Origin of the sequence: Bradyrhizobium sp. CSA112 (genome assembly GCF_029051645.1) — a bacterium.
Classification (GTDB): Bacteria; Pseudomonadota; Alphaproteobacteria; order Rhizobiales; family Xanthobacteraceae; genus Bradyrhizobium.
Genome location: NZ_JAACFS010000005.1, coordinates 1 through 55,585, shown reverse-complemented (window position 1 = coordinate 55,585; position 55,585 = coordinate 1). Strand labels below are relative to the sequence as shown.

General features: G+C 59.1%; 56 protein-coding genes and 10 pseudogenes (1 of these 66 cut by a window edge). 35 read left to right on the top strand and 31 right to left on the bottom strand.

What is annotated here, in order from left to right; genetic code table 11:
• From GWE18_RS12520 to GWE18_RS12500, 4 genes are all read left to right on the top strand, one after another.
• Positions 1-2, top strand: partial view of a hypothetical protein gene (locus GWE18_RS12520; RefSeq protein ID WP_275186061.1) — a 2-nt sliver only. Its footprint begins 415 nt before the window's first position; a 2-nt sliver of its 417-nt coding sequence is all that appears in the window; its start codon lies beyond the left edge, outside the window; only part of the stop codon is in view: it crosses the left edge, with 2 bases visible at positions 1-2.
• A 37-nt stretch (positions 3-39) separates the two neighbouring features.
• Positions 40-1,821: an adenylate/guanylate cyclase domain-containing protein gene (locus GWE18_RS12515; protein ID WP_275186060.1), complete on the top strand. Its 1,782-nt coding sequence runs from the start codon at positions 40-42 to the stop codon at positions 1,819-1,821.
• Positions 1,822-2,330: 509 nt separating this feature from the next.
• Entirely contained in the window at positions 2,331-2,570 is a 240-nt protein-coding gene (locus tag GWE18_RS12510) for a hypothetical protein (protein WP_275186059.1), read from the top strand.
• A gap of 898 nt (positions 2,571-3,468) precedes the next feature.
• Positions 3,469-4,818, top strand: coding sequence for an FAD-dependent monooxygenase (locus tag GWE18_RS12500; RefSeq protein WP_275186058.1), 1,350 nt, complete (start codon positions 3,469-3,471; stop codon positions 4,816-4,818).
• A gap of 176 nt (positions 4,819-4,994) precedes the next feature.
• Here the strand turns inward: GWE18_RS12500 and GWE18_RS12495 are convergent, their stop codons facing one another.
• Positions 4,995-5,750 (bottom strand): DUF4336 domain-containing protein, encoded by a 756-nt coding sequence (locus GWE18_RS12495; RefSeq protein ID WP_247780320.1) that lies wholly within the window; start codon positions 5,748-5,750, stop codon positions 4,995-4,997.
• Positions 5,751-5,884: 134 nt separating this feature from the next.
• On the opposite strand from GWE18_RS12495, the gene GWE18_RS12490 reads away from it, so the two are divergent.
• The 4 genes from GWE18_RS12490 (at position 5,885) to GWE18_RS12475 (ending at position 7,753) form a co-directional block, all read left to right on the top strand.
• Positions 5,885-6,391, top strand: a complete 507-nt coding sequence (locus GWE18_RS12490; protein ID WP_275186057.1) for an isoprenylcysteine carboxylmethyltransferase family protein — start codon at positions 5,885-5,887, stop codon at positions 6,389-6,391.
• A 239-nt stretch (positions 6,392-6,630) separates the two neighbouring features.
• Positions 6,631-7,185 carry a thioredoxin family protein gene (locus GWE18_RS12485; protein WP_275186056.1) on the top strand — a complete coding sequence of 185 codons (555 nt, stop codon included), beginning with the start codon at positions 6,631-6,633 and terminating at the stop codon, positions 7,183-7,185.
• A gap of 39 nt (positions 7,186-7,224) precedes the next feature.
• Entirely contained in the window at positions 7,225-7,371 is a 147-nt protein-coding gene (locus GWE18_RS12480) for a hypothetical protein (RefSeq protein ID WP_275186055.1), read from the top strand.
• A 94-nt stretch (positions 7,372-7,465) separates the two neighbouring features.
• Positions 7,466-7,753, top strand: a complete 288-nt coding sequence (locus GWE18_RS12475; RefSeq protein WP_275186054.1) for a hypothetical protein — start codon at positions 7,466-7,468, stop codon at positions 7,751-7,753.
• Positions 7,754-7,898: 145 nt separating this feature from the next.
• Here GWE18_RS12475 and GWE18_RS12470 read toward each other — a convergent pair whose 3' ends face one another.
• The 5 genes and pseudogenes from GWE18_RS12470 to GWE18_RS12450 form a co-directional block, all read right to left on the bottom strand.
• Positions 7,899-8,108, bottom strand: a complete 210-nt coding sequence (locus GWE18_RS12470) for a hypothetical protein (RefSeq protein WP_275186053.1) — start codon at positions 8,106-8,108, stop codon at positions 7,899-7,901.
• A complete protein-coding gene (locus tag GWE18_RS12465; RefSeq protein ID WP_275186052.1) occupies positions 8,105-8,296 on the bottom strand; it encodes a hypothetical protein in 192 nt (63 codons plus the stop codon). Before GWE18_RS12465 ends, GWE18_RS12470 begins: the two co-directional genes overlap by 4 nt.
• Positions 8,297-8,352: 56 nt before the next feature.
• Positions 8,353-8,550: a DUF2274 domain-containing protein gene (locus tag GWE18_RS12460; protein WP_275186051.1), complete on the bottom strand. Its 198-nt coding sequence runs from the start codon at positions 8,548-8,550 to the stop codon at positions 8,353-8,355.
• A 10-nt stretch (positions 8,551-8,560) separates the two neighbouring features.
• Positions 8,561-9,105: pseudogene (locus GWE18_RS12455) on the bottom strand (TrbI/VirB10 family protein); the annotation flags it as partial.
• Positions 9,106-9,158: 53 nt separating this feature from the next.
• Complete coding sequence (locus tag GWE18_RS12450) at positions 9,159-9,515, bottom strand: hypothetical protein (RefSeq protein WP_275186050.1); 357 nt, start codon at positions 9,513-9,515, stop codon at positions 9,159-9,161.
• A gap of 1,279 nt (positions 9,516-10,794) precedes the next feature.
• Here GWE18_RS12450 and GWE18_RS12445 point away from each other — a divergent pair.
• Positions 10,795-11,013 (top strand): hypothetical protein, encoded by a 219-nt coding sequence (locus GWE18_RS12445; RefSeq protein WP_275186049.1) that lies wholly within the window; start codon positions 10,795-10,797, stop codon positions 11,011-11,013.
• 594 nt (positions 11,014-11,607) lie between these two features.
• Positions 11,608-12,078 carry a Phasin protein gene (locus GWE18_RS12440; RefSeq protein ID WP_275186048.1) on the top strand — a complete coding sequence of 157 codons (471 nt, stop codon included), beginning with the start codon at positions 11,608-11,610 and terminating at the stop codon, positions 12,076-12,078.
• Positions 12,079-13,090: 1,012 nt separating this feature from the next.
• On the opposite strand, the gene GWE18_RS12435 is transcribed toward GWE18_RS12440, so the two are convergent.
• Both GWE18_RS12435 and GWE18_RS12430 read right to left on the bottom strand, forming a co-directional pair.
• Positions 13,091-13,354 carry a hypothetical protein gene (locus GWE18_RS12435; protein WP_275186047.1) on the bottom strand — a complete coding sequence of 88 codons (264 nt, stop codon included), beginning with the start codon at positions 13,352-13,354 and terminating at the stop codon, positions 13,091-13,093.
• A gap of 37 nt (positions 13,355-13,391) precedes the next feature.
• Positions 13,392-13,820, bottom strand: coding sequence for a GcrA family cell cycle regulator (locus GWE18_RS12430; protein WP_275186046.1), 429 nt, complete (start codon positions 13,818-13,820; stop codon positions 13,392-13,394).
• Between the two features lie 225 nt (positions 13,821-14,045).
• Here GWE18_RS12430 and GWE18_RS12425 point away from each other — a divergent pair.
• The 5 genes and pseudogenes from GWE18_RS12425 to GWE18_RS12400 all read left to right on the top strand — a co-directional run.
• Positions 14,046-14,266: pseudogene (locus GWE18_RS12425) on the top strand (hypothetical protein); the annotation flags it as partial.
• A gap of 3 nt (positions 14,267-14,269) precedes the next feature.
• A pseudogene (locus tag GWE18_RS12420) lies at positions 14,270-14,392 on the top strand (SOS response-associated peptidase); the annotation flags it as partial.
• A gap of 491 nt (positions 14,393-14,883) precedes the next feature.
• Complete coding sequence (locus GWE18_RS12415) at positions 14,884-15,147, top strand: hypothetical protein (protein WP_275186045.1); 264 nt, start codon at positions 14,884-14,886, stop codon at positions 15,145-15,147.
• Between the two features lie 25 nt (positions 15,148-15,172).
• The gene (locus tag GWE18_RS12410) at positions 15,173-15,481 is read left to right on the top strand and encodes a response regulator (protein WP_275186044.1); all 309 of its coding nucleotides are present in this window, start codon (positions 15,173-15,175) and stop codon (positions 15,479-15,481) included.
• A gap of 591 nt (positions 15,482-16,072) precedes the next feature.
• Positions 16,073-16,282, top strand: a complete 210-nt coding sequence (locus tag GWE18_RS12400; protein WP_275186043.1) for a DUF2934 domain-containing protein — start codon at positions 16,073-16,075, stop codon at positions 16,280-16,282.
• A gap of 63 nt (positions 16,283-16,345) precedes the next feature.
• Here the strand turns inward: GWE18_RS12400 and GWE18_RS12395 are convergent, their stop codons facing one another.
• Complete coding sequence (locus GWE18_RS12395) at positions 16,346-17,338, bottom strand: alpha/beta hydrolase (protein ID WP_275186042.1); 993 nt, start codon at positions 17,336-17,338, stop codon at positions 16,346-16,348.
• A 203-nt stretch (positions 17,339-17,541) separates the two neighbouring features.
• Here GWE18_RS12395 and GWE18_RS12390 point away from each other — a divergent pair, with 203 nt between their 5' ends.
• Both GWE18_RS12390 and GWE18_RS12385 read left to right on the top strand, forming a co-directional pair.
• Positions 17,542-18,180: a phasin family protein gene (locus tag GWE18_RS12390; RefSeq protein ID WP_275186040.1), complete on the top strand. Its 639-nt coding sequence runs from the start codon at positions 17,542-17,544 to the stop codon at positions 18,178-18,180.
• Positions 18,181-20,035: 1,855 nt separating this feature from the next.
• Complete coding sequence (locus GWE18_RS12385; RefSeq protein ID WP_275186039.1) at positions 20,036-20,353, top strand: hypothetical protein; 318 nt, start codon at positions 20,036-20,038, stop codon at positions 20,351-20,353.
• A 56-nt stretch (positions 20,354-20,409) separates the two neighbouring features.
• On the opposite strand, the gene GWE18_RS12380 is transcribed toward GWE18_RS12385, so the two are convergent.
• The gene (locus tag GWE18_RS12380; protein WP_275186038.1) at positions 20,410-21,015 is read right to left on the bottom strand and encodes a hypothetical protein; all 606 of its coding nucleotides are present in this window, start codon (positions 21,013-21,015) and stop codon (positions 20,410-20,412) included.
• Between the two features lie 865 nt (positions 21,016-21,880).
• Entirely contained in the window at positions 21,881-22,024 is a 144-nt protein-coding gene (locus tag GWE18_RS12375; RefSeq protein WP_275186037.1) for a hypothetical protein, read from the bottom strand.
• 715 nt (positions 22,025-22,739) lie between these two features.
• On the opposite strand from GWE18_RS12375, the pseudogene GWE18_RS12370 reads away from it, so the two are divergent.
• Positions 22,740-23,591 (top strand): annotated as a pseudogene (locus GWE18_RS12370) (RNA ligase family protein); the annotation flags it as partial.
• Between the two features lie 887 nt (positions 23,592-24,478).
• On the opposite strand, the gene GWE18_RS12365 reads toward GWE18_RS12370, so the two are convergent.
• Positions 24,479-25,747: a DUF892 family protein gene (locus GWE18_RS12365; protein ID WP_275186035.1), complete on the bottom strand. Its 1,269-nt coding sequence runs from the start codon at positions 25,745-25,747 to the stop codon at positions 24,479-24,481.
• Positions 25,748-26,145: 398 nt separating this feature from the next.
• On the opposite strand from GWE18_RS12365, the pseudogene GWE18_RS12360 reads away from it, so the two are divergent.
• Positions 26,146-26,350: pseudogene (locus GWE18_RS12360) on the top strand (hypothetical protein).
• A 1,413-nt stretch (positions 26,351-27,763) separates the two neighbouring features.
• Complete coding sequence (locus tag GWE18_RS12355; RefSeq protein ID WP_275186034.1) at positions 27,764-27,910, top strand: hypothetical protein; 147 nt, start codon at positions 27,764-27,766, stop codon at positions 27,908-27,910.
• Positions 27,911-29,948: 2,038 nt separating this feature from the next.
• On the opposite strand, the gene GWE18_RS12345 is transcribed toward GWE18_RS12355, so the two are convergent.
• Positions 29,949-30,161 (bottom strand): hypothetical protein, encoded by a 213-nt coding sequence (locus GWE18_RS12345; protein ID WP_247510908.1) that lies wholly within the window; start codon positions 30,159-30,161, stop codon positions 29,949-29,951.
• Between the two features lie 178 nt (positions 30,162-30,339).
• Here GWE18_RS12345 and GWE18_RS12340 point away from each other — a divergent pair, with 178 nt between their 5' ends.
• Entirely contained in the window at positions 30,340-30,723 is a 384-nt protein-coding gene (locus tag GWE18_RS12340; protein ID WP_275186033.1) for a hypothetical protein, read from the top strand.
• Between the two features lie 53 nt (positions 30,724-30,776).
• Positions 30,777-31,424 (top strand): annotated as a pseudogene (locus tag GWE18_RS12335) (SOS response-associated peptidase family protein).
• A gap of 25 nt (positions 31,425-31,449) precedes the next feature.
• On the opposite strand, the gene GWE18_RS12330 reads toward GWE18_RS12335, so the two are convergent.
• A complete protein-coding gene (locus GWE18_RS12330; RefSeq protein ID WP_275186032.1) occupies positions 31,450-31,689 on the bottom strand; it encodes a helix-turn-helix transcriptional regulator in 240 nt (79 codons plus the stop codon).
• 235 nt (positions 31,690-31,924) lie between these two features.
• Between GWE18_RS12330 and GWE18_RS12325 the strand changes: the two genes are divergently transcribed.
• Entirely contained in the window at positions 31,925-32,227 is a 303-nt protein-coding gene (locus tag GWE18_RS12325; protein WP_342804257.1) for a helix-turn-helix domain-containing protein, read from the top strand.
• Positions 32,228-32,721: 494 nt separating this feature from the next.
• Here the strand turns inward: GWE18_RS12325 and GWE18_RS12315 are convergent, their stop codons facing one another.
• Entirely contained in the window at positions 32,722-32,913 is a 192-nt protein-coding gene (locus GWE18_RS12315; RefSeq protein WP_275186031.1) for a hypothetical protein, read from the bottom strand.
• An 831-nt stretch (positions 32,914-33,744) separates the two neighbouring features.
• On the opposite strand from GWE18_RS12315, the gene GWE18_RS12310 reads away from it, so the two are divergent.
• The 4 genes and pseudogenes from GWE18_RS12310 to GWE18_RS12295 all read left to right on the top strand — a co-directional run.
• Entirely contained in the window at positions 33,745-33,966 is a 222-nt protein-coding gene (locus GWE18_RS12310) for a hypothetical protein (RefSeq protein ID WP_275186030.1), read from the top strand.
• A gap of 7 nt (positions 33,967-33,973) precedes the next feature.
• Entirely contained in the window at positions 33,974-34,387 is a 414-nt protein-coding gene (locus tag GWE18_RS12305; RefSeq protein ID WP_275186029.1) for a hypothetical protein, read from the top strand.
• A 120-nt stretch (positions 34,388-34,507) separates the two neighbouring features.
• Complete coding sequence (locus tag GWE18_RS12300; RefSeq protein ID WP_275186028.1) at positions 34,508-34,699, top strand: CsbD family protein; 192 nt, start codon at positions 34,508-34,510, stop codon at positions 34,697-34,699.
• A 112-nt stretch (positions 34,700-34,811) separates the two neighbouring features.
• Positions 34,812-34,982, top strand: a pseudogene (locus tag GWE18_RS12295) (SOS response-associated peptidase); the annotation flags it as partial.
• 42 nt (positions 34,983-35,024) lie between these two features.
• Here GWE18_RS12295 and GWE18_RS12290 read toward each other — a convergent pair.
• The 6 genes from GWE18_RS12290 to GWE18_RS12265 all read right to left on the bottom strand — a co-directional run bounded on the left by GWE18_RS12290 (position 35,025) and on the right by GWE18_RS12265 (position 39,723).
• A complete protein-coding gene (locus tag GWE18_RS12290; protein ID WP_275186027.1) occupies positions 35,025-35,207 on the bottom strand; it encodes a hypothetical protein in 183 nt (60 codons plus the stop codon).
• 272 nt (positions 35,208-35,479) lie between these two features.
• Positions 35,480-35,566: a DUF2934 domain-containing protein gene (locus tag GWE18_RS12285; protein WP_342804256.1), complete on the bottom strand. Its 87-nt coding sequence runs from the start codon at positions 35,564-35,566 to the stop codon at positions 35,480-35,482.
• 605 nt (positions 35,567-36,171) lie between these two features.
• A complete protein-coding gene (locus GWE18_RS12280; RefSeq protein WP_275186026.1) occupies positions 36,172-36,570 on the bottom strand; it encodes a transglutaminase family protein in 399 nt (132 codons plus the stop codon).
• Complete coding sequence (locus tag GWE18_RS12275) at positions 36,536-36,964, bottom strand: hypothetical protein (protein ID WP_275186025.1); 429 nt, start codon at positions 36,962-36,964, stop codon at positions 36,536-36,538. Before GWE18_RS12275 ends, GWE18_RS12280 begins: the two co-directional genes overlap by 35 nt.
• A gap of 7 nt (positions 36,965-36,971) precedes the next feature.
• On the bottom strand, positions 36,972-37,148 hold the full coding sequence (locus GWE18_RS12270) for a DUF2934 domain-containing protein (protein WP_275186024.1): 177 nt from the start codon (positions 37,146-37,148) through the stop codon (positions 36,972-36,974).
• A 172-nt stretch (positions 37,149-37,320) separates the two neighbouring features.
• On the bottom strand, positions 37,321-39,723 hold the full coding sequence (locus tag GWE18_RS12265; RefSeq protein ID WP_275186023.1) for an AI-2E family transporter: 2,403 nt from the start codon (positions 39,721-39,723) through the stop codon (positions 37,321-37,323).
• 907 nt (positions 39,724-40,630) lie between these two features.
• On the opposite strand from GWE18_RS12265, the gene GWE18_RS12260 reads away from it, so the two are divergent.
• Positions 40,631-41,137 carry a ferritin-like domain-containing protein gene (locus tag GWE18_RS12260; RefSeq protein WP_108522332.1) on the top strand — a complete coding sequence of 169 codons (507 nt, stop codon included), beginning with the start codon at positions 40,631-40,633 and terminating at the stop codon, positions 41,135-41,137.
• Positions 41,138-41,251: 114 nt separating this feature from the next.
• Here GWE18_RS12260 and GWE18_RS12255 read toward each other — a convergent pair whose 3' ends face one another.
• From GWE18_RS12255 to GWE18_RS12235, 5 genes are all read right to left on the bottom strand, one after another.
• Complete coding sequence (locus GWE18_RS12255) at positions 41,252-41,989, bottom strand: hypothetical protein (RefSeq protein ID WP_275186022.1); 738 nt, start codon at positions 41,987-41,989, stop codon at positions 41,252-41,254.
• Entirely contained in the window at positions 41,986-42,381 is a 396-nt protein-coding gene (locus GWE18_RS12250) for a phage holin family protein (protein WP_275186021.1), read from the bottom strand. Before GWE18_RS12250 ends, GWE18_RS12255 begins: the two co-directional genes overlap by 4 nt.
• The gene (locus GWE18_RS12245) at positions 42,378-42,983 is read right to left on the bottom strand and encodes a hypothetical protein (protein ID WP_275186020.1); all 606 of its coding nucleotides are present in this window, start codon (positions 42,981-42,983) and stop codon (positions 42,378-42,380) included. Before GWE18_RS12245 ends, GWE18_RS12250 begins: the two co-directional genes overlap by 4 nt.
• A gap of 8 nt (positions 42,984-42,991) precedes the next feature.
• The gene (locus GWE18_RS12240) at positions 42,992-44,023 is read right to left on the bottom strand and encodes a DUF3618 domain-containing protein (RefSeq protein WP_275186019.1); all 1,032 of its coding nucleotides are present in this window, start codon (positions 44,021-44,023) and stop codon (positions 42,992-42,994) included.
• Positions 44,024-44,085: 62 nt separating this feature from the next.
• Positions 44,086-44,919 carry a YihY/virulence factor BrkB family protein gene (locus GWE18_RS12235; RefSeq protein ID WP_275186018.1) on the bottom strand — a complete coding sequence of 278 codons (834 nt, stop codon included), beginning with the start codon at positions 44,917-44,919 and terminating at the stop codon, positions 44,086-44,088.
• A 734-nt stretch (positions 44,920-45,653) separates the two neighbouring features.
• Between GWE18_RS12235 and GWE18_RS12230 the strand changes: the two genes are divergently transcribed.
• The gene (locus GWE18_RS12230) at positions 45,654-45,857 is read left to right on the top strand and encodes a CsbD family protein (RefSeq protein WP_108522338.1); all 204 of its coding nucleotides are present in this window, start codon (positions 45,654-45,656) and stop codon (positions 45,855-45,857) included.
• Positions 45,858-45,955: 98 nt separating this feature from the next.
• On the opposite strand, the pseudogene GWE18_RS12225 reads toward GWE18_RS12230, so the two are convergent.
• A pseudogene (locus GWE18_RS12225) lies at positions 45,956-46,511 on the bottom strand (hypothetical protein); the annotation flags it as partial.
• Positions 46,512-46,891: 380 nt separating this feature from the next.
• Entirely contained in the window at positions 46,892-47,623 is a 732-nt protein-coding gene (locus tag GWE18_RS12220) for a Crp/Fnr family transcriptional regulator (protein ID WP_275186017.1), read from the bottom strand.
• Between the two features lie 124 nt (positions 47,624-47,747).
• Here GWE18_RS12220 and GWE18_RS12215 point away from each other — a divergent pair, with 124 nt between their 5' ends.
• Positions 47,748-47,951 carry a hypothetical protein gene (locus GWE18_RS12215; RefSeq protein WP_108522340.1) on the top strand — a complete coding sequence of 68 codons (204 nt, stop codon included), beginning with the start codon at positions 47,748-47,750 and terminating at the stop codon, positions 47,949-47,951.
• A gap of 106 nt (positions 47,952-48,057) precedes the next feature.
• Here GWE18_RS12215 and GWE18_RS12210 read toward each other — a convergent pair whose 3' ends face one another.
• Positions 48,058-48,198 (bottom strand): hypothetical protein, encoded by a 141-nt coding sequence (locus tag GWE18_RS12210; RefSeq protein ID WP_244608611.1) that lies wholly within the window; start codon positions 48,196-48,198, stop codon positions 48,058-48,060.
• Positions 48,199-48,655: 457 nt separating this feature from the next.
• Positions 48,656-49,139: pseudogene (locus GWE18_RS12205) on the bottom strand (DUF4142 domain-containing protein).
• A gap of 178 nt (positions 49,140-49,317) precedes the next feature.
• On the opposite strand from GWE18_RS12205, the gene GWE18_RS12200 reads away from it, so the two are divergent.
• Positions 49,318-50,130: an SDR family oxidoreductase gene (locus GWE18_RS12200; RefSeq protein ID WP_275186016.1), complete on the top strand. Its 813-nt coding sequence runs from the start codon at positions 49,318-49,320 to the stop codon at positions 50,128-50,130.
• Between the two features lie 73 nt (positions 50,131-50,203).
• On the opposite strand, the gene GWE18_RS12195 is transcribed toward GWE18_RS12200, so the two are convergent.
• Positions 50,204-50,719 carry a ferritin-like domain-containing protein gene (locus tag GWE18_RS12195; protein ID WP_275186015.1) on the bottom strand — a complete coding sequence of 172 codons (516 nt, stop codon included), beginning with the start codon at positions 50,717-50,719 and terminating at the stop codon, positions 50,204-50,206.
• A 201-nt stretch (positions 50,720-50,920) separates the two neighbouring features.
• Here GWE18_RS12195 and GWE18_RS12190 point away from each other — a divergent pair.
• The 4 genes and pseudogenes from GWE18_RS12190 to GWE18_RS12175 all read left to right on the top strand — a co-directional run.
• A pseudogene (locus GWE18_RS12190) lies at positions 50,921-51,635 on the top strand (DUF72 domain-containing protein).
• Positions 51,636-51,739: 104 nt separating this feature from the next.
• On the top strand, positions 51,740-52,357 hold the full coding sequence (locus tag GWE18_RS12185) for an FAD-binding oxidoreductase (RefSeq protein WP_275186328.1): 618 nt from the start codon (positions 51,740-51,742) through the stop codon (positions 52,355-52,357).
• A gap of 32 nt (positions 52,358-52,389) precedes the next feature.
• Positions 52,390-53,853, top strand: coding sequence for a PAS domain S-box protein (locus GWE18_RS12180; RefSeq protein ID WP_275186013.1), 1,464 nt, complete (start codon positions 52,390-52,392; stop codon positions 53,851-53,853).
• Positions 53,854-54,087: 234 nt separating this feature from the next.
• Positions 54,088-55,585 (top strand): phage integrase N-terminal SAM-like domain-containing protein (locus tag GWE18_RS12175; RefSeq protein WP_275186012.1); only part of this gene is annotated, 1,498 nt, incomplete at its 3' end.

Genomic DNA, 55,585 nt, shown 5'->3' with positions numbered 1-55,585 from the left:
GATCTGTCGTACAATCGCATCTAGGTTGGATCGTGGGCCATGGTGCAGGAGCGGCCAGTCCGGGTCGAGCGGAGGTTGTCGGCGATATTGGCCGCCGACGTAGCTGGCTACTCGCGGTTGATGCACAATGACGAAGAGGCGACCCATGCCAAACTGGCCGCGCTCCTAACCGACGCCGTCGCCCCGGCAATTGCCGAACACGGCGGCCGTGTCGTGAAGAACACCGGCGACGGGTTCTTGGCGGAGTTTCCGAGCGCGGTCGAAGCCATCCGAGCTGCGGTGCAGTTCCAAGCGCGTGTTAGCGAGCTTACAACCGGTGACGTGGAAGAGAGACGCATTGTATTCCGCGTGGGCGTCAATATCGGTGACGTAATCGTTGAACCCCACGACATCTTCGGCGACGGAGTTAACATTGCTGCGCGGCTTGAAAGCATCGCAGAGCCGGGCGGCATCTGCATCTCGTCTGCTGCCTACGATCAAGTCCGAGGCAAGGTCGGCGTTGAGTTCGCCGATCTGGGTGAGCAGAACCTCAAGAACATCGACGACCCGGTGCGGGCCTATGCCGTTGGCCTGAACGCGAAAACCGACCGAGCTGCTTCGCTGCCATCATCAACTCCCCGGTTGTCCATCGTTGTTTTGCCGTTCGCAAACATCGGAGGCAATCCCGAGCAAGACTACTTCGTCGATGGTGTGACCGAGAGCCTGACCACCGACTTGTCGCGGATCAATGGCGCGTTCGTGATTGCGCGCAACACCGCGTTCACCTTCAAAGGTAAGGCCGTCGACGTAGTGAGGCTCGGACGCGAGTTGAATGTCCGCTACGTGCTCGAAGGATCGGTGCAACGTGGTGGCAACCTCCTTCGGGTCAACGTGCAACTGGTCGATGCCGAAACCGGCAACCACCTCTGGGCGGAGCGTTTTGACAAGCCCGTTGCCGATCTCTTTGACATGCAGGACGAAATCGTATCGAGGCTCGCCAACTCATTAAATGCCGAACTCGTTGCCGCCGAGGCCCGGCGAGCGGAGCGTTCACCGCATCCAGACGCGATGGACTTGGTGTTCCGAGGTAGGGCTTGGTTTAACAAGGGGCTGACCCCCGATCACATGGTAGAAGCGCGCGGCTTTTTCGAGCAGGCCATGGCGCTCGATCCGGGAAATATCGAGGTCATGGTCGGTTTGGCGCGGCTCGATGCCGTACTCGGAGCTGCCCTTATGACCGACGATTATTCAGCGCGGTTCACCTCGGCCGAGGCGACTTTAACCAAAGCGCTATCGCTCGCGCCGAACCACGCTTTGGCACACGTGTATCTGGGCCTTGTGAAAATATTTACGAAACGCGTGGCTCAAGGCATTGCTCAATGCGAGCGGGCACTGGCGCTGGATCGCAATTTGGCCAGCGCTCACGTTCTCATCGGCATCGCCAAGTTTTTACTTGGTCGAGGCGCAGAAACCGAATCTCACATCAACGAGGCATTCCGCCTTTCTCCTCGCGACACCCTTGCCGATCGATGGATGGTATGGGTCGGCCTCGCCAAGGCTCAGCTCGGTGCCGATGCCGAAGCAGTCGTCTGGCTGCGCCGGGGCCTTGACGCAAACCGAAATTATTCCGCCGCGCATTTCCTTCTCGCGGCTGTGCTGGTGCGGCTCGGGGAGCTGGACGAAGCGCGGGCCGCGGCGCAAGCGGGACTTGCGCTCGATCCAAGCTTCACCATTCGTCGCTTTCGTGATGCCACGTATGCACGGAGCGACAATCCGACCTTCCTTGCCTGGAGCGACCGCGCGATTGAGGGCATGCGGTTGGCCGGGGTGCCTGAGGGCTGATGTCCGAGTTGGGTCAAACTCAGACATAGAATTCTCTAGAATCGTAGGAAGGGATCTTGCCAATCACTCGCGAACCGCATCATTCCAGCGTTGTGGCCGTAGACCCATGCGATGGTTTCAAACGACCAATCAGTAACTCCCACTTGCCATCTGAGCACCGCGTTCCTGCTGCGCTGGCCCATCGGGCAAGCGGATCCGCGTTTTGTTGCCCGCCGCCGTTGCTTGAATCCGCGAGGTTACAGGGCCGGTTACGCGGGCCGGCAGGCGTCCGCCTCTAATTCAGATTGTATTCACCAATTTGCGACAGTATGAGCCCCGCTCCACAAACCTCGTTACGGAGCAGTTCAAAGCGAAAGGCTGCGGCCGCATTTTGTTTGGCGACAGCCCTTCCCTTAAAATCACGATTAGTAAGTTCCGGAATATTCTGCGTGTCCGGCGCGGAGATTGCGGCCGCGCTATGCCTTTCAGCTTAAAGACGGAGCAAAGCACTCAACCAGGTGGGTGAAGCCATGCCCTTCGTAGTGAAGGCCCACATTCATGATCTCACGCTAACGGCGAATGCCGAAACCGCGAAGGAAGCGTTTGCAAAAGCGGTCGAGTGGCACGTTGCGAAGAGGTTTCGCGGTGTCTCTATCAGCGACGGCCACAAACGCTTCACGATTGCAGAATTTTCATGGACAATGGCATCGCAGGAGATCGCGAACACGGTCGATTCCGCCGCCGAGCGGCGGCCACGGATTCTCAATTGATGAGGGTGGCCTATCCCATTTACCGCCAGCGAGTCCGTCAAAAAGCGGCCGCAAGCCAGGTCGCGACCTTGAGAGAGGTGCCCTTCATTCTAAGCTGCGCTTCGCCTCAGAGCCGGACCGCAATTTATTCTTGGCGCTGGGCTTGAACGAAACGCCCAACCGAATTTGCAAATGCGCTCAGGCGTGAGCTTCATAATTCGAGCTGCCTCCTCTAAAGACTTTGAGAATTTGGCCAGTTCGATTACGCGACGATCATCTGCAAACGACCACGACTTGGCCATCCGTAAAGTTCCGCGACTTGTTGGCAGTTAGACGTCGTCGCCATGGCAGCGCACCCGGTTCGCCTGCCCGTGCATGATCCCCTAGGTGGGACACGCTGTCTGGGGTGGCGGCGCTTTCGGTTTGGGTCCATTTGCGGAAGCCGAAGAATACCCCGCCCTCCGTCCGCCATTCCCTCAACAGCGGACATCGCGTGTTATTCGACCCGGCCCTCCATGATCAAAAATCTTAAGGAGTGGTGTGCCGCTTCGGAGGCGAACTCTGACACGTCCCAGTCAGCAAGAAGCCTGACTTGTATCCAGATCAGCCCACAGGAGAGCAGACCGTGCAGAAGGTCAGGGAGCGAACCACCTGTAAGTATGAGTATAGCTGATCACTGCTAGAGCACGAAGACTGTTAGCCAGCTCACAATCTCTGTCGAGCCGATCGGGTTATCTTGCTTTGAGAATGGCCGCTCGGTAGGCAAAAGGATGAATACGCCCGAACGGTATGTCGTCCCGGGCGAGCATTGCCTGCGTCGCGACCCTAGTCCTTATCGCTTTGACTGTGGTTGGAGCTTGATAAGGTGTGAGGCCATGAGCCTGTACATGGCGGCGGAGCACGCAGTTGGGAGGTAGCGATGGCGTCGACTGTGATTGGCAAGCAGGCGGTCGTGATCGGCGCCGGTATGGCCGGGCTCACGGCCGCGGGGGCACTCTCCGACCGCTTCGATCAGGTAGTTGTGCTGGAGCGCGACGCTCTGCCCTTGGAGCCTGCGCACCGCGCGGGAACACCGCAGGCGCGGCACGTGCATGCGCTGCTGCTCAGCGGCCAGCGCGCGCTCAGCGAGCTGTTCCCCGGGTTCGAACAGGATCTCGCGCGGGCGGGAGCCGTGCCGCTCAGGGCCGGTCTCGATGTTCGCGTTGAACGCCCGGGCTATGATCCCTTCCCGCAACGCGATCTCGGCTGGTTCGGTTACGCGGCGTCACGGCCGACAATCGAGCGCGCCGTGCGACGGCGGGTGGAAAGCCGCGGAAATACCACGCTGTACCAGCGCTGCCGGGTGCAGGAAGTGTTGGCGACGCCAAATGGAGATGAGGTCACCGGCGTGCGCTATGAGAACGGCGACGGCGCGAGCGAAACGATTGCGGCGGATCTCGTTGTCGACGCCTCCGGCCGCGGCGCCCTCACTCTCGCTCTGCTGCAATCGATCGGCCGACCACTACCAGAGGAGACCACAATTGGCATCGATCTCGGCTATGCCACATGCGTCTTTGCCATCCCGGACGACGCCTCGACTGACTGGAAAGGCGTCATGACCTTCGGCCAGGCACCCCAGAACAGCCGTGGCGGCCTGATGTTGCCGCTCGAGGGCAACCGCTGGATGGCGACCATTGGTGGGCGCCATGGTGACGGCCCGCCTGGCGATGCGGAGGGATTCCTGACTTACGCCAAGGCGCTGCGGACCCCGACGATCTACAACGCGATCAGCCGCGCCAAGCGTCTGGACGGGGTCGCGCGCTACGGCTTCCCGCAGAGCGTACGGCGTCATTTCGAGCGACTTGACGTCTTCCCCCGCGGGCTCTTGCCCATCGGCGACGCAATCTGCCGCTTCAATCCCGTCTACGGCCAAGGCATGAGCGTGGCTGCGCTGGAGGCGTGCCTGCTGCAGAGGCTGCTCGAAAGACTAGGGGAAGACAGCAATCCAATCGCTGGGCTGGGACCTGCTTTCTTCGCCGAGGTGCAGACGTTGATCGAGACGCCGTGGTCGGTGGCCATACTCGACTTCGTGTTTCCCGATACCCGGGGGCAACGTCCGGCGGATTTTGAGACCACGCTCAAATTCGGTATCGCCCTGACCCGGCTCGCCGCCGAAGATCCGGCCGTCCACAAGCTGACCATTGAGGTCCAACATCTATTGAAGCCACGCAGCGTCTATCGCGATCCCACGCTCGCGCAGCGGGTGCTCGCGAAGATGGCCGAGGCGTGACCGATCGGGAAGGGACTGGTGCCGGTACCCATTTCTGCCGCCTCCGCGCAGATGGCAGCGCGACACCTCTTGAACCGGAAAACCGGACTACTGGCCAACTTCCGCTGTGGCACCCGGAGCGGAAATTCAGGCTAATGACCAAGTTTGACAGTCTCATTCGAGCGAAACGCAATGGGCTAGAGCGCCCATCCGAACGTGCGTTGCAGAGTCTCACTGGCGTTCGAGTCGAACCAGCGCCCGTGGCTGAGAATGATGCGTTCTGGCTGCCATGACAGCATTTTTTGGACCGCCGCTCGCGTCTTTCGTTTCTGCAGAAGAAGCGGCAACCGCATGCCGAAGAATATTTGGCCGCGCGGATAGTACATTCCGGTCAGCTTGGCGGCGAACCGCCATGGCTGCCTGATCATGTCAAGCTCAAGGTTTATGATGGTGTCAGCCAATATGAGGGTTTTCGACTCCTTGTGGAAGAAAACAATCTCCCCGAAAATTCCTCCGGGAACCGCGGTCTGGTCAATTTCGGCGCGCCATTCCTCCGGCGGTTCGATGCCGATGTCTCTATCGAAATGCACATCGATGCCCCGCGAGCGGGCACGCTTGCGTGCGCGCGGAGAGGCCCAGGCAACCGCCCCCGGAAACGCACGCGACCACTCGCCAATGTGCGCGTAATGGAACTGGTTCGGCGATACGAGGTGGCGGACTGTGCCCATCGCCTGCAGGCGGTCAGCGAGCGCAGGCTCGAATGCGATGGGGGAGTGGATGAACAGGTCGCCGTTGCCGAGCCGCACCACGGTCATCCGAGTAGTAAACGGCAACGGAAGCCTTACTCCGGCCGTCGTCAAATACTCGAAAGGACCGTCCACTATACCGATGTTCCGGGCGACCGGCTTGTATTGATTTAGGGGTTCGTAGACCTCTGACGCGGCACCAGCCATGGTCTAATCGCCTATTCGATACAGCGGACTTGGGCAGGGCAAGGCCGAGCGGCCCTCCACATCCGGGTTTGATCCAAGGCAGACCTGACGCTCCCGGTGCGGAGCGCTATAATAGCAAAGAATGGATCGTGTCCATGCGAAGAACCGCCGCCGTCATCGGCACCGCCATCTTCTTCGTGTTCGTGCCCTGCGTGGTGGCCGGGGTGGTGCCGTGGTGGATTTCGCACTGGGAGTTTAGGTTGTCGTTTCTCGGCGTCGAGCTCACGCGCTTCGTCGGCTCCGCGCTAATTCTTGCCGGCGTATCCGGGCTCGTGGATTCATTCGGGCGTTTCGCGCTGCAGGGGCTCGGCACGCCAGCGCCGATCGCCCCGACCCAACACCTCGTCGTTACCGGCCTCTATCGCTACGTGCGCAATCCAATCTACGTGGCGGTCGCCGCCGTCATTTTCGGCCAGGCGGTCCTGTTTGGCGATTGGCGGCTGTTCGCCTACGGCGCGGCCTTCTGCCTCGTCTGCCACCTGTTTGTCGTGGGCTACGAGGAGCCGACGCTAAAAAATTCATTCGGGGCGGAATACCAAGCTTTTCGCATCAATGTGCCGCGTTGGATCCCGCGCCTGACCGCGTGGCGAGGCGGTCGGTAGCGGCTGTAGCGTATAACCTTGGCGCTGATTATTTATGGGCTTCTCCTGAAGGCTCTTCAGCAAAGTTTGTCCGAAAGTGGCCCGCACCGACGAAATCCCGCGCTCGTCCAAATGCCGGCTGTTAAGGGTCGACCGGAAATGACTGACGTATGGCCAAAACGACGCGACTGGCGAGCAGGCTTTGGAAACTGTGCCCCGACAGGCCGTCGTCAGCATATTTGGGCACAAGGAGGTGCGATATGGCGACAACAGCTACCCAAGTTGGTCTTGATACGCCGGCGGCGGAGTTTCGGCTTCCGGCCACCGACGGCAAGACTTACGCACTGGACGACGTTGCGGGCGAAAAAGGCACGGTCGTCGTCTTCATCTGCAACCATTGTCCCTATGTTAAAGCGGTGATCGACCGCATGGTTTCGGACGCCCGCGTGCTGGTGTCGGAGAGCATAGGCTTTGCGGCGATTTGCTCGAACGATGCGGCGAGCTATCCCGAAGACTCATTTGAGAATATGAAGCGTTTCGCGAAGGCTCATGATTTCCCGTTTCCATATCTCCACGACGAGACCCAGACAGTCGCTCGGGCGTATGGGGCGGTCTGTACGCCGGACTTCTTCGGTTACAATGCCGACCGCAAGCTCAAGTATCGCGGCCGGCTCGACGAAGGCCGCACAACTCCGCCTCGCGCGGGGGCGCCCCGAGAGCTTGTCGAGGCCATGCGCGCGATTGCGACCACCGGTGTGGCGCCGGCTGACCAAAAGGCGTCTATTGGCTGCTCGATCAAATGGAAGGACGAATAAAGCCGAGCTATCCTGCTGCACGAGTTTGAGCCCGCGCCGGTGCCGGTGAACCTCGTCTATGCATCCAACCGCTTCATGCCGCTCAAGCTGCGTGCCTTTCTGGATTTCGTCGCACCGCGACTGAAAAGTCGCCTGGCCGATCTGCCGAAGGTAGGCGCGAGGAGCCGCCACCCGACGGTGCGCTGAGAGCTGCGCCGGAGCCGGCTTGCCGGCCATGTCATGAAACAGGCGACCTCTCTCGCCTCCTCAGAATGGAATGCACGGCCGAATGAGCCGGGCGATGAAGCGTTTGACCGACAACGACTTCACTAATCTGAATAACCAGCGTCAGGTTGGTATAGTTCTTGAACGCCTTGGCTTCGTAGGAAGCGGTAAGCACAACTCCACCACCACTTCGCTACGCACTCCCTTCGTGTTTGACAATTTCGAGATCCAGGTCGACGATACCCCGGTCCGCCTTGCGCCGCCTCACGTCTCGTCGAGAGCCAGGATATGGAGCTTTTGGCAGATGGACCGGCCCGTAGCCAGGTCCGACGCCCCGGTCAAAACAGATATTCAAGAAATATAGGTGCGGGCGACGAACTCACCAGCAAGGCGATGCTACGCCGGTCGCACGGGAGGTCGATGTGGGGTCAGACTCAGAATAGCTCGCATTCACAACGCGACGCCGATCGGATTGGCCGCGACTCCCGCGAGGAAAGCTGCTTTCTACCCTAAGCCCCCCTGCCGTCCTGTTTGCCAATCACGCAGCGCCATGCCGCCAGGCGCTCGGCCGGATGCTGCCTCATCCACTCGGCGAGCTGCGGCGCGCCAATCAGGCAGGCCTGCATCGAGACGTCAGCGAAGTCCGAGGTGGTGACGGTCTGCTCGCGGCAATTTGCCGGATAGGAGAGACTGCAGAGCACGGCGATGATCTTGATCACGACAGGAGAACCCCGTCGCTACGATGGGTATTGGCGCCGCTGACCGTATGACTTACCGGTGCCTTGTCTTTCTGCTCGCTGACTGGATCAGCCGGCGGGAAGACGCTCTCGTATATCGCGCGGGCCTCTCGAATTAGGCGGGCTCGCTCGCGCTCAGACTTTGGGACAAATCGAATAACTTCGCCCATATTCGCTCCAAACATTAGTTAGAGAAGGAATCTGCAGTTAGAGAATGAACCCGCTGTTAGATGACGACAATCATTCCATCATGATATAGGATTTCAGCCCCAATCAGTTTTGCCGGATCATGGATAGACTGGCCGGTCTCTTTTGCAAGCACCTCGGCGTAAGCAAGCAGATCGCGATGCACGGTTGCGGGAAGCTCGATTGTCAGCTTCACCGGTTTATCGCCAGCGATGACGCCGAGCCTGAGCTTCGCCATGTGTGTCTCCCTAACCCTTGTAAGGCTCCAACACCAGGTCACGATTGACGATGACCCGCACCGGGAAACCCGGCCGGATTGTCAACGTTGGCTGGATGTTGAGATTACGTTGAACGACTTTCTGGCCAGTTTGGTTCAAGTTTCGCTTGACCCTCGGCGAAGCGCCCGGATGATGTCGCCATTGTTGCCGGCATCAGAGCCAGCTCCTAGCTCGCTGCCAACACCCAACAGCGTTGACAGAAGCGCGGCTTTGAACAGGGCACCCCAATGATTGTCGACCCCATCCTCGAGACCGGCATAGCCGGCGGTGTCAGCACCGGCCTGACGTTCCAGGACAATCGATCGGCCATTGGGCATGATCAGGCGGGTCCATACCAGAAGCACACGCGACTGACCGAACGCGACCTGACTATCGTAGACCCCTATCAAACGTGCTCCCTGTGGGACAAGACGAACTCGTCCTGTCGGGGTATCGAAAACATTTTCAGTTACCTGCGCCGTGATCTGCCCCGGCAGATCGGAGCGAATTCCAGTAATGAGAGCGGCTGGAATAAGGCCGCGAGCCATCCGATATGTTTCCGGCGAGAGGCCGACCTCGGCCATCGCGTTCAACCGATGGACGAATTGCTACCGCAGATCGTCTCTGTCGCTGGGACCAACATATCGAAGGCGTAAAACTCGACCTCGGCATCGTGCCGGCGGGAGTGCAGGCCGTTGAAGTCTGAGATGCCGTCAACACCGAGCAGCACCGCCTCGCCGTCGATCACAAACGCGCAGCGCGGCCTCGACGATCCGCGGATATCTCTCCAGTCGTGGTCGTTGCGGGTGAACAGCCGCAGGCGCTTGTCCTCGCGCTGAACGATCAGGCGGTAGCCGTCGTGCTTGATTTCGTGGATCCACTCCGCCCGGTCAGGAACCTTGGTGCCGCGGGTGGGGATGCAGGGAAGGTACTTCGATTTGAGCATGGCCCGTAAATAGGTGTCCAATATGGGATTGCGAATCCCCGCGACGCAGTGGTGAGCAAATTGCCATTTGTGCGATTATCCGGTCGACCCGAAGCTGCTTCCGTACCTTGGGGAGGCTGACATGGGGGAGCTAGGTCCCAATCCACGCCGGCTCACCGACTGGCGCGGGGCCGGGGTGGAAGGGCGCCCTTGGGGGACGGACGTGCGGCGGACACGTCGAGGGCTGCCATCGCGGAAAATCTCTCGCAAAAAAATCGTTCCAAAAATGTGATCGCGACATCAATCCGCGCCGGCCGCGTGACCTTGGAGGATGTCACGGCCGGCAGCGGAAGGGGCTGACCGACGGAGCATCGGCAGCCGCCGCGACTATGCTCCGCGAATGCGGATGTTCCTAAACACCGAATTCCTTCTACTTAGAAATAATTCGTGAGTGGGCATGACCAGCTTCTCTTCACAAATGTTTGGGACGATGGGTGTGACGTTTGCTCTACCGGCTGCATGCATGATCCAGTCAAACAGCCGAAGTACTGGCGTGACCGCGCAAAGGCGACCCGCGCGAAAGCGAAGCAATTGCGCTATGCCGCCCCGCGAGAAATGTGCCGACTGCTGCGGCTCGCTGAGGAGTACGACAAGTTAGGCGAGCGTTATGCAGAGTGGCAGGGCAGCGCACAATTGCCAGCCGCAGAAGCGCCCGAACAGTAGGTCCGCGCCCCGCATCGTTGCGGACGTCGTCACTCGCTTAGAGATCCGCCCCGCGCCTACCTTCGGTGCAGGACGGTTTCGGCAAGAGCGGAACATTCGTAAAAGTTAGCTCGGAGCAGCGCTGACCTCGCCGACTGCAGCAACCACATTGCTCGCGCGCAAACACCTTGCAGTGCAGCTGCGGAACAACATTACACCTGACAAAGTCGCGGAACGAAACGGCTGGTCATTCTTTCTTAAAAAAATCGGGAGGTGCCCATGACTTCTCCGGCCAGAGAGGGCGCGTGTGCATTCGCTTGGCGGAACTACTTGCTGCGCCACAGCAGTGTCAGCGAGGACGATAACAGGTGTTCCGCCCTCCATCGCTACGTCACCCATCTTCGTGGTACCTGCGAATACGATTTCGCTCTCTTGCAAATAGCTGCAGTCGCTTACTTGAGAAGCCTAGACAAGTTGCATGACGACCGAGCTGCGAGAGCCGCAGCAGATCAAGCTTTGGGTCAATGCTTAAAATCCGGCAGTGCACAACCCGACACTCAGGTTTCGGCCATAACACCAGTGCGAAGGAGCGAACAGCATGGCAGACAAGACCGCTGACGCAGACCATTTAGCGCGCGACCCGCGCATCACCGCCGCGGCCGCAAGCAGCATGATTGCCTTGAAGCCGCTCATGCTCTTTCAGGTCTCAATGCTGGGGATGTGGGCCCACAGCATTGAGAGGTTCGCGGACAACTATGAAAAGGCGCTGGAAACCCGTCGAGGAACGGTCAAACAGGAAACGCGCGGCGTAAATTGAGCACACGCCCGGCACCAAGAGCCCCAGCTCCGGGACGTGGAAGCTGAGGCCCCTGGAGGCCAGCCCTTCACCCACAAAGAGCTACCCCGGGGATCACAGCACCCGATAGCCGTCTTCCGCTACAACAAAAGTTAACCGCAGGTTCGGTAGCGGAACGCATTGACTGCACCGACATTGGTTTGCTGGAGGGCGCGAGGCGATGCGGTACTGGTGCGACAACACGCGGTGGGTCTGCGAAAACCATTTGGATCGGCGGTTCTTGGGATGAAAGGGCCTGCGGTTGCGGCGGCGCTGGCGCACCTTGCCCGGCCTGCAACAAGGTCGATGCCGCTGATCCGGACGACGGGCCCGCGATGCCTGCGGGCTTTAAGCCCGATCTTAGTTAGAGCTTCGACCCCAAGCCAACCAAACCACCGTCCAATACCACCAACCGCGGTGCCATTAAGGGTTTCAGCCGAAAGGTGCCCCAACCGCTGGAGGAAAACCCGCATCGTGCGCAAAGGCTTTCCTTGCGGCTCCCATAATCTCGCGTTTGGAACGCTAGATCACAAGGCCTGTTGTCTCTTCAAAGATCTACGACCTTTGGAGCCTCAGATGAGTAAGCGTAAAGCAGCCAAGTCGTCAAAGCGCGCCCGCAGCCCCGCCATAGCCACGCGGGCCCATGGGAAGAAGCAGACCGTCGTTAAAAGCGCGAGAGACAATCTATTGCGCTCTGTTGCCGCTGGGCCGATTGAGTCGCCACTTGAGCTTCATGACGATCCGAAAGAAGAAGCTCCCAACGTCGAGAAACAAGAGGCCCCCATCGCTGCGAATCCGGTGCAAGTCGGCCCCAGCCAGATACGAGGGTTTGATTTTGCTTCAGCGACGGGAAACATGGTGGCTTATCAAGCGAAGCTTCTGGAAATGACACAAGCCAACATGCGATTTGCTTTGGACTTCAGCCAGAAGCTGGCGACGATCAGGTCGCCATTCCAATTTGTCGACGTGATTGTAGAATTTACAAAAAGGCGGGCCGACATGTTGGGGAAGCAGTCGACAGAAATGGCTGCACTCACAAGAAAGTGAGACGACTCTAAAACTCACGGCTCCCGCGCTCCAGGGGCCGTTTTCGTTAAGAATGATCCCGCTCAGCATCTGTGGGTTTGGGTAGACGGGAGGGACAGACGCCTCCGCGATGGAGACGGCTCCGGGGTGAGTAGAGCCGTCTCCACTCACCCACGGAGCGGCCGTCGGTGAGCGCGCCACCGCTAACCGGAGGCCTCCGACGCCGCGAGTGCGGCATCTATGTCGCGGTCGGCGGCAGACCATGACTCCGCCGTCGGCTCCGTAAAAGTGAGCCGCTCTGACCTACGACGAAAATTTTGACCCGAGAGTTAGTGATGCCTCTGCACCAAGAGCCCCAACTCCGGTGGGGGCTGAGGAGGGAGCCAAGGCCCCTGGAGGCCAGCCCTTGCGTGTGACCAGAAAGGGCCGCGCCGAAATCACAGCACCGGAGAGCGGTCGCTCGCCACAACAAAAGTTAACGGCCCCCCGCTTCGCGAGCGTGTCGTCGTGATGTGGAACAAGTCAGGTGACGCCTCCATGCGGGGCTGGTGCGCCAATCGCGCAGCCGCGTCAGTGCGCCGCGTGGGCTCAGCGGCAGTTCGCTCATGGCTGAGTAATCTACCGGTCCATCACAACGGTCCGTTCGCGATCTTCGCGATTTTTCGATGATCGCAATCGTCTCGGGCGTCTCGAATTCATCCTCTTTGATCAAAGCCGTGTTTCGTACGCTGTCGGGATGAACGGCGGCCCGGCTTGAGCCCGTCGTGATGTTTCGTTCCAGTGAGGCGAGACTGGTTGCGGGCTCAGTTTCTTCCGACTTGGCCGGGAGAACTGAGAGCGCGCTTATTGCCAGGAGCGCGGCCAAAACGTATCGCATTGATTTGCTCCAGCTTCGTGACTTGACAATCAATCAGGACACCACGGAGCTGGTTCCCGCGACTTTTCTGCCGCGGAATTGCAAATAATTGCGACACGGTGGCTGAATTCCACGATCTCTCGACGGATGTCCGGCGCGCAGGAACGCGCGGATTGATCAGGCGAACAGGTCAGCCCCCGCCTTAGTGAACTTCACGAACGTACCGCTATCGTGCAGTTCGAGCCAACCGCGCTCAATCGCTAGGTCGAGACCAGCCTTGTATTCCTCCGGCGTGCCTTTCTCGCGGAACAGGAACGGCCCGTTGATCAGCTCGATGTAGATCCGGCCATCCTGAACGACCTCGACGGTATTGGCGATCTCCACGAGTGTACGGGCTGCTTTTTCGGGATCTGAGTAAGGCCGGTCAGCGGTCAATTTCACGCACCCTCCCGCCGGCATCGTTCGGATGCGGCTGACATCAGCCGCACGCCATCCGCCAATGATGCCTACAATAGACGCGTCCTGGGTCAACAGCACCGCCGCAGAACATCGTTGCCACTTCGGCCACCGTGCCAAGCGGCCAGCGGCATTGACCACCGTCGAGTTCAATCAGCGAGCAATGCCGCATTTCCGACGGCGGCACGGTGGCATCGATCGGTAGCATCGGCTTTGCCGGACTGATCGATGTTACCGTTATCTTGGCGGGATCCGGCCGCATCTGCACCGCCGGGTTCACTTCGAAATGCTTTTCCACATTGGCCGGCAGCGCGCCATCGCTGCGCAGCCGCATTGCCTTCCCGCATACCGACCCGCGCGAGCGGTTCAACCGCTTCGAGATTTGTGCGGCTGATGCGTTCGGCCAAAGGCCGACGAGTAGGCGGATTTCTTGGGTGGTCCAAGGGATCATGCAAAGCCCCGCGAGCCAAAAGCACGTGGTGCTCCGACGAGATACGCGCGCAGGGTCTAGGGCGCGGTGGTGGCGATTTGAACCAAGCGGTTTTCTCGCCGGAGACGCGCATATTATGAAAATCGAAGCGCCGTTCGGAAAGCCGGCAATCTTGATGTATCAATTTTAATAGCAGTCGGTGGAACGGTTTTTTAACATTGATCAAGTTGATCGCAGCGATCCCTAGTAAAGTGCCTGGGCTACCGCACCCATCAAACCGTTGCGCTGAACATCGTCAGGCGGCCCAAGACAATGCCGTTCCATGAACTAGAGTGCCACATGAGGTGCAGGGATTGCCCCGGCTTCAAGGGCGGCCGCACAAGCGCAGCCATTTGGTGGCGCTGCGGCAAACGAAGATTTCCGTTAACGACCCGGAGTCAACATGGTGGCCAGGCGAGCGAGACTGAGGCATGTGTAACCTCTATTCGATCACGACAAACCAAGAACCCATCCGCGCGCTGTTCCGCGTGGTGAACCGCTATGTCGGCAACCTGCAGCCGATGCCGGACGTGTTTCCAGATTATCCGGCGCCAGGATCGTCGCCCGCGGCGAGGACAAGGAAGACAAGGTTGCCGCGAGAAATACGCCACCGACCGCCCCTACTCCGGCCCTGAGAAGGCCGCGCGCCGAATCCTCGAAATCGCCAACGCCGTCGAGCTAGTTCAAGGACGCATCCACATCGAGAAGATCAATGAGCCGTTTCTGTTCTGCGACGGCGGCAGTCCAGTCGAGTACGGCATGGGCCTCAAACTCGCGATCGAGCGCGGCTGGCTCAAGATGCACGAATCCGGGACGTTCGTGACCTCACACCGGCCGGCGCGGAACTGTTCGCGTAAGAAGGAATGGGCAGCTTTCTCGAAATGTCGGGAACCAGACATTGGATAATTGGTTGCCCCGAACGATCTTTTGACGAGGTGGCAAGTCGGCACGCCGAAGAACACCGACCGCGATCGACAGGCACTGGCGATTGGTTGCCGAGTCAGCGAACCTTCAAGATCGATTTAGTTGAGTTCGGAGGTCGTCCATGCTTCCTCGGAAAGAAAACGCGCGTGCGCGCGCGCGAGCTTGGCTTGAAACTGAAGCGCCAGCACCGCCCGACGATGACACCCTGCAAAAAGCCAGGAAAGAAGCAGCGGCCATCGTTCGCGAAGCGAAGGGCGATGGCGCGTCACACGCCGATGCGCACGCCATCGGTGATCTCAGCCAGAGTTATTACGCGTATACGACGACGCTATCGGCGACCGAAGTCAAGCGGTTACCCATGATCACGCGCTGGAAGGATTTGTGATTTGGTTTCTTTTCCGGAGGCAGTGATGTCGAAGTTCGTAGCCCTGGTCGTGGAGAATGATCCGTTCCAGCGAGAGTGCCTTGCCGATCTTCTCAAAGGCGAAGGCCTCGAAGTGTTGGAGTGCGCCAATGGAGAGGTCGCGGAACTGGTCCTGGCTACGACTGGCCCTGAGCTCCGGGCGCTAGTAACGGATGTAAATCTGGGTGGCGAGATGTCCGGCGTAGAACTTGCGCAGTATGCCAAGAGCCGCTTGCCGGGTCTCAATGTCGTGATGGTCTCTGGACATGGCCCGCCAACCGTTCCGCACGACACCCACTTTCTTATGAAGCCCTAGGAGCCGCAGCAGCTACTTGCCGCGGTGCTGAGATGACCTGGCCGTCGTCGACGACGCGTTGCACCGTGGCCAGGCAAATATATGAGCCTTTCGACGGCTAAGTTCTGTTCGTCTCCGGCCTTTGTCTTTTCATCCTCAACCGGACGTGCCGCGCCAGCGGAATCCGCGAGCAGCGCTTGCCCCCGTGGACAGAACGGGAACATGCGCATGCCGCAACGCCCGACACCTCCTCGCCGCCCGCCGACCTGCCGCCAACCAGCCGATCGCGGCCTGCGGTGGCGATCCCAAAGAGGCGGTCAAGGCCCTGCTGGTGGCGGTCGATTTCCTGGAGGCTCGTGTCGACGAGCTCCGGCGGCTGTCTCAACCGGCTATGCGCGCCGTTGCCTCGACGTGCGGCGCGACCGCAAGGAGATCAATGTCATGGGCGTCGCGCTCATCGCCAGGAACGGATCGGCCCGCCGCGCATCATAGGGCATGACACCTGCCGATGCAGAACGGTATCGCCGGAAGGCTGAGGAGTGCCGCGCTAACGCGAGGACGGTAACCGACGACTCTGATAGAGCGGCGTGGCTTCGCCTCGCTGAGGTTTGGATGGAACTGGCGCGATCCGCGAACAGAGATGGCGGGGCACCGGGTAACGCCGAAGAAGAAATCAAGAAGCGCGCTTATGAGATCTGGGAGCGCCATGGCAGGCCAAAAGGCAAGGAAGATGAGTTCTGGCAGCAAGCGGAGCAAGAACTGCGAAACGAGGATAACTCGTCCCCCATCCTCACGCCCGGCACGAGAGCGGAACGTTCTTGAATTTAACGCAGAGGGACAGGCTGAATATTTTGCAGACGCGGACGATCTCGCTCTCCGCTCGCCCTACTTGCTGCCGTCCTCATCCCGCGACGAGATGATCCGCAACGGCTGCTCGAGGCAAACATTCAGGCTGTCGACCGCCTGCGCAATGGTGCCACCGTCGGCATAAGTCACCATGTGCCCCGCATCATTCACGAGGTGCAGGTCGGAGCTACCCAGCACCCTGTGTAGACGTCTGGCCTGTTCAGGCTCGATAAGCTGGTCCCCTGTTCCGTGGAAGATGTGAACGGGGCACCGAATGCTTGGATAGCGAGACTGGAAACGTGCCGCTTCCGGAATGAGGAACGCACTTTCCTCCGCGGCCGCCCTCAACTGTTTTGGCCTGACCATTAGGGAGATAGGAAAGTCATTTTTGAAGTTCGCCGGGACAGAGCGGGGCGCAAAAAGCTTGCGCAACAATGCCGGCAGAATGGCCCAGGAGAAAATTGGCGCTACCGTGTAGCGAACCATATCACCCAAGACCGGTATTGCTGGACCAGACGCCATCCAAAAATCCAACCGCCATGTCGGAAAGTAATAACCGGAAGCAAGCACAAGGCCACGGATAGGATAGTTACTTTGCAATCCGATCGCCACAGCGACCAGCGCACCCCATGAGTGGCCCAGCACGACAGGATCGCGCAAACCGAGTTGATCAAAAGCCTTCACGAACAGCGCCGCCTGGGATGTTGCGGTCCAGATGCGTGCGCGGGGCCGTTGGCTGTATCCGAAGCCCGGCCGATCAAAGCATACAACCCGGTTGCGGCGTGCAAGCCGGTCCACGAGTCCGCTGATGATGAAATCCTGAATCATCGAGCCGTTGCCATGGAACAGCACCACGCACGGAGCTGCGCGATCACCACGCTCGAGGAAGTGGAGACGCAGCCCCTCACACTCGATGAAGTTACCGATTGGTGGGTTCTTCCGTTCAGCCATGATCGAGAACACGATGTTCCCTATGACCAGAAGAAGGAGGAAGACAGCAACAACGATGAAAGCGGTTTCACCAGTGGACATTCGTGGAGCCTCGCGACGCAAGTAGCCAGCCGAATTGCGGCAGAGGAAAGAACCAATGAGCGCATAAACCTCCACATGTTGCTGTCGTTCCTAAGCGACAATGGAGATCGCGGAAAAGACTGCTTAGGAACGGTCTCACCCAGATGGCGTTCTCGCCAAGGAGCTGGGGCAAGTCATCAACCTGCAATCAGCGGAGAACAAAGATGGCAAATCCACGCCAGGAGGATAAGTCTACGCAAGCCATGGAAGACGCAGCCGGTCGCGCTGGCGAGAGGACTGCTGAGCAGACCACCCGTATCGGACAAGCTGCAGCCGATCAAACGGCGCGTGTCGGGCAAGCTGCGGCTAAGGCCGGGGAGGACGTGGCTCGAGCAAGTGCGAACCTGCTCAAGCAAAACGTTGAGACGTTGCAGCACGCATGGCGCTCCGGCCTGGAAGCGGCAACCTCGGCCATGGGATGGTCCACCGAGCAATTTGGTCGCACGCTCGGCGTATCAGGAGAAGGGGTGCAACAGGCAAAGGAGGTAACGGAACGGTCGGCGCGCAACACACAAACGCTGCTTTATACTGGTACCGCTGCTGCCAGAGTGATGGGTGGAATGTCTCAAGAGTACTTCCAGATGGTTCGGCATCAAGTCGAGAAGAATATGGACCACATGAATGAGTTGTGGACCTGCCGAACTCCTCAGGACTTTGCAGCCGCACAAAGTGACATGCTGCGGGAGACCGTGGAAACCGCTCTGGAGAGCAGCCGTAGAATAGCTGACATGTCGCTCAAAATGGCCGACGAAACTGGAAAGCAGATCAAACAAAGTATGGAAGAGATCCGGCGCTCCGCCTAAACCCGGGGCGTACAGGTTCGACTTGAAAAAGAGCGGCTGCTGTCAGCCGCTCTTGCAGTCCCCCCTTAGCGAAAAGGCCCGGCTCCGGGCAATTTGTTCGCGGAATATCATCCTGGATTGGCAATCTCCGAAGCCTATTTGCGGCCCCGCATTTTGTCTGTTCAGAAGCTTACACAGGAATAAAAAATCGGGAACAAGTGGCAATATTTCTAGGCACCGCCTGTTTCCCGCGTTGTCCCGGCGGTAGGAGCGACCCCAAGTTGGAGGAGGGCTGGGGTCGCTTCTCTTTGACATTTCCCGAGCAAAAAATGGCACGGGTGGTGGCTGCCACCCAAGGGCCGCCATGAAGAGATATGCAGCCCCAGGCCGTCTAGCCAGGTAAATGAGAGCTAGAACTGCTCGATCTTCTACCGCGGTCCTCCAACGCTTTGTCGATGGCGACCTGGGCATCCAAGACCGCGTCGGCACGTGTAAGCGCAACGCCGGTCCGCGTTCTGGTTGCATTGAGAAAGACGACCCATTTCCAGCACCATGGATTTGTCGTTTGAATGACTTCAAATTGGACAGCTTTGTATTCCATAGCCGTTCCTTAAACGCGGCACCGGAAATGACTACCTACTTTCCAACGATTTCGATTCCACCTCGAGCCGGTCAGCATCCACATTCGCAACCACGGCCGCTGTTGCAGTAACGGCAAGTGGTCACGATTCCAAAAGCAAGCCCGAAGAGTCTCAATCCTTTAGTGTCCGCCATTTTGATCACTCGTCACGATAACTAGCCTTGCCTAGGGATGTTTCAGTAGCGGTCAGAATCTTATCCAAACGCAAATTGAACTGACACTGTGATACCGCCTGCCATGAGACTTGCGATCGCGACCAGCGTCCATTCCGGTCGGGCACCGCCATTAGCGAGGCGGTTCAGAGCCTCCGCAAAGTTTGCCATCTGGCTTTCACCATCTCTCAGATCCAAGGCGAGCTAGATAGGAAAGGCCACAGCAGGTCAGTTCCTCTGGATCACTTTCACCAGCTTTCCATTTCCGGTTAGATACCTTTCAAGTGAGCAACGACGCGGATCGGCCGCGTCAACGTTATTGTGGGTCGCCAAGTGAACGGACCAAGCTCGATCAACAGCTAGCCTCAGCGGTAGATCATCATTCATTTTTGAACTCCAAAAATCCGCTTTAGATTATAATTCGATCGCGGAGAAAAAGTTGCCAGTTTTTCCCGATGCTCTGATGTTTTCGAATACGAAACCTCGAACTTTATGCGTGTTGCCACGAGCCACGCCCGATGCTCACGGATCTGGCTCGTGCGCTGCGACACGCGCGCTACAACGAACGGGCCGTGCGCGAACTGGTGGGCCGTTGGGTCCGAGCTTGAGCCGGCTGTCGTCACGGGCCGCTTCAGCGCCCGACCGCCCTCGGGCCCCGTAGCGTCTTGGCGATTCCAACTGGAATTCGCCGTGCCTTTTCGAGAGGGAACCGAACAACCAGGGGACGCGGAGCGATTGCAATCGCTACTTCGGATATCCGAGCTGGGTCAAAATCGAAAGTGCCTCGGCCGACGCGGCATGTCCCTGTTCTACCCAGACAGAAGACATCGGTACGCGGACCGCTCAGGTGCCTTTCGTGCCAAGAGGCGACGCAAAGACTATCAAAAGGGGATCAGAGCCCGCCGGCGGGCGGGACTGATGACTATTGAGGCTTGCAGCTCTGGCGACGTAAACACGGGGCGGAACGACTTAAGAATGATTTCGGCCCGGTGGATCGCTCCGAGAAACGCCCAAAGCTCCTACGGTCGGTAGGAACCAATCCTAGCGCCGTCTTTTGATTCACTTTCGGTTGGTGGAGTTGGGTATGCGTACGTCACCATCGATCGTCCCCGGCCTCGACCGGGATGTGTATCTGGTTCTCGACGACTTCGGCCGTATGGGTTGTGCCTGGCGCGAGACAAATGTTGAAGACACCGATCTTGAGGCTGTCATCCAAGATTTGCTCGAAGGACAGCACAGCAACCCGGTTCGCGTCGTCGGCTTTAACGTCTCAGAAGGTTGGGTTCGCGATGTTTCAGGAGAGATAGCGCGAATGCTGCGCCAGCACTGCGCCGATAAGAATCACGAGCTGCCGGACTCGCTACATCAGCTGGTTGAGCAAGCGGCTGGGCAAGCGAAATGATGGACGCCTTCTCCACGATGGAATACCCGCATTGGCTGATTGTAGCCGGGGCCGTCCTATTGGCGCTCGGATTTATGGGGATGGCACTTCGCCAACGAGTCGCTCAGGCCGAGCTCAAAGAAATGGCGAGCGGGGATGAGCAAGGGCGGTCCGAGTCTGAGCCCGAACCCGCTCAGACACAGGCTGCCAATCGGAAGGCGAAGCTTGAAGAGAAGAGGGATCGATGGGCTAATAAAGACCGCAGTACCGAGGAACTTTGAACGATAGGCCGAGGGTTTCTGACAAGAATCGCAATGACCGTCCTTGGCGACGTCAACACCAGTAAGCAGGTCGGGGACGCCGACTACATCAAGGCCTTCGCCACCACGGACGCCGCGGAAAAATGTTTCAAGGAAACGATCCCGAAGGCATGGCCTTTGAGTACGATGTTTTGGAATGAAGGAGGCCGCCAACTGAGGCGGCCTTGCTTTAGTCGGGGCCTGCAACCCGGGGGACGAAAGCCACTCGCTCATGTGTGAAGCCGTCTCTAGCTGCCTGATCTTTTTGAGTAGCGCGCCCATCTCCGGGCCAGGTTTTAGCTGGGCGATTTGCGCTTCCAGCTTGGCCTTCTCGGCTGCGATGTTCTCTTCAAAGGTGTGGGGAACAGAACGGCGACGCTGCATGATACAACCTCGTGCTTACGGGTCCTGACCGTAGGGTTTGCGGTTCCGATCCTAATATGCAGAAGCCGGGCTGTCAGTTCCCAAGTGAACAATTCAAATCAGGCCACCGTGATTTTCAAACCAGACACTGAGGTCGGAAACAGGCCAGTACCCGCGGCCGGACAGGCCGCTGCCAGCCCTGCGTCGGGGCCCTCCTTAAGAACCTGCAGCTTTGCTGAAAGTCGATTCCATCGCTCCCGGGGGAATTGTGGAGACAAACCGGGAGAAAGTGGCGACCCCAGCTATCTCCTCCCAGAGTACTGGGCCGTTTCTTCGAAGCTTGGCACAGACATTGCGCTTGATCGGATGCTGGGGATTTGAGTGGCCCAGTTTGTGACTAAAGCGCCGCCGGGCATGCGTTTCGAACCGGCGGCGTCCTTTTCTGAGACCGCGATTGAACCCACAGTCTCCCCCAAAAGAAGCCCGCCGGGTTGAATCGGCGGGCTCCATACGCTGTTACGCTCGCGGGAGCCTGGGGGCGATCCGCGATTGCCCGTAATCCTACGGGCGACGAGTTAGGGAACGGTTGGCCAACAACCGCCATCGCTCTAGCCCTAGGCGCCTCATAAGACTGCGCCTACGATGCAGGGACCAGGATTGGCATCGCGAGTGTTACGACCGCGCACATGGTCGAACTGCCGGATTCGACCACCACCAATCATAGCCCGGTCGGCGCATGGCAATGCTGAGTTCAAGATCGGAATAGGCGCCTGCTGCTTGCTAGCCCCGTGTTGAATGAAGCGTTGCCCTGCTACCCACATACTCATAGCGAATGCGACAATGACCATCGCGCTCGCACACTGCATCTCCCATTCGCGCGAACTAGTCACGAAGGTCCACCAATTTGATATTCGACGTTGACGCTACTCGCCGCGTGACCGGCCACCACCACGGCCGCCGTCGAGATAACCGCCAAGGTCAAAGCGGCAAACATGATGCCAATCAATTTCAAAGCGCGCCTGTCTGGCATCGCAAAGCGTCCTTCACCACGGCTGAGAAAAGTCCGGTCGGTGTTCCGACTCGGGCATTTCCCTCCCTCTAGTAATTCCGCTCAGTGAACAGCACGAACCAAATAGTATCCGACGCCGCCGACAACGATCACGGCTGGAACGGCCCAAAACAACAGAACTGGCATGTAAGCCTCCTGCTCCTCATCCCTCCCCTCATCCATAAACGCGACCTATTGCCACTTGTCCCCGAACCGCGTCCGACCAGCCCCCTCATGGTAAATGATATGATGTGCCGAAGTCCTGACCGCAGGGCCGCAGCGCCTTATCCTGTCTTTCCGCCCGCGCCCTTGAAGAGTTCAGGGTTGTTGGCGACGTAGTCGAGCCAAAGCTGACGCATAATTCTCTGTACGTCGTCAGCGTTGAAGCCACTCCCATTAGGAGGGGTGCTACTAAGCTGGCCCAACCGCACTATTCCTGAATAGGGATCCGAAGGATCCGGCGTAAATGCCGCATCGGTCGGCTTATGAACAATACCCTGCGGAGAGATATTGAATTGGTCACGTCTGACTAGAGTGTGCTCCATCGCGTCTTAAGCCGATAAGAGGGCGCTCACATACACCCGCCCCGGTTTGCTTCAAAAACCGGGAAAAATAGGTAAAGTTCCTACCGCTCTGTCGGAACGATCCGACTGCCGTCAGTTTGAACCGACCTGTTTTGTTTAGTGGAGTTTGCGGCGTGGCGTTTCAGCGCAAGAAGGCGGCGGCGATCGCCGTGAAGGCGCCCTTCCCCGGATTCGTCGAGCCCACGCTGGCCACGTCGGTTGAGAAAGTGCCATCCGGCGAGCGCTGGATCCATGAGATCAAGTTCGATGGCTACCGCGTCCAAGTGCACCTGGTGAACAAGGCAGTCAAGGCGGTCAAGGTTTTCACCCGCCGAGGCAACGACTGGACAAAGCGCTTCCGCAAGATTGCGGACGACGCCTGGCACATCGCGGCCGGAAGCGCGATCGTCGACGGCGAAGTCGTCGTCCCTTCCGGCAACGGCACCACCGATTTCTCGGACCTCCTGCAAAATGAGCTGAAGGGAAATCGCGCAAGATCATGCTGGTCGCGTTCGATCTGCTTTACCTCAACGGCTACGATTTGCGAAGCTTGCCGCTGATCGAGCGCAAGGCGCTCCTCAAAAAAGACCATTGATGGCACCGACCTCCAGTTCAGTGAAAGTTTTGAAGTCGACGGTAAGGAGATGTTCGAACACGCCTGCAAGGTCGGACTGGAAGGTGTCGTCTCCAAGGTGCGCGACAGCCGCTATCCTTCCGGCCGCGGCCGAGACTGGGTCAAGAAAACCTGCGCGCAGCGCGAGACGCTGACCATCGCCGGATTTTCGCTCGAAGGCAACGATTGGGACGGCATCTATGTCGGCCGCCGCAAGGGCAATGACCTGGTCTATGCCGGCAAGGTCGACCATGGATTCGATAAGTCGGCCGCTAACCTTCGCAAGCGCCTGACGCCGCTGATCCGCAAAACCCAGCCTTACGCAAAGAAGATCGCGCACAAGGCGATCTGGGTCGAGCCCGAAATGCTTTCGAGCATCCCAAATACTTGTTCATCGGCGCGTCAGCAGCACCCCAATCAGGAATGCAATAGCTAACGACTGGATGGGCGCCTCCCGTGTAGCCGCGCTCAACCTCTCGAGCCACCCGCGACGAGGCGCGACTTCGTCGGCGAGGTTCTGGGACATGCTGCGAATGGCATCCACAGCGTTGTCGATCCTTTGCTCGGCGCCCGCGGTCGGCACGGGAGTGGGAGTGTCGTCGTTTGTCATGAACGTTTGAACGTGCCAACGTTGACCGAGTTCCTACGCCAAAGACCACATAGGTGCCCTGCGGTTGGGCGACGATCCACAGGGTCCCGCCAAGAAAGGTATCTGGTCAGGTTTCCCTCGACCGTGGTCCTTTCTCGACCCGTACGCCCTTGAATTTCTTGGCAGCCGATTTTCTCGCGGCCCGGCGCAAAAGCAGTTCTCGCGCCATGCTGCCGAGAGGTTGGAGTTCGGCCGCCTCTTTGAACTTCTATGCTTCTTCCGCTAATTGCGCTTCAAATGTCGCTTTATGTTTGACGCGCTTACGCTGTTGAGCCGTAGGATCGGAACATTCGGTCTGCTTGGCCGAACCGGGCGCACGCACGGAGCTAGGCATCGAGATACGCAACTCATCTCGCAATTGGACGCTAACATTTCGAATCCTTACCGTCACGCGACTTGAGGGAGAAGTAAGTTGCGACGGGGGCAACAGCTGGCCGGGCCTAGTGCGGAAGCGAATGTTCAAGGAAGAAGCGCAGTATTTCCCTCGTCGCGTCCGGCCCATAAGCTGGCGGAAATTCGCACGAACCCCAAGCCAGTCTGGCCGGTGCTATCGCTCAAAGCGGCTCTTGCGGCTATGCAGACGAAAGGGCCTTCCCGACTCGTTCCAGGAATTATTCCGTTTGTTCGACCACGGAGGGCATCCTTGCCACCGACATCAGTGACCTCGCAACTTGGTTCAAGAGCTGATCGGAGTTCTCTTCTTCGGCAAGTGACTTCGACAGTAAGGCGACCACCGCGCTGTGGCGCAGTTGCTGGGCGAGATTTTTCGCGGTTGTGTAGGCGGACATCTCGTAGTGCTCAACGCGCTGCGCGGCACCGATGAGCGCGAGGTCGGCGGCGGCGTCCTTCTTTTCCTCGCCCTCGGCCATGACCTCCTGGCCTTCTTCGACCAACCCCATCATGCCCTTGCAAGGTTTCGCACGGGCTGTCTTGCCAAGCAGTTCGAAACATTCGTTGATGCGCTCGATCTGGTTTTCGGTCTCGACGAGATGCTGCTCGAACAGCTCACGGAGCTGATCGAAGCGCGCCGCCTCGGCCATTTTCGGCAGCGCCTTGGTAAGCTGCTTTTCCGCATGCAGAATGTCGCGAAGCTCGTCGATCAAAAGATCGTCCAGCCCGGCCTCGTCGGCTTGCGGCGAACTTTCCGTGACGATTGCGCGGGCGGCTCCGGGTTCGGCTTGAATTGCCGGAGATTCCGTGAATACCCAGCCGTTACCTTCGTTCCACGGCCCGCGGGTGTCGATCTCGCCATGCTCACCGGTTCCGGTGGAATCATTGAAGAACTGGTCCACCAGCCCGGGCGTCGGTGCGATGCGGCCGATGCTGAAGGCGGGCTTGCTCATGCTTTCAAGGGCCAGCGAGAACGCCTTCATGTGGGTGATTTCCCGGGTCATCAGGAACTGCAGCGCGTCCTTGGTGCCGGCGTCGTCGCAGAAATTGATCAGCCGTTCGTAGACGATCTTGGCGCGCGCCTCGGCCGCGATGTTGCTGCGCAGGTCGACGTCGAGTTCGCCGGTGATCTTCAGATAATCGGCGGTCCAAGCGTTGCCTTGCGAATTGAACAGATTTACGCCGCCGCCGCCCGCAATCGCGATCAACGGATCGGCTTCAGCCGCCTGCCGGTCGAACTTCATCGGCTTGAGGTGCATTCGCGCCAGCGTGCCGACTATTTCAAGATGGCTCAGTTCCTCGGTGCCGATGTCCATCAACAGGTCCTTGCGGTCCGGATCCTCGCAATTGAGCCCCTGTATCGAATACTGCATCGCGGCCGCCAATTCGCCATTGGCGCCGCCGAACTGTTCAAGGAGCATATTGCCAAAGCGCGGGTCGGGTTCATCGACACGAACGGTGAACATCAGTTTCTTGACGTGGTGATACATGGGATGGCCTCGAAGGTTGGGATGATGAGTCCCGAACGGCACGTTGTGCGCTTTGTTCCTAAATCTGGTTGCGCTCGCCAAACCGATGTTGGAAACATTCGAGGCGGCCCGACGCGATGTGCGATTCCGCTGGGAAGCGTGGCACAGCTGCGGCGGCGCAAAATCCCTGTTGGTCTCATTTTGAGTGTTTGGCCCAATGGGAAACACTTGAGTAATTCCGAGAAAGTTCAGCCTGTAGAGCGAAAATATCGGGTTGGGCAGACTAACCTTTGTTGTGTCCGGCGGGATGTTTCCGGAGCACACTTCCCTCATCCACCCGCGCGGACCTGAGCATTCATCCCCGTCGACAATGCGACCGTCGCGCGACCGCCCTTTTTAACTGAATGGACCCGCGTATGATCATCAAACGTCGACGCTTCAAGCAAACCCAATCTCTTGAGGGACGTCTCGCCGACGAAGCAAAGCGCTTGCGAGAGCAAGCCAAGTTGCTTCCACACGGCGCGCTCCGTGAGGAAATCTTGCGTAGGGCGCGGCAGGCAGAGACTGGCTGGCTCGCATATGAGCGAGTGGCTGCGCTCGCCGGGATTGCGACCTGCACAATAGGAATGTACTAACTGCCTCACGCTTGGAAGCTCACTGGAGGCAGAGATGCCGCGCTACTACTTTGACTTCCTAGATGGAGCGGGTTCCTCGTTGATGATGAGGGACGCGAATTTAGCGACACCCACGCAGTGCAGGTCGAGGCCGCGCGATCCTTGATCGACATGGCCCGAGACTCCTTGCTCGAATCCGCTGTCGCGTCGATAGATCGGATTACCATTCAGGTTCGAGACGACGCGGGGCCGGTGATGAACGTTTGGTTCAGATTGAATCGACAGAACCAACTAGAACCCTAGCGGCGCACGACGTTGCCGGACGACACGCGCCGGGCCTTACCACTCGGGTCACCCACCGGAATGGCCTATTCAGGCTGGGTGTGATTCTTGGCAGAATTGCGCGCCATGCAGAAACCGGCCGGGTTGAGATCGGCGGGTTTCCGCGATTGGGCCATGCGTAGCAACCTGCAATTAACGATCGTACAGATGCCGGTGAGAATTTGCCAAGTCTGCGGCCATCGCGGCGCCGATATCAGGCCGCTCTTCGAAGATAGACGCGTGGGGACTGGCTAGGCCGGGATAGGAACCATTTGGCTGCCGACCCCTTGGTAGCTTGCGGTGCCAGGATTCGCCTCCACTTCGGGGGAAGGGAAATTATGGAATGGCTGGTCTGGACAGTCGCCGTTGCGGCAGCCCTATACTTGGCACTTAGGCTTTCCCTTTATCTTCTGTTTCGAAAGCCAAAGGCGAAATAAGCATGAACTGAAAGCCGTAGCGCGCCAGGATGCTGCGCGGCCTAGCGTCCGTCCGAAAGAAAAGGCCCGCTAGCGTGAACCGGCGGGCCTTTGATTTACGGCAATCAAACGTTTTCAGATGCCGGCCAGCCGTTTGCCGAGCATAGCCAGACACATGCTCAGTTTGAAACACAGCCGGCGGGCATAAGAGTGCTAATATTGCGAGATGGCAGAGCGCGTACGCATTCTCAAGCACGAGGCTGTCCCCGGATGCGGGAGCTTTGAGGTCCGATTCCCGGACGGTCGGCCCAGCCAGTACTTGTATTGGGACGACATTCCGGCTCGTCGGATGAGGCCGGAAACGTTGGATCGTGACACTGCACTGGAGAAGGCGAAGGCGGTAGCTAGGGGTCGCTAACCGAGGAACGCGAGGACGTTAAGGAAGTTGTGGTGCCGCGCCGGTAATGGGCCCCACGCCTGCCGCCGCTGGTCGATTTGCAGCGAAACGAGGCGAAAATGACGAACGCCTTATACTTATTCCTAGCATACCCGCATTGGCTGATCGTGACCGGAACCGTCCTGTTGATCCTCGGACTTATCGGGCTCGCATTATTTAGCCGAAGTGAGGTAGATAGTAGCGAGGACCCCTTGGACGACAGGCCGAAGTTATCCGACAAGGAAACGCAATGACGGTCTTAATCTACGTCAACACCAGCAAGCAGGTGGGCGATTCCGAGCACGTCAAGGTGTTTGCGAATACCGATGCCACGGAAGCCTGGTTCGAGGAGAACGATCCGGAAGGCGTGGCCTTTGAGTATGAGGTTCTGGAATGAAAGAGGCCGCCAACTGAGGCGGCCTTACAGCATCCGCCAGCGTGAGCCGGCCTTTACTTCAAGATCAACCACAAAGCGGCACCGGCCGTAGCCGTGATGGCGACTGACATCACCATGGATAGCGCGAACAGCCTTGCCCATTCCCAGTACGACACGCACGCAATTTCCGGTCGGCTACATTGCCGCGCTGCTAGTGTCCCGGGAAATCGTGGCAAGCGCCAGTGCAGTTTGTGCCAAAGCAAATAGGTACCCGACTGAGGCGGCCCTATTCTAGCAACGCGACGATGGCGACGCTGGCCGCCAGTAGTAGAGCCAGCCAGATCATCGAGAGCCGGAAGTAGAGGGTGTTGCGCGTCATCATCCAATAAACGTTCCCGCCGCAATAAAACCCCTTGATCTAAATCACGATCAAATCGAGCCCGATTGACACGAAAATGGCCCTCAGCGTGAACCGGCGGGCCTTGATTTTGTGGCCAATCAAACGTTTTCAGGGGCTGGGAGCCGCGCTCCGAGATCGGCGAAGAACCGGGTCGCCCGGAAGCAATAGCGAGCCAGCCGCCGTCTGCGGACGGGTGCCGACGGGTCAAGCCCGTCCCGCTTCATTCGAGCACGGCCTCGGGAGGAACCTTTCCATTTAGAGGCGGTTATTTTCAGGACAGAGCCTGAGGAGAAACAAATGCGTGATGCCGTCAATCGCCGCCGATACACCTTGATGGCCGCTCTCGCTGGTATTGCCGTGGTAGCCGTCTTGTCGATGTACGGACCGTGGAGTCCGAGAATAGTTCAAAGGGATGATCCGGCCGGTACCGCTGTAGCGATAGTTATTTCCACTACTCCGACTGCCCCGCTTTAAACCACGGCGTCTCACGTGACGCCCGGCGGCTAGGGTTTACTGTCAACGATAGCTTGGGTCCGGCTCGCGGAAACGATTTCGCGCAATCTGGTCAGGGGGTCTGCCGTTGGATCAGCGACATGATCATCAGTGTCGCGATTATAACCGCCGGCCCGCAGCTAACCAAAGCGGCTAACCAAAGTTCCGGATTGCGCAAGATGCTGTTATCGTCGTGCATGGCACCGTCCTCCACTAAGGCTGATTGTCAACTGAAATGACCTGGAGGTCGTTCCTTCAATTGCCGCTTCCTCAATTGCCGCAATGGGCACCGCCCTCTATCTTTCTTTCCCGCATGCGAAAATCGGCATTCGAACCATGCATTCCGACCCGGGGGCACACGGTTCCAACCGGGAACGATTGGATTCACAAGATCAAGCACGATGGCTATCGACCGATCGTCTCCAAAGGGACGGACAGTGCGTTCGCCTGTTTACTCGCAACGGCCACGATTGGAGTGGTCGGTTTCCGCTCATCACCGCGTTACGTAGCCGGAATAGTTCGTTCGTACTCGACGGCGAAGCTGTCCCGCTGGGCGTTGACGGCATCTCCGATTTCAACGGTCTGCACTCCCGTGTTCGCACATGCGGACGCCGCTGAAACGTGGTTCGCGGAAAACGATCCCGAAGGCGTGGCCTTTGAGTACGAGGTGATTGGCGCAGAATAAAAATGGCCCCAGCGCGCGGCGGTGCGCTGAGGCCATCCAAAGTATTACCTTCTGAACAGCCAGACAGGGTAGTGGGTACCCATCTGGCTTACCGATCGAAGCGGGAAACGGTGGCAACGTCTGCCCCATAGTGAACAGAACGCGGAAGATCGTTGAGCCCGCCAGCCCGCGGGCCCTTTCCTTAGGAACCTGCAGCCTTGCCGAGAGTCGATTCCGTCGCTCCCTGGGGATTGTGGAGTCAAACCGGGAGAAAGTGGCGGCCCCAGCTAGGTTTCCGGGGCCGTTTTCTTATTTCCGCGTCTTTAGCTGAGACTGATCGGGAAAGCGGCAAGACCTGAGGAACATGCGCCTGCTGGGGGAGTCATTTCATAGCTTCCGGGGGACTTGCCCCCAAGCCCCACCCCGGAAGAAGGCGGCCCCAGCTTCTTTCCGTCTGGCTGGGGCCGTTTCCATTCAGAAGCCGGCGAGCCAGCGGTTGAGGCTTAGTGAGATTTCGAGATCGCCCGTTGCAGCGTGCGAACCAAATCTTCCGCAGCCTCTTCCATCGTGTCTTTTTTTCTCAAATGCTTAATCATCGCGACTAGCGTGTTGATCAAGACGACTTGGGCCATCGGCGGCGAAATCTGTCTTTTAGCCAAGAGCGCACGGATGTCTCGCGTAAACGCGACGCATTCGACTTCGTAGGCCTTCGTCATCTCTCTCCGCACTTCAGTACTCCAGCCAGTGAAAAGAGTTGGGATTCCAGACACGCCTGATTCATCAGGCAAGCTGGTGGCGGGTGGGTGGCAAAAAGCCGTCGCTATGACGATCTTCGTGACGGCTAACTGCCCTAGGGGTTAATGGATCGTTACTGGCTGAGCTGGACACGATGCCATGATCGAACTGATCCGCCGCCGTGATCCTCATCGTCCCGACCGCTGGAAGATCTATTTCGGCGATGTATGTATCGGCGATATCGGCCCACGCGCCGGGTGTTCCCCCACCGTAGACCAATTGGAGTGGTACTGCGGTTTCGTTCCGCCGGCGCATCGCGGTGTCGACGCTGGGGGCACTGCTATCGATTTTACACGACGCGCGACAAAAGTTCGAAGTTGCGTGGCGAAAATTGCGGACCGCCTTCACGGACGACGACTTTTCAGCGTACCGCTATGCGCGTGCCTGGACTGCATGGAAAGAGAGAATGTGGAAGGACGGCCGCAAGCTGCCGACACAAACGCAGGATGGCCGCTCGCGATGCTTCTGCGGCGTAGCGATTGACATCCCCGGTATGGAAGGGCACGTCAGGGCCGCTCACATGACCGAACCTGCCAATGTGTAACCTCTACTCGGTCACCACCAACCAGGAAGCCATTCGCGCGCTCTTTCGGGTGATGAATCGCTATGTTGCCAACCTGCCAGCAATGCCCGTCGTATTTCCAGATTATCCCGCGCCAGTCGTGCGCAACGCCGGCGCCGAGCGCGAGCTAGTGCTGGGGCATGCCGCCACCGCTGCGGACCGGTTGGGCCGCCAGTGACCAACATCCGCAACACGTCATCGCCGCACTGGCGCGCCTGGCTGAAGCCTGAAAGCCGATGCCTGGTGCCTTTCAACAGCTTTGCCGAGTATGCGCCCGAGCCGAACCCCGAGACAAAAAAAGGACGTCGTCTGGTTCGCGATCAATGACGATCGGCCGCTGACCTGCTTCGCCGGCATCTGGACCGAGTTCAAGGGTGAGCGCGGAACGAAATCCAAACCGATTCCAGGCGCGCATCAAGTCTACGACCACGTCGCCGAACGCCGTCGTCGAACCGATCCACCCGAAGGCCATGCCGGTCATCCTGCTGACGGAGGAGGAGCGCGACGTCTGGATGCGCGCGACGTGGGACGAAGCCAAGGCGCTACAGCGGCCCCTGCCGATGACGCGGTCACGTTGGTGATGCGCGGCGGGGATAAGACAGGGCTGCAGCATGACGGATAACGGTGGAAAACGCTGGCGCTGCTGATCAATGGAGGCGGCGCTCCCAGCACAGCAGCCACTCCGGCATCACGTCGAGCGCATGACACAGCTTTATCAGCTCGATCGGGTACAGCCGCGTGCGCCCGCGCTCCCAGCTCACGATCTGTGCCTCACTGTAGCCCGTCAGTTCGGCAAGCTCGCGGCGATCCATGTGGGCCTTGGCCATCGCACGCGTCAGGCGCTCGCCGATCCGTTGCTGCTTGGCAGCGTAATTCTCTTGAGGCATCGCCGCGCCTCCCTCTGTCCGACTGTAGCCTACACCAAAATGTTAGGAGACGGCAGACTTTGTGCTCTGGGGTCGCGCTGGACGTCCAAGACGCCATCGATCAGGCAACGGTCGAGATTGGCGGAGCTGCATCCCGCATCAGCTCGACGTCCTTCATCAGAGCCTATCGGTCTAACGACGACCTCCGCACTGTCGTGAACCGGCATCATGCCATGTTCATCGCCGAAGGTCGTCAATCGGCGGCCTGCAATGCGACCATAACGTCCATCCGCGTCTATGTCGCTGGCTAGCGAACGCGCAGGACCAGGCCGGCGTGGATGAACTCGAACTTACCCAGGAATTCCTCGCCCGCATGTTGGGAGTTCAGCGGATCAACCAAATTTGCGGCGCATTGCATGCCGAAGGGATTATCGACACCAGCCGCGGCCATATCACAATACTGCAACCGGAGGGTTTGCGGAACAACGCTTGCGAATGCTACGGCATCCTCGGGAAACGCTTCGCGACGCCATTTCCGAATTGGGGCGGCGAACGTTGAGGCCGCTCTCGCCGTGGCCACTGATCATAAGAACCAATTTGGTCCTGACGAATTATCAGAGGTTGTAGGTCGTTCGGAGACGGACGAAAATGACGCGGTACTATTTCGACTTGCGGGAAGGCGACATCCTGGTCGTTGATGAGGAAGGGCTGGAACTTCCAATCTGTGCACCAACAAGCGGCGAAATCCCTACTCGACATGGCCAAGGACGCCGTGGTCGAGCGGGGCGGCCGGATGCAGTGGATGGCAATCGACGCCCGAGACGACGAGGGACCGGTCCTCCAAGCCAAATTCACCATCGATATAAAGAAGCTCAGGTAAGTCAGTCTGTAAAAAAGGGCCCCAGCGGCACCGCTGAGACCCTTCTCGGGCTGAGGTATCGCATCCAGGGGGAAAATGCGATGTCGCTTCAACCCACCACCCTCAATTCGCGTTCCTAACGTCCGAGCCGCCCTTCGACCCGCTTGCGGCTGCTGCCGACCTTGTTGAACACCTTAGTGCGCCGTCTTGAAGTGTGCCGCCTTGAATTCCGCGATCTTCCGCGCGCCGTCCCATAGCTCTACGTCGTGACCGTTGACGAGCAATTTGGCGCGCTCTTTGGCTGCTTCGTCATCGTCGCATTCAATGTCCACGCGATGGATGATGTGGCCGTCCCTGCGGATCATGTAAGCTCGATAGGCGTGCATGAGTGCGCCCTTCTCACGTCGGCTATTTCAGCTAGGCCGTTGTGTTCAACTGAGAACGCCGGAGCAACGAAACAGGTCCAGCGTTCAGTCGGTACCCTGCTAAAAAAGGCCCTGGCGGGAGCTCTAATCACGCCAGAGCCGCCAGCGATCCCGAGTTTGCCGACTGCGAGACCGTTTAAGTTCGTGAGTGTGTCCCACTATGCGCGGGGACATCCCCCATAATCAGCCTGCGGGGTAATCGTTCCTGTCGCGGGATGCTTCCATGACTAAGATTCTTCCGGCCGCGTTGTGTGGTTCACGCCTTACCATTGGGGCAAAGTCAAGAACCGCCAGCATCCCGCGATGGAATGGGTCATGGAGGCAATGTCATGAGCGTCGCGCTCACCGCTGGAACGGATCGGCCCGCCGCGCATCATAGGGCATGACAACTGAAGATACAGAACGGTATCGCCGGAAGGCTGACGAGTGCCGCGCTAACACGAGGACCGCAACCGACGACGTTGATAGAACGGCGTGGCTCCGGCTCGCTGAGGATCGGATGGAATTGGCGCGATCCGCGGAACACGGATGGCGGGCACCGGCTGACGGCACGAGAGCAAAACGTTCGTGCAGCAAACGCAGAGCGGCTCCGATCTTTTTGCCTAAGCCATAGCCCCAACGCCGGGGACGGCAGGCTGAGGCTATGGAGTCGAACAGCCCTCACCTAGGGCTGCACCGTATCGCAGCATTGGACCGACCGTCGCCGATACAACAATCCTTCCGGGCAGGAACGATACTTGAATTGGTAGATTAGCGGGATTGCAGGCTACGGCAATCCAAGGAGGCGTAGAAATGGCAACACTAATTGTTATGGATCACAGCGGCGACACTAGGTACGATTTCAACACTGGCGACGCGAAGGAGGTTTTGGAAGCAGAGGCGCGCTTTAAGGAATTAACCGGCGCAGGTTTTACCGCGACAACCCGAAATACGTTTGGAGAGCCAACGGTAACACGTTCGTTCGATCCAACTGCTGAGGAGACTTTGTTTTTCCCGCGCTTGGTTGGCGGCTAGTCTTCAGATGTTGCGAAACCTGCTGAAAACTGACCGTCTTCGACGGATCCTAATGGTTGCCTCTCGAAGGGCACGCGCCATTGGAAACCAGTGCTTTGAGGCGGGTTGCACCCAAGCAGAATTGCGGGGCATCAGTTTGCTGAAGGGATGGTTGTCGCCTGAACAATTGACGCAATATGAGTCCTATCGGTATTTTGATGTCATTGGCGGTCAGAGCGGCAAACGCTATCGCATCCGTTACGGCGCGGGGATGAATATCTTCGAGATCGACTCGCGCGGAAGGAGGCTAGCCGGGTTGTGTTTTGTTCCTAGCGAGACTTTAGTCGCGGGTGATGTCATGCTGGCGCAAAAAATCGCACTGGAAACGGACGAATGGAGTGCGCTAGCCGTAGCCAGAAGGTTTGCCCCCATTTGGCATTAAAACTAGGGTCCTCACGACTGCAGCATAGTGCGATCTCAGAAGCTGAGCCATGTGCCTCATCAGGAACCACCCCGCAACTCATTCGTTGCCTCGCATCCCAGACAGCAAAGGACACGAATCATGGATCGCGAACACGTAAAGGGCGCTGCGGACAAGGCCAAAGGCGCCATCAAAGAAGGTGCCGGTAAGCTCAGTGGTGACAAGGACATGGAAACCGAAGGCAAGCTTGATAAGGCCAAGGGATCCACGCACAACGCCGCGGGCGATATGAAGGATGCCGTGCGGGACGCCGCTGACGCTATCAAGAAATAAGCAAGAAGAAATGACCGAGAACTAGCCGCCTCCGGGCGGCCTTTTCTTTGCTAAAAGCTCTGGCTGCGCCATATCGCGAATTGCCGCCCGCTGGTCGAGCGGTGTAGGCGAAGTCTGCCCTATCCCGAAGGCCATGCCGGTCACCTTGCTCTCTAAAGAGGAACGAGACGTGTGGATGCGCGCGCCGCGGAACGAGGCGAAGGCGTTGCAGCGGCCGTTGCCGGATGATGTGCTCCGGATCGTTATGCGCGGCGCGGACAAGGAAGATCAGGCCGCGGCATGAGTTCACCAACGCCCGCCCCACCCGGAAAAAAGCGCGGCGGATCTAGGCTGACCACTTATTTTCTTCGCGTCGGGCTTCGTCCTCGTTGAGGCGCTCGGCAACGTCGGCAGCAACGGCCGGATCGTCGGTGTTTGCGATAGGTGTGCCGTCTTGCTTCTTGATTTTTTTGCCCTCGGCATTCACCGGAAAATCATCGGGCTTTCGCGGCTTCTGAGCTTTTGACATCGCGTCCTCCTGTGAGCCAGCACAATAGCACGCCCTCGACGAATGCTACTCTCTTCCTTGCTCGCTAAACTCAGTTTCGCTTGCAATCAAAAGTCCAGGTCCCCGCCCGGGCGCGTCTGATTTGTCCTCAATTCGCCTTTTGGCTAGGCGCTGCCAGACGTCACTGCTCGGATCGCTGTAGGTCGCTCGATTGCGTAACAGCGTGTCAGGGGTGCGAGCCTTGGCGAGGATTTGTCCTCATTGCGCAACTCCTGTTCAGCCAAATTCCAGAACTACTTCTCCGGTCCGACGGGTCTGCCGGCTTGCTCCCAAAGTTGATAAGCTCGTGCCTCGATCTCTTCTTTGCTCGTTTCGGGCATTTTTCTCCGAGTTGAAGCACGGCCCCACCTTCGGGGGTAAGGGGGCTTATCGGCGGGACCGTGCTGGGCCAGCTTGGAGACTGACCTCTCGATTCAAGTCCACATGAAGCCGCTAGTTCCTGGCTGAGACTGCCCCCAAGACAAAGGCCACGCGGGCGTTACACCGCATGGCCGCGGACCGGCAGAGACGTTCCGGCCGACGCTGGCAAAAAGTAACCCGCCGGGGTGAGCCCGGGGATTACTTAGAAACGGCGAGCCACTGACCGAGCATGGCGAGCCACGTACTCACACGGAAACAGGCCCGCGCCAGGGGCGGTCGCCCGCACGCCGGAACGTTTTAGCTCGTGGCGAGTCCTAGACGCGATTGATCCCGGTTTTGCTGTTGGATCGAACATGGAAAAAGCGGCCGTCTATGATCTCGGCCTTCATCGTCTGCTTCGGTGTTTGGATCCTTATTGCCGGCCTAAGCTCTAGTGCGCCCGCTTTATGGATTTGCGCTGCTCTCATCCCCATAGCGATCGGGCTCCTGAGCGCTTTCGGCCGCACTTAAAATCCATCCCCTTCGGGGCCCGATAATGCCGACGTGGGAATACGGCAGCAATGGTTCAGCCAGTAACCGATGGGGTTTTCGAAACCTCAATCGTCTGTCTCAAGACCTGGCACTGCCTGTCCGAGGTCAGAAATGCGATATCCGACGCATCCCGGCCACTGCCGATGCGGATAATCCCTTCAATCGGCGCAAGCTGCGTCGCGTCAATCAGCCACCAACTATTTTCGAGATGAACTTCGAAGACTGCGTGGAAGTCATGCGGGTCCAGTTGAAGCGCATACGCGCTGACGGCGCGGGCCGGAATGCCGAGTGCGCGAGCCAGTGTGATGCCCAAATGCGCGAAATCGCGGCAGACGCCCGCGCGGTCTATAAACGTCCGCTCCGCGGTCGTCTCAGCGTTGCTGACGCCCGACACATAGTCAACGTTGCGATGAATCCAATCGGAGATCGACATAACTCGCGCCACGCCGTCGCCGGCTCCGCCGAACTCGCGTTGCGCAAATCGCATGAACTTGTCCGACGGGCAAAAGCGGCTGGGCAGGAGAAACGGGAGCACGTCGGTGGGAAGGTCCGACCATAGATGCTGGTGACCGGCCGGCGGGCAGGAGCTGCCGAAGATTGTTTTCCACCACGGCCTGATAACGGATCGCCACTTCGCCAGAGAACGAGGCGCGTATGCTCCGGTCACCGTATGGTGTCTTGTCGAAGAGCAATAGCGCCGGTGGCTGAATGTCGAGCGATTCCGAGAGGATTTTTTGATCGCTCGTATGTGAAGCCTCAATGATAGCGATAACCTGCGTTGCTTGCGCGAAAGCATAGACGAGTTCGGCCTTGATCGAGAGTTTCATGCGGCCCTCAAGCCAAAACAACCAGGGCACCCTGGCGTGAATTATGATCAGGTGTTCCGAGTGCGAACGCGGTGACGAGCAGTAAAACACTCGCGAGGATAATGCTGAGGTTGGGCCGTATTTCAGACTCGGCTTGAAGCCAGAACTCCAGGTCGCGGTCTGCTGGCCGTCCGTTCTGTCCCAAAGTTCGTAGGCGCGCTCTAATCCGCTGGGCGGCCAGCCAAGCCTCTGTCTAAGTTCCTCGACCGACGCCCTAAGCCGCTCATAGGTCGTCTTGTCAGTGATGCGCGAAGAAATGCGACTCGCTTGTGCAACCTTGCGGTGGCCGGCGTCCGCCTGAACCCTGGAGTTGGCGCTTACTGAGGCACCTCCTGCCCGACCGTTGCCGATGGGGTAGCAGGTGCAGATTTCTCTGGCGCTTCTTCATCCGCATCACCCGTGGTAATGGTGGCTACAACATCAGCAGCCATCGTTTCAAGCAATGCGACTTCGTCTCCTTCCAGGGTGCGGGGTTCGGAGTCGAGAATGCATAGCGCTCCGATTATCAGACCGTCAGCTGCGCGTAGCGGCGCCCCAGCGTAGAAGCGCACGTTCCATTGCTCGATCGTTTCGTTATCGGCAAAGCGCGGGTCGCGCTCGATATCAGAGATCACTAGCGTCTCGTCGTTGGCTACTACGTAGTTGCAGATCGCATGTTCGCGGTCCATCGGCAGCAGCGTACCTGTATCGTCGGTGATGGCATCCGGCAATTTTCCACTTTGTCCGACGAAGTATTCACGGTCCTTATCGATAGTGGTGATCACGGCAATGCTGGTGTTGAATACGTCGGCCGCACGCTTGGCGAGAGCATCCAGCGCTTCACGTTTGTCACCCTCTAAGACCCCGGTCGCTTTCAGCGCGTCGACACGCTCTGCGTCGTTGTCAGGCACGGGGGCTTGTTGGGCCACCTTGGCTTCTTCAGGGTCGACGATGCGGTGAATACGACGGACCGCCTCCTCGACCGAAGTCACGACAGCATCGGCTTTGAGCGCTGCGAGGGATTCGTCGGTCAACAGTTCCGGGGGCGCCCTCCATAGCGCTAGAACGATGCGCAGATTCGGCCATCGTCTTCGCAGACGCCGGCAGGCGTGGCGGGCGGGGATGGCTGGGTTCGGCGTAAAGTAGCTGAGGCAGACAATGTCCGCGCCCTTCAGGTCGAGTTTAGCCAGATAGTCGGCATTGACGCTTGCAGCGGGTTGGGAAGCTGCGGCGATCCCTTCGAAACCAAGCGCGTGGGCTAGCACCTCGCCGGCGAGGGCATCGATCTCCCATTTTCCTCCGATGCACAGGACCGTTGGCTTTGCCTCCGGACTCAGGGAGGCTGGGTATTGATCTCTGAGATCGTCGAGCAGTGTATCCATTCCGCTTGCCAGACGCAGGCGGTGCTCAGCGCTTGCGTTCTGGAGATACTCCTCGCTTGCCAGACGAAGGACCTCAATGCCGATTGCATCGTAGAATGATATGATCGAAGACTCTTCGATTTCGGCGCTTGCGATCTCGACAGCTTCGTCGGCATCATCTGCAATCAGTCGCTGATAGATGCGGGCGGGTACATCCAGTGCAGGTGTCGAACCGAGCATGGTGTCGAGGAAGCGCAGCTGCGGCAGATTACGCCCGAGGACTAGTAGACAAACCGTGAGAGGGGTGGAGAGGATCAGCCCCACGGGACCCCAAATCGCTGTCCACAATATCGCCGCGGCGATCAGCGATATGGCCGACAGGCCGGTGCTCGAACCATATAGCAGGGGCTCGACAATGTTGTTGCTTATCAACTCGAGGATGACGATCAGCGCAACGGTCCATAGCAACATGCTCCAGCCACTGTCGACGGCAAAAGCGATCGAGACTGGAAAGATCGCCGCAATCAGTGGGCCGACATAGGGGATGAAGCGCATGACCGCGCCCACGGCGCCCCACAGAAGCGCGCCTGGTACGCCGATGATCCAGAGACCGGCAGCGAGCGGCACGCCGTAACTGACGTTTACGAGTAGCTGCATCAGAAGGTACCTGCTGATACGCGCACCAGCCTCCTGGATCGCATCGGTCGAACGATGGAAGTTGCCACCCAATAGTCGTAGAAACCGGTCGCGAAGGTCGCCGATATCAAGCAGCGCCAGAAAGACGAAGATCAAGACGATGCCGGCCGTAGCCAGCGGCTCCGCTGACCGCACAAGCCAGGCAAATGCCTGCTCGAACGGCGTTTGCGGCATGGGAACGATTTCGACACGCTGTGGCACCGGGCCTTCCGCGGGTTTGTCGTCCTTTGACTCGACCTCCTTCTGTACGCGTTCGACTGTCTTCAGCACGCCGTCGAACAATCCGGGTGCCTTAAGATTCTGGCGTAGATCCGCCAATTTCGTCAGTATCGTCGACTGGTAGGTCGGCAATTCGACGGCGATCGAACGGACCTGTGCGCCGAGAATGACGCCTAGTCCAACCAGGGCGCATCCGACGGTTACCATGACGAGGCTCGTCGCGAGCAGTCTGGGCAGGCCGAGCCGGGCAAACCATGTGACGGGCGGGTTCAGCGCGAATGTAATCAGGAATGCGATCGCCAGTGGTATCAGTATTTCACGGCCGAAATACAGGCCAGCAAGGATGACCGCGCCCGACACCAGGGCGGCCGCAACTCTTACAATATCCAGTTCGCGAGACGTGACCGCGTCCGCGCGGACCTGGCTTGATGATGGAAGCCCTGAGGCTGTAGGCAAATTATGCATTGTGCTCCGCCTCGCACGAAAACGCGAACGGACCCAGCAAGTTCCGTTCATGCAATTCGTGTCGCGAGCTTGCACGGGCAATAAATCGTCGGCTTCACAGACGACGGGACATGCACACGTTCCGCGAGGAAGCGATCGAGATGATCCGCGCCTAGGTAACGGCAGGCTGATCAGCGGTCTCTCAGGCGGTGTCGATTTCGAGGTCCCTGCGATCTGATCCACCATCGGTGCCCTCGGCAGCTCATGGCACCTTTGAGACATGCCGACACGGTAACGATGTCTGTTTATAGGTAATTCATTCCGAAACGGCCAGCCTTCCAGTAGCGCTTGCTTGGCAAACCCACCTGTAAGAAGCTCGCCGGCTGCAGGTGCCTGCTCCGCTCGCAGCCTTGACGTTCATAAGGAGCATGACCGATTATGCCGAGATCCCCAGCTTTCCAAGCGCTAGCCCGACTAATCGTGGATCCGGCTAGCCATGTTCGACGTCGTCCCCGCATGCCATGGCATCATTGACGTTCAGTAGCGAGCGGAGCGCAAGTTTGCCCGCCGCCTCCCTTAGTGTCTCGACACGTCCCGCAAACCGGTGAATGCCCTAACGCTTCCCAGATATTTGGTTTCGTACATTTCTCTTTGGGCTTCCAGTACCTCCTGCCGCTCCCGCGCGTGCAGATCTGGGGCTACGAGCTGAAGGGTTTCGCCGTCCAGAGCGGGAATAGACCGGTTGGGCTGTCTCGGATCGCTCATGCTCCCGGCCCTGATCACGATCGCTCTACTTTTCATGTTCGGAAATGCTGCGCTTCTGAACCCAGGCGACTTAGTGTCTGATCTGCGCAAGGGAAAGTGGTTTCGGCTAGGAACAACTCAACGGCAATCTTGTTTGGTACCAGCAATTAACCTGGAGGGTTCTATGGCTAGAGAGAAAGAACTGAAAGATCTGTTTCTTGATACACTGAAGGATATCTACTTCGCCGAGAAGAAGATCCTGTCCGCCCTGCCGAAAATGGCCAAAGCCGCGCAGTCGCCGAAGCTTAAGGCTGCGTTTGAAAAGCACATGGCCGAAACCGACGGCCAGGTCGAGCGGTTGGAGCAGGTATTCGCGTCGATCGACGAAACGCCGAAGGGCAAGACCTGCGATGCCATCGTGGGCATCATCGAAGAAGGCAAGGAAGTTATGGACGAGTACAAGGGTATGCCGGCCCTTGACGCTGGTCTGCTCGCTGCAGCACAGGCCGTCGAGCATTACGAGATTTCGCGTTATGGCACCCTCAAGACCTGGGCAAACGAATTGGGTTACGCCGATGCAGTGAAGTTGCTCGATGCAACCCTTAAGGAAGAGAAGGCAACGGACAGTGCCCTGAGTCAGCTCGCGGAATCCGAGGTCAACCAGCACGCCGAGACCGCGAAAGCCGCATAACCAAGCGACCCGATACCACCTACAAACGGCCCCAGCGCTACTGCGCTGGGGCCATTCTACCGAATACCGGACCGGGCTGAACATCCTCCGAAAGGCGGCGACAACAGAGTGTTCTTACGATCCTATTTTCTCTCGGGCCGCCTCCATCGCATCCTGGCCCGCCTGTTTGACGCGATCGACGTATTCGGCGCCGGCATCTTCGAATTCGGCTTTGAGCGTATCGGCCCCCTCTCGGACGCTTTGCGACACGGCCCCGGCACGCACCTTCAGATCTGCCTTGAGGCTGTCACTCAAGTCCCCGACCCACTCTTTTTCGAGACCCGACTTGGCCAGGGCGCCCGCCACCGTGGCGCCGATCGCAAGGCCTACGGCACCAAGCACCAGCGGTTGCCTTTCCAGGAGATCGGACAGCGAGGACTGCGCCTGCCTCAGAGTTTCCTTCCTCGGCAAGGCCCGGCCCACCCGGTCAAACATTTCCCGGGCGCCGGCCACGCCTTCGTCGAATCGCTCGCTCATCGTTTCCGCCGCGCCGGACATCGCATCGGAAGTGGCCATTCTGGCGTTGCGGACCGTTTCATTGATATCGCGCGAGGCTTCGTCCTGCATTCGGGAGGCGCGATTCCGCATGGAACCGTAAGTATCGTCCCAGCTGGAGGCGGCCGACCTTTGGGCACGCGCGCCGAGATCGGCGAGCGGCGCGGCCGCTGACGTGACCGAACCGGCGGCGTTCTTCAGCTTGTCGCTGCCGATAAGCAGCCACAGCGCGCCACCTCCGATCAGGGCTGCGGCGAGCGGGTTTTCCCGGGCAGCCGCGGCCAGACCATCTATGAAACTCCCTTGTGAACCGATCATCGCACCATTCCCTTCACGGTGTCCTTGTCCTTTTCGAGCTGACGCAACGTTTCTCGCGGCGCCAGATGACGTGTGTCGAACCGATTCATACCGACCGCAAACAAGATGCCTGCGAGCACCGCGGCAACAATCGCGGAGATCAGATAAGAGACCGGCTGCGACCAGCCGCCCGCGATCAAGGCCGCGGAAAGCGCAAACAGCGCCATGACGATCGCGGGAATAACCAGGACGGCACCGGCCGCAATGAGGCCGACGGCGCCACCGATTTGCTGAACCTTCTCGCCGAGTTCGGCCTTGGCGAGATCAACCTCGTTCTGGAACAGTTTTGCGAATTGCGAAAGCGCGTCGCCGAAAAGGTGCGAGATCGTCCGAAGATCGGTTTTCGTGCTCATGACGCCTCACCTTTGTAGGATCCCGAGCTGTAGGATGATGACGGCTCGTAGGACGATGACGATGAGGAAGAGCCCTGGCGTGAAGAGCTCTCGCTTCCCGATGCCCTCAGGAAGCGGACAGCGGCGAAACCGGTCAGCACCGACAGACCCAAGAAGGCCGCAGGCTGCCGCTTGGCAAAATCCGTCGCGCCATCGACCAGATCGCGGAAGCTTCCGTTGCGGATTTTGTCGGCGGCTTCGTCGACATATTCGGCCGCCGAATTGATGCCGCGGGCTGCGAACGGCACGTCGTTTTCGAATGCGCGCGCCGCATCCCTGATGTTGCCGGCGAAGCGGCCGACAAAATCGGCACCCGAGCGCTGTTGTTCACGCGCCTGATCCTGGAAACGATCCGCAGTTCCGGCTGCAGCCTCCTTGGCGGCATCGGCCGCCTCCTTGAATTTGTCGCGTGCGGTGTCCGTCGACGCCCTCAGCACATCACCGGCGCGCTGTTTGATCTCAGCGCCGGCATGCGCCACCTGGTCCTTCAGGTTCTGGGACGAGCCCGTATTCTGGTTCTGGGAAGAATTCTTATCGCGGGTGTTAAGATCCATATCGCTCATGGCGGCCTCTATTTGGCTGGCGGGTTTCGGGAAGGATCGAAGGCCGTTGTCACGACATCGTCGGCCACCTCTTTGAGTCTCTCGGTCACGCCTTCGGTGATGCGGCTGGCGTGTCCGCCGAGGTCGGCTTCGGACAGGCTTCTTGCCGCGGCATCCGCCGCCGACAGCACCGTGTCCTTGGCCGCCTCAAATCCGGATTGAGCCGCCGTGCCGGCGGCGCGCTTGACGCGGTCGCTCGCTTCACCGGCCACGCTCGCCTCGACCCTGGTGCTCGGAAGGGAAGCAGCAAGGATCGCGCCGATCGCCACGCCGAGGCCGCCAATCAATGCGACGTTGTCCCGGATCACTATGCTTGCAGTCGCGGGAGCAGCCGTCGCCGCGTTCGTCGCAGTCGAGCGAACGCGCTCCATCTTCTCCTTGGCTATCTCCGAAGCGGCATCCATGCCGGACCTGACCTTGTCGGCGACGGCATCGGCGGCCTGCGCCGCGCGATCCCTCAGGTCACCAGCCATTCCGCTCGCCGCATCTGCCATTCCGCCTGCGGTTTCACGAGCTTCACCGGCCCTGCCGGCTGCCTGACGCTCAGCGTGGGACATCGCTTTCCGCATACCGTCACCCAGATACTGGGCGCGTTCCGCGGTCTCGTCGATAACCTCCCTCGCCTTGTCAATTCCCGGCGCTGCCGCTTCCGCGGCGCGATCGCGAACGGTCTTCGAACTTAGGGCAAGGCCGGCACCGATCATCAAGAGCGGTAGTGGGAAGCCGCGGGCCAGGCGCATCGCGGGCACGGCGATCGCGGTGCCCGCGGCGATTGCCTGCATCGGATTATCCATGGCTTGTTGCTTCAGCGCATCCATCCAGCCGTGGGTCTTGTGACTGATGAAGCCGCTCACCTCAGCCTTGAGGTTTTCCGGCGAGACCTTGTAGCGGATGTCTTCTGCGGTGTCGGCGATCTGCTCCCTCAGCCGGTCGACGGTTGCCGCAAGCTGCGCGCGGCTTTGCTCGGAGTCCCGTCGTAGCTCCTCCACGGATCGTGTCATGTCGTCACCGCCTGTGCGTTCGTGTTGTTTTGAGAACGAACTCAGGCACTATTGAATCGTTCCTAACGCTCGTTGCGCGCCGCTGGATCGCGCGCGTCATCGATCGCCTTCGTTAATTCCGCGCCGAACAGGAATATCTGCGCGGAGTAGTAGACCCAGAACATCAGGACGATCAGCGCGCCCGCGGCGCCATAGGTCGAGTTCGGGGCTGCCTGACCGAGGTACCATCCGATCAGCGATTTCCCGACGGTGAACAGCAGGGCTGTGACAAAAGCGCCCAGCAGAAGATGGCGCCAGTAGATCGTCGTGTCCGGCAGTACCCTGTAGATCGCTGTGAACAATAGCGTGAAGATGCCAAGTGACACGACCGCGTTGAGCGCGCTGAGCACGGCCTTGCCGGTCGACCAGTGCTCCAGGGCGGATAGCCCGGCACTCGCGGCCAGCGAGACGATCAGCATGAAGCCCAGTGCGGCGACAAGGCCAAGGCTGGCTGCCCGGCTCCGGATCAAGGAGAAAATTGGCTCGTCCGTCGGCTTGGCCTTGAACGTTGCGTTCAGTGCCGTGCGCATCTCGCCGAACACACCGGATGCCGTTACCAGCACCGTGACGACGCCCACGACGGTTGCGGTCGCGCCTGACGTCGGATCGCTTGATCGGGCCAGGATGGATTTAATGAAGTCGCCGCCGGTTGGTCCCAACAGCCGGCCGAGCTCATCACTGATCGCGGCGCGAGCGGCATCCTGCCCGAACGCCAAGCCGGCGATAGCCACGACGATAAGGAGTACGGGCGCCAGGGACGTGGCGGCATAGAAGGCGATGGAAGCTCCGCGGCTTAGGGCATCATTAGCGATAAAGCCGGATGCCGCCGCCTTCAGGACCCGCCACAAAAGTCCCATTGGTTTTCCCTCGCCTCCCTCGAACGCGCCACCAAACGATTAGCAGGGCGCTGAGTTCGTAGTGAACATCTCCGGGTTGCTGGCAACAAACTCTTCCCAAAGTTCTCCCATAATTCTCAGAACGTCTTCCGCGCGGTATCCCCGCCCGCTGGTTGACTAGCTGACCTAGCCGCATCGTTCCTGAAAGTGGGTCGCCAGGACTGGGGATGAAAGCAGCCTCCGCCGGCTTATGCACCACCCTTGCGGCGTGACATTGAATTGGTTGCGCGTGACTAGAGTCGCCATGGCGGTTGCACACTCGTGTGATCGGACGGACACTCTCAACGTTGGAATACTAGGCAATGTTCCTAATGCGCTCGGGATCGCGCGGCCTTGCGACCGCTCCGAAATCGAATGACAACGCCGTGTTGCGGTCTCGCCGTTTATCGCTCCTCCGGATTGGGGCGTGATCTCGCGCGGTCAGCTTGATCACGGGCACCGGCCAGGACAAGCGGCATTTCAGCGACGCCTCCAGCTCCCAGAGCGTGGCGCGCGGTCACGGAGGGCGTCAGGCGGCAGGCTCGCCCGCCTTGCAGCGGTTGCATTCGACCAGCGAGCCCAACCGGCGTGACGCCGCATCGTTGAATTCCGGTCCCTGCGTCTGGAGTAACGCAGTCAGTAAGGATGTCTCATGGTCTGTCAGGAACTATGCCAGCAGCGACACGTTTCGTCACGGGCACTAACTGGAGGACCGCATGGATTGGAGCCGCGTTGAAGGTAATTGGAAGGAGATGAAGGGCAAGGTCAAAGAACAGTGGGGGAAGCTTACCGATGATGACCTCAATGTCATAGACGGCAAGCAAGACCAACTCGAGGGCCGTCTGCAGCAGCGGTATGGCTATGCCAAAGACCAGGCCAAGAAAGAGATCGACGCCTGGTACGGAAGCCAGGGGTGGTAACAAAAGGCCCCGCTTTAGCGGGGCTTTTTATTTGGGCGAGGACAATTCACTGCCGCGCTTATGCCGTTGCAGCGCGGGCGATCTACGCAACTCTTGCCCTACGGCACCATCGCCTCATGCCGTCGGCCGATCGCATCTGATCGAGCCATCCATTCCGGCACGAGAGCACCGTCGCGATGCCGTCCGCCGGCGCACGCGACCGCCCATGCAGCCACGGCGCCAAGCAAGACGGCGGTCGCGACCGAGAAGGCAAGGATGACTGTGCTGCGTAACAGCGGTCTTGGCGTTTACAATGACGCTGTCCACCCTTCGCTCTGCATCGGCCGCAGAGAGTCCCGTAAGCGCGCCAACCTGCTGAATGAGATAGGCGCGATCGTCCGTGCTCAGGCCGCTATGACTTGAGGTGGTGAGAAGGATGCGCCCGGTCTCAGCGCGCTCGGCGCAGAGATCAACATTGGGCGCACGACGGCTGGCACGAAACAGCCGGTCAAGCTCATAGCTCAGGAACGGCTTAGCCGCGCTGGCCTGCGCAGGGCTTCGCATCGAAGGCGTTCGATTGAGACTGGCCGCGCCGATCAACGAGGCGAGCGCCGCTCCCATAATGACGGCCAGCGCCCAGACGCCCAAGCCGTGGACGCCGTCAGGGTCCTCAGTTTTTGGCAAACGGCACGTTTCTCCGGCGCGCTGCCGGTAGGCAGTCCGTTTTTTTGGCGTCGCGTATGTCCATATCGGACAAACCGAGCATTCCCGATGGTCTGTGGGCTTCCCTATTCCGCGACGGCAGCCTGCTCTCTTGCGTGTCGGTTGGATCGCAAGGAAAGCCCCAGTTGATAGGCTTTGAATACGACGCCGCCGACGGTCCGATTGGTCAGTTCGGCAATCTGCGGTGCGGAATAGTACTGGCCATGCGCTTTAGATCGTCGATATCTTGATCCGTCCAGCGTCTGCCGATCGCTCCCGGGGAGCTGCGCATGGAAAAGCGCTACTACTTCGGCTACACGACTTCCTTAGAAAAAGGATTCGTTGCGTCCCCCTCATAGGGACGGACTTTGGTGAAGATAGCGGTCGTCGAATTGCGCCAGTTCCGCAAGCCTAGTTTCGTTGAGCACCCTCACCCGGCCCCTGTTGATATCGAGGATGTTCTCATCGCGCAGTTGTTTGATGATTCGGTTGGCGTGCACTGGCGTTATGCCCAGCGTCTCGCCAATCTGCTCCTGCGTGAGAGGCATCTCGAACGCGCCTGATTCCGTGTAGCCCGTGATGGCGAGACGTCTGCGCAACTCAACGACGATGTGAGCAAGCCGGCTTGCGGCCGGCCGTTGCCCAACATTGACAATCCATTCCCGGAACATCGCGGCATCGATCAGTGTGTCGCGCCAGAGCACCTCGGTGATGTTCGGATTCCTGCGCGTCATAGCCCGCAGCGCGGCGTGACTGATAAAGCCCAACCTGGACGGGACCAAGCTGATGAGATCGTGGTCCATGCGGTGCAGATATAGGCTCTGAAGGTCGGGGATGTCCCCGGAGATATGAATGGAAAGAATTTGCCGCTGGCCGTTCATTATCGTTTTGGAGCGCACGCAGAATCCCTCGATCACCAGACAGCATTCCGTCGGGCGGTCGCCGTCGGAAACGATGGCTCGTCCGGCCTCCCACGGACGAACGACAATCGGAAGCGCGCGGATGGCGGCGATGTCCGCCTCATCGAGCCCCGTGACCGCATCAAGCCGCCGTAACAGGGTCGCGACGATCGATTCTTTATCCAAACAAGATTCTCCTTCGCGGTACACTTTCTCTGGAAAAACGGGCGCGGAAGGGCGCGGTTCCCAACAAAGGTTAAGGATGAGGCCGCTGCGATGTGGAAAGTTCAGATCTCGCAGGAGATCTAACATGAAGAAAAAGCGCAACCGCAGCCGCCCGGTCCTTTCGCTTCAGGAACGCTTGAAACAAGTCGCGTCTCTCGCGCGCGCAAAAGCCGACGGCTTACCGCCGGGCCAGGAACGCGACCGTCTGATACAGACAGCGGTCTCCAGTGATGCTGCAGCCGCGATAGACCGGTGGCTGGCATCCCCGGAATTGCGCAGCCCGAAATAGCCGGCCGTTCAGCCTTCAGCATTCGCCCAAGCCATCACTTTGGTTTTTCGGCGTAGAGGTGGATGACGTACAGCCGGTTCGCGAATTCGTCGGTCACTTCCAGTCGCTAATCCTTGCCGGGACGCAACCTCCCATCGAGGTCCTGAATGATCTGCCCCACCGTCACCGTTGCCTCGCGCCACGCGGCTTGCGCATCCGGCCAGTTCTTCTCCCTCCTCGTCCGGCTCAGGTCGGTCGTGGTACACACGGAAAAAGTATCTTGGCATGCTGGCATTTCTAGCGCCTACCTTCTTCTCGGCCCGCACGCCCTTGGACTTTCTTGGGCGCCATCTTTGCGGCCGGCTTTTCACCGCCATAAATTCGCTGGAGGCCCGGTCTCTCTTCGTCCATGCGCTCGCGCAAGCCTTGTAGCGACCAGAGCCTACGCCCGCCGCCATCAGCGGCCGCACCTGCTATATCGATGAGTGACCTGCGAGGATGCGTCCGACAGCAGCCAGACGATTGCCTGCGCAACCTCCTCCCGCGTTTGGCGGCCAAGCAGATGTGCCCTATCGCGAATTCCTGGCATGAATTTCGGTCTCGGAGCCGGATCCGCGTTTATACCGGAGCCTTGGGACCGGCCTCCCTCGCAAGTCCTATGATCGGCATCTAGTGCTTTCAACAGGCTTTCCGGCCGCCATCTCCTGGGCCATTTCGAGATGATGCTACAGGGTCGGCAGCGTCTTTTCTGCCCATTCCTTGAGGTTCGGGTCGTCGCCGCCTTTCGCGTACCGTTCAAACAGCGAAACGGCATCTTTGTGGCCGCTGACCTGGTCAAGATTGTATCGGGAGCTGAACTTGGCGCCATGAAGAGATTTTAGCTTGTCGATCTTGCTTTGGTGGAGGCTGTCCAGCTTGGTCGGCAGTGCCGTTTTCCACTCGCCGGCATGATCCATCAGATCAGCCGAAGTCACTTGATGATCCTTGATCATGGTCCCGGCAAACGCCTTCTGGTCGGCGTTGCCCCGTTCCTGCGCGATCCTGCTGGACTATGTCACTGATGGCAACTTGCCTCACGAAATCTTCCGTCTTCGGAGCGATGCCGAGGGTGGAGTTGATGCCGGTCTTTTGCAGGCGCGCCGAGGAGCATGAGCGCAAGGCACGGTGCAAGATATGTCGTTTTGTAATCCTTAAGACGGAACCTTCCATATCAATCGGCGATGCCTCACTTCGTTCCTCGCATTCCCCGCGCCCCTTGCCTGCCCGGCTCGCCAACGCAGGAGCGAACCTGCCAAGCGGATGTTAAGTAGAATTGAGATAAAAGAGAGCACAGGCTGAGCCATGCTGCATTATCCCCGCCCTCCCTTTTCCGAACCAACACCAGCCGATGCCCGGCAAGACTGCCGCGATGAATCCGGTGCCCGACCATAGCGAAACGACGTACAAGGGCAGCGGCCGCCTCAACGGCAAGAAGGCCGTCATCACCGGTGGCGATAGCGGGATCGGCCGCGCGGTTGCCATCGCCTACGCCCGAGAAGGAGCTGACGTTCTGATCTCCTATCTCGACGAGCATGACGATGCCCGGGAGACCGAGCGGATGGTGACGGAAGCCGGCAGAACGCCCGTTTTGCTTCCCGGCGACATCCAGGACCCCGGTCAATGCCGCGCCGTCATCGCGAAGGCCGTATCGGAACTGGGCGGTGTAGATATCCTCGTCAACAACGCGGCCCATCAGGCCAGCTTCAAATCGATCGACGACATCAGCGACGAGGAATGGAAACTGACGTTCAAGGTAAACATCCACGCGATGTTTTATCTTACCATGGCAGCGGTAAGCCACATGAAGGCGGGTAGCTGCATCATCAACACGGCGTCGATCAATTCGGATGTACCGAACCCGACGCTGTTAGCCTATGCAACGACCAAGGGTGCTATCCACAATTTCACGGCGGGACTGGCGCAGATGCTGGCCGAGAAGGGCATTCGTGCCAATGCGGTTGCTCCGGGGCCGATCTGGACGCCACTCATCCCGTCCACCTTGCCTGAGGACTCCGTGAAGAACTTCGGCAAACAGGCCCCGATCAAGCGCCCCGGTCAGCCGGCTGAGTTGGCCACGGCCTATGTCGTGCTGGCCGATCCGCTTTCGAGCTACGTATCCGGCGCGACGATCGCCGTCACTGGCGGAAAGCCGTTTCTGTAAAAGGTATCCCCACTGGCCCATAGGCATTGCCAAGGCCCCATTTCTCGCCGGAGCCTTGGCTGCCAGTTCCGGGTCAGGCAGCGTTCGATGCCTTGGTGTTGACGCCCTTCCGAAGCGCGATGGTATTGAGCTTCGTGTTCGCAGCCTTTTCCTCGTTGAGGTTGGTGGTCAGGAAGCGAACCACCTCGTCATGACCGAGCTTTTCGGCCCAGGCAATCAGCGTGCCGTAGCGGCAGATCTCGTAGTGTTCGACGGCCTGCGCGCCGGCGACGATCGCCGCATCGAGCACGGCCTTGTCGGCTACCTCGCCGGTCAATTCATCGGCTTCCGTAATCAGACCATCGATGGCCGGGCATTGGGTGCTGCGCGGCTGCTGCTCGAGCTTCAGAAACACCTTGTCCAGCCGCTCGATCTGCTTGTTGGTCTCTTTCAGATGCGCCTCGAGGCCCGCGACGAGATCGCGGTTGGCCGCCTTATCGATCATCTTCGGCAACGCCTTCGTGATCTGTTGCTCTGCATAATAAATATCCTGCAGGCCGTGCAGGAACAGGTCGTCCATTGTCTTGATGTCTTCTGTGAATAGTCCCATGGCATCCTCCTTGATTGGATGCGCGCTTAACGTTATTGCCGGGACCGTTGTTCCTAAGCGGCGCCGCTTCCTCGTCGTTTGCCCGAGCGATAGGAACAACTCGTGCTTCCAGGTCTTTCTCATCAACGACGCGGAGGATCCGGACGATGAAAGCACTGGCATGGCACGGTAGGGCGGCTGCATCGAGGTCGTCTTGAAGCCGTGACCTCATGGCGCGTTCTGATCGGTACATCGGGCTGGCACTACGATTCCTGGCGCGGGCCGTTCTTCCCGAATGGCCTGCCCCTCAAGGAGCAGTTGCCTTATTACAGCAGCCAGTTTTCGACGACTGAGCTCAACGGCGTGTTTTACAGAATACCCACTCCGAAGGCGGTGGTGAGCTGGCGTGATCAGACCGGGCGCGATTTGGTTTTTGCCTGGAAGGCATCCAAATTCATCACGCATTGGAAGCGGCTTTCCGACAATTCGGTCAACAGCCTTGAACTGCTGGAAGACCGCCTGTCCCTACTCGGCAAGAAAGTCGGGCCGATCTTGTTTCAGCTTCCGCCCAACTTTAGGGCTGACGCCGACCGACTCACTTCCTTCTTCAAGCTTCTTTCGAAGAAAACGCCGCTACAGTTTCGAGTTCCGCCATCCAAGCTGGTATTCACCAGAGATATCGCGATTGCTCCGGCAGCAAGCCATCTCGCTATGCATTTCCGACCATCATGACGCGCCGGCGCCTTGGACGCGCACGGCGGACTTCGTCTATGTGGCGCTGGCACGGCCCCACGGTCCGTTACAAGGGCCACTATAGTCCGCGATCCCTTTCGGAATGGGCTCGCCGCATCAGGTCCTGGAAGCGGCAAGGCTGCGACGTGTTCGTCTATTTCGACAAGACCAGAAAAGCGCGGTGCCGGCCGATGCAGACGCCTGACTGAGTCGACGGCGCCGGCCGACGACAGCGGACTGATTAGGAACCACTCCCTTGATCGGCCGTTTGACCTCCAGAAATCATTTGTCGACTTATCGGGCTTTCGGATGGATCCTTTCATCGATCGGCGCAGCAAGTCGCTTTGGATGGACGTTGCGGTCGCCCCAAACGCAACACGGCTCCAGGGCAGCAATCAATGCAATGTTGTAATCATTGGCGCGGGTATTGCCGGGATTTCTACGGCCTATGAACTCGCCCTCGGAGGTTCGCGCGTCATCGTGCTCGATCGTGGGAAGATCGCGGGCGGCATAACGGCGCGCACCACTGCGCATCTGGTGCCGCTCTGCGATGATCTGACGTCCGCGATGATCGGCCTGCGCGGGGAGGACACATCCCGCCTGTTCTACGAGAGCCAGGCCGCAGCGGTGGACCGCATCGAGGAAATCCAGCAGCGGGAAACCATCGACTGCGATTTCCGACGCCTGGACGGTTCTCTGTTTCAGGCGCGCGACACCGATGCGAAGATCATCGAGGATGAATTGGATGCGGTCCGCAAGGTCGGCGCGCCTGTCCGTCGGCTGGTCGGCGTTCCCCTCGCCCATTGCGCCCAGCGGCACGTATTGCGCTATCCGCGTCAGGGTACGTTTCATCCTCTGAAATATCTCAGGGGTCTTGTCGCGGCCATCGAGACAAAGGATGGCAGCTTCCACTGTGACACAGCTTAGGCAAGTTAGGTTTTTCCAGCCGTGAGGGTGTGATGAGTATCGCCGAACAAGACGACATCGAATCGCTGCTGGTCTCCCTGCAGAAGCCGAACGTAGATCAAGGGGCGTGGGGATCCGACGAGCTCTTGCAGGCACTGCCGGTAGCGCTCTATATGACGGACGCCGCCGGCCGTATCACCTTCTACAATGATGCGGCGGCGCAATTGTGGGGATGCCGACCGACGCTAGGGACCGCCGAGTTTTGCGGATCATGGAAGCTCTATTGGCCGGACGGCACTTCGCTCCCGCACGCCGAATGTCCGATGGCGCTGGCGCTCAAGGAGCGGCGTCCTATCCGAGGCATGGAAGCGGTCGCCGAACGGCCGGACGGCACGCGCGTACCGTTCATTCCGTATCCAACGCCCCTGTTCGATGCTTCACGGGCTTTGATTGGCGCTGTCAACATGCTGGTCGACATCACCGAGCGCCGGGAGGCTGAACAGCGGCTTCGAGAGAGTGAGGCGCGCTATCGAGCCATCGCCGCGATCATCGAATCATCCGACGACGCGGTCGTTTCGAAGGACCTCAATAGCATCATCACAAGCTGGAATCAGGGCGCGGAGCGGCTGTTTGGCTATAGCGCTAAAGAGGCGATTGGGAAGTCGGTCATGATGCTAATCCCTCCCGACCGTCACGACGAGGAGCCGACCATTCTTGCCCGCATCCGGCGCGGTGAGCGCGTCGAGCACTACGAAAGCGTTCGCCAACGCAAGGATGGCCGCACCATCGACATTTCGCTGACGATCTCGCCGATCAGAGACAAGGACGGCAAGATCGTCGGCGCTTCGAAAATAGCCCGCGATATTTCATTTCGAAAGCGAGCAGAGGAGCAGCAGCGGCTAATCCTCCGAGAGATGGACCATCGCATCAAGAACCTCTTTGCTGTCGCTGGCGGCGTGGTCACGATGAGTGCCCGACCGGCGAAAACAGCGGAAGAACTCGCTACTGTGGTGCGAGACCGCTTGTTGTCCCTCGCGAAAGCCAACGACCTAACGTTGAAGCTGACTGCCGATGGCACTCGTCGAATGCAACACTCAACGCTGCTGCATACGTTGATTGGGACGATTCTCTCGCCTTATGATGGCAGCACCGACAAAGACGGGGCGCGTGTCACGATCAGCGGACCCGACATTCCAATCGCGGGCGACGTGGTGACCGGTTTTGCGTTGCTATTGCACGAGTTTGCAACAAACGCCACAAAGTACGGGGCACTGTCGAGCCAAAGTGGCTCCATCAATATCGCGTGCTCCGAAAACACTGACCAATTCGTGCTAACGTGGACGGAACGCGGAGGACCACCGGTTGGTCGTCAAGCAGAGGTAGAGGGCTTTGGTACGCTACTCTCCCGTGCAACGGTGCAGAGCCAATTTGGGGGCGGGATCGCGTGGGATTGGAACCCCGCAGGCCTGACAATAGACCTTTCTTTTCCAAAGGACCGCATAGTGGCGCATCCCTAGCGCTCAAGTCATTCTGGCGAAATCAAGTTGTGGACGATATACAAGAAATCACCGGACGGCTCAAAAGCCTAGCAAGATCAATCTCGCACGGCGGTGGTGATCCTATCCTTTCCTGGGCACCATCAACTTCTTGAGGTGAAGAAATTCCAAGAAGTTAAGCCCTTTCAGAGTGTTGCGTTGGCCCCGACTGTGTAACAATGGGGTGTAACATTGCTGTTCAGGGTGGTTCGGCCGATGCGCCGGAAGGGTTCTCAATTTCAGTCGTTCGTTCAGCGTATTCCGGCCGACGTTCGCGCAAAGGCGACGGGTATTGAGCTTGCGATTCCGCTCGGTGACGAATTCGTTTTCTGCACGCCTAGCGAGGCCGCACAGGCCGTCAGATTCTCCCTCCGCACCGCAGAGCCCAGCGAGATCAAGACGCGTCAGGCGCTCGCAGCGGCCTATCTGGAAACCGTCTGGGAGGCGCTCCGCAACGATGCCCCGGTGCACCTGACCCACCGGCAGGCGACGGCGTTGGCAGGCGAACTCTATCGCGTGTGGGCGGACAGTGAGAGCCGCGCCCGGAGTGTCGCCATGGTCCACACGCCCGGTGTCGGTTGGGCGCCGGATTCCGAAAGCCACGAGGAGCAGGAAGCTCACTGGGCGGCCGTGACGGAGATGTGGGAAAGGGTCGCTGGTGACGGTGAGGCCAAGAAATTAGAGAAGGCGCTCGGACCCATCGTAGATCGCCTCTTGCTGACCAAGGGCATTCGTCGCGTTGACAGCGAATCACGCGTTATGCTGCTCGCCGCGTTTTGGATGGCGTTGCGGGACGCCTTCGCGAGCCGCCAAAGGAATGCTGGGGGAGACTATTCGCTTGATTCCAAGGCCGCTCGCTTCCCGGAGTGGCAGACGCCCGAAGGTGCACCGAAGGAAAAGCCAAAGCGCGGCCTCTCCAAGAATTCCCTAACGGGGCTAGTCGAGGATTGGTGGAGGGAAGCCAAGCGAGCCGGCCGCAAGCAGAGCACCTATGAGAGCTATCGCAACTCGATGGGCCGCCTAGTGACATTCCTGAAGCATGACACGGCGAGCCGAGTGACGCCCGAGGACATCGTTCGCTTCAAGGACTATCGCGTGCAAAGCGGCGTCAGCCCGAAGACCGTGAAGGATAGCGATCTCGCGGGCATGAAGACAGTGTTTGGATGGGCGGTGGTCAATCGTCGGCTGCCTAGTAATCCGGCCGAAGGGATCACCATAAAGGTCGGCAAGTCGCGCAAGCTCCGGTCCAAAGGGTTCTATGATTCCGAGGCTATCGCCATCCTGAAGCATTCCCGCGAGTTCGTGCCCGGCAGAGAAGCCCCGAAGCTGGCGGCGGCCAAGCGTTGGGTGCCGTGGCTGTGTGCTTTCACGGGTGGCCGCGTGGGTGAAATGATTCAGATTCGCAAGGAGGACATTCGCCGCGAGGGCAAGCTCTGGGTGCTGCATGTGACGCCGGAGGCCGGACCGGTGAAGACGGACGAAGCGCGTGATGTCGTGCTCCACCGGCAAGTCATCGAGGAAGGCTTCTTGGAGTTCTTTGAGAAGTCGAAGGGCGGGTATCTGTTCATTCACCCCAAGGCCGATGAGCTAGGAGCCTGTCTGAGTAGTGACTGGTCAAGAGGGTGCGAGTCTGATTCCTTGCGTGGCCATGAGCAAGGAATTTCGCCCCTGGAAGATCGACGAGGTCCAGCTTCTGCCGCCGAGCGTGCAGGAC

Coding starts and splice junctions, on each gene's coding strand:
- GWE18_RS12280 (WP_275186026.1), bottom strand. CDS start 36,570: ATGTCGATCTCCGATTGGATTCATCGCAACGTTGACTATGTGTCGGGC.
- GWE18_RS12415 (WP_275186045.1), top strand. CDS start 14,884: ATGCTTCCTCGGAAAGAAAACGCGCGTGCGCGCGCGCGAGCTTGGCTT.
- GWE18_RS12500 (WP_275186058.1), top strand. CDS start 3,469: ATGGCGTCGACTGTGATTGGCAAGCAGGCGGTCGTGATCGGCGCCGGT.
- GWE18_RS12355 (WP_275186034.1), top strand. CDS start 27,764: ATGACGGTCTTAATCTACGTCAACACCAGCAAGCAGGTGGGCGATTCC.
- GWE18_RS12450 (WP_275186050.1), bottom strand. CDS start 9,515: ATGCTCAAATCGAAGTACCTTCCCTGCATCCCCACCCGCGGCACCAAG.
- GWE18_RS12375 (WP_275186037.1), bottom strand. CDS start 22,024: ATGCCAGACAGGCGCGCTTTGAAATTGATTGGCATCATGTTTGCCGCT.
- GWE18_RS12430 (WP_275186046.1), bottom strand. CDS start 13,820: ATGATCCCTTGGACCACCCAAGAAATCCGCCTACTCGTCGGCCTTTGG.
- GWE18_RS12255 (WP_275186022.1), bottom strand. CDS start 41,989: ATGATCGGTTCACAAGGGAGTTTCATAGATGGTCTGGCCGCGGCTGCC.
- GWE18_RS12490 (WP_275186057.1), top strand. CDS start 5,885: ATGCGAAGAACCGCCGCCGTCATCGGCACCGCCATCTTCTTCGTGTTC.
- GWE18_RS12275 (WP_275186025.1), bottom strand. CDS start 36,964: ATGAAACTCTCGATCAAGGCCGAACTCGTCTATGCTTTCGCGCAAGCA.
- GWE18_RS12390 (WP_275186040.1), top strand. CDS start 17,542: ATGGCAAATCCACGCCAGGAGGATAAGTCTACGCAAGCCATGGAAGAC.
- GWE18_RS12485 (WP_275186056.1), top strand. CDS start 6,631: ATGGCGACAACAGCTACCCAAGTTGGTCTTGATACGCCGGCGGCGGAG.
- GWE18_RS12185 (WP_275186328.1), top strand. CDS start 51,740: ATGGATCCTTTCATCGATCGGCGCAGCAAGTCGCTTTGGATGGACGTT.
- GWE18_RS12410 (WP_275186044.1), top strand. CDS start 15,173: ATGTCGAAGTTCGTAGCCCTGGTCGTGGAGAATGATCCGTTCCAGCGA.
- GWE18_RS12460 (WP_275186051.1), bottom strand. CDS start 8,550: ATGGCGAAGCTCAGGCTCGGCGTCATCGCTGGCGATAAACCGGTGAAG.
- GWE18_RS12260 (WP_108522332.1), top strand. CDS start 40,631: ATGGCTAGAGAGAAAGAACTGAAAGATCTGTTTCTTGATACACTGAAG.
- GWE18_RS12395 (WP_275186042.1), bottom strand. CDS start 17,338: ATGTCCACTGGTGAAACCGCTTTCATCGTTGTTGCTGTCTTCCTCCTT.
- GWE18_RS12200 (WP_275186016.1), top strand. CDS start 49,318: ATGCCCGGCAAGACTGCCGCGATGAATCCGGTGCCCGACCATAGCGAA.
- GWE18_RS12515 (WP_275186060.1), top strand. CDS start 40: ATGGTGCAGGAGCGGCCAGTCCGGGTCGAGCGGAGGTTGTCGGCGATA.
- GWE18_RS12240 (WP_275186019.1), bottom strand. CDS start 44,023: ATGACACGATCCGTGGAGGAGCTACGACGGGACTCCGAGCAAAGCCGC.
- GWE18_RS12290 (WP_275186027.1), bottom strand. CDS start 35,207: ATGTCAAAAGCTCAGAAGCCGCGAAAGCCCGATGATTTTCCGGTGAAT.
- GWE18_RS12245 (WP_275186020.1), bottom strand. CDS start 42,983: ATGAGCGATATGGATCTTAACACCCGCGATAAGAATTCTTCCCAGAAC.
- GWE18_RS12180 (WP_275186013.1), top strand. CDS start 52,390: ATGAGTATCGCCGAACAAGACGACATCGAATCGCTGCTGGTCTCCCTG.
- GWE18_RS12330 (WP_275186032.1), bottom strand. CDS start 31,689: ATGCCTCAAGAGAATTACGCTGCCAAGCAGCAACGGATCGGCGAGCGC.
- GWE18_RS12400 (WP_275186043.1), top strand. CDS start 16,073: ATGGAACTGGCGCGATCCGCGAACAGAGATGGCGGGGCACCGGGTAAC.
- GWE18_RS12380 (WP_275186038.1), bottom strand. CDS start 21,015: ATGCAGCGTCGCCGTTCTGTTCCCCACACCTTTGAAGAGAACATCGCA.
- GWE18_RS12495 (WP_247780320.1), bottom strand. CDS start 5,750: ATGGCTGGTGCCGCGTCAGAGGTCTACGAACCCCTAAATCAATACAAG.
- GWE18_RS12215 (WP_108522340.1), top strand. CDS start 47,748: ATGAAGAAAAAGCGCAACCGCAGCCGCCCGGTCCTTTCGCTTCAGGAA.
- GWE18_RS12365 (WP_275186035.1), bottom strand. CDS start 25,747: ATGTATCACCACGTCAAGAAACTGATGTTCACCGTTCGTGTCGATGAA.
- GWE18_RS12445 (WP_275186049.1), top strand. CDS start 10,795: ATGGCAGACAAGACCGCTGACGCAGACCATTTAGCGCGCGACCCGCGC.
- GWE18_RS12265 (WP_275186023.1), bottom strand. CDS start 39,723: ATGCATAATTTGCCTACAGCCTCAGGGCTTCCATCATCAAGCCAGGTC.
- GWE18_RS12345 (WP_247510908.1), bottom strand. CDS start 30,161: ATGACGAAGGCCTACGAAGTCGAATGCGTCGCGTTTACGCGAGACATC.
- GWE18_RS12440 (WP_275186048.1), top strand. CDS start 11,608: ATGAGTAAGCGTAAAGCAGCCAAGTCGTCAAAGCGCGCCCGCAGCCCC.
- GWE18_RS12340 (WP_275186033.1), top strand. CDS start 30,340: ATGATCGAACTGATCCGCCGCCGTGATCCTCATCGTCCCGACCGCTGG.
- GWE18_RS12315 (WP_275186031.1), bottom strand. CDS start 32,913: ATGCACGCCTATCGAGCTTACATGATCCGCAGGGACGGCCACATCATC.
- GWE18_RS12465 (WP_275186052.1), bottom strand. CDS start 8,296: ATGGGCGAAGTTATTCGATTTGTCCCAAAGTCTGAGCGCGAGCGAGCC.
- GWE18_RS12305 (WP_275186029.1), top strand. CDS start 33,974: ATGTTGCGAAACCTGCTGAAAACTGACCGTCTTCGACGGATCCTAATG.
- GWE18_RS12235 (WP_275186018.1), bottom strand. CDS start 44,919: ATGGGACTTTTGTGGCGGGTCCTGAAGGCGGCGGCATCCGGCTTTATC.
- GWE18_RS12310 (WP_275186030.1), top strand. CDS start 33,745: ATGGCAACACTAATTGTTATGGATCACAGCGGCGACACTAGGTACGAT.
- GWE18_RS12385 (WP_275186039.1), top strand. CDS start 20,036: ATGCGTACGTCACCATCGATCGTCCCCGGCCTCGACCGGGATGTGTAT.
- GWE18_RS12285 (WP_342804256.1), bottom strand. CDS start 35,566: ATGCCCGAAACGAGCAAAGAAGAGATCGAGGCACGAGCTTATCAACTT.
- GWE18_RS12250 (WP_275186021.1), bottom strand. CDS start 42,381: ATGAGCACGAAAACCGATCTTCGGACGATCTCGCACCTTTTCGGCGAC.
- GWE18_RS12230 (WP_108522338.1), top strand. CDS start 45,654: ATGGATTGGAGCCGCGTTGAAGGTAATTGGAAGGAGATGAAGGGCAAG.
- GWE18_RS12195 (WP_275186015.1), bottom strand. CDS start 50,719: ATGGGACTATTCACAGAAGACATCAAGACAATGGACGACCTGTTCCTG.
- GWE18_RS12300 (WP_275186028.1), top strand. CDS start 34,508: ATGGATCGCGAACACGTAAAGGGCGCTGCGGACAAGGCCAAAGGCGCC.
- GWE18_RS12475 (WP_275186054.1), top strand. CDS start 7,466: ATGAAGCGTTTGACCGACAACGACTTCACTAATCTGAATAACCAGCGT.
- GWE18_RS12510 (WP_275186059.1), top strand. CDS start 2,331: ATGCCCTTCGTAGTGAAGGCCCACATTCATGATCTCACGCTAACGGCG.